The 49833-nt window shown below is 72.2% G+C and carries 40 protein-coding genes and 1 pseudogene (1 of these 41 cut by a window edge); 11 read left to right on the forward strand and 30 right to left on the reverse strand.

The window, feature by feature from the left end:
- The 3 genes in view from ACWD0J_RS13150 to ACWD0J_RS13160 are tightly spaced (at most 59 nt apart) and all read left to right on the forward strand, a layout consistent with a single transcriptional unit that may run on beyond the window.
- On the forward strand, window positions 1–483 hold the 3' portion of the coding sequence (locus tag ACWD0J_RS13150) for a metal ABC transporter solute-binding protein, Zn/Mn family (RefSeq protein ID WP_451495864.1). The gene continues 453 nt to the left of window position 1, outside the view; only the last 483 of its 936 coding nucleotides appear in the window; the start codon falls outside the window, past its left edge; its stop codon occupies window positions 481–483.
- Window positions 484–542: 59 nt separating this feature from the next.
- Window positions 543–1349: a metal ABC transporter ATP-binding protein gene (locus ACWD0J_RS13155; protein WP_451495902.1), complete on the forward strand. Its 807-nt coding sequence runs from the start codon at window positions 543–545 to the stop codon at window positions 1347–1349.
- Window positions 1346–2227, forward strand: coding sequence for a metal ABC transporter permease (locus ACWD0J_RS13160; protein ID WP_451495865.1), 882 nt, complete (start codon window positions 1346–1348; stop codon window positions 2225–2227). Before ACWD0J_RS13155 ends, ACWD0J_RS13160 begins: the two co-directional genes overlap by 4 nt.
- Window positions 2228–2348: 121 nt before the next feature.
- Here the strand turns inward: ACWD0J_RS13160 and ACWD0J_RS13165 are convergent, their stop codons facing one another.
- From ACWD0J_RS13165 to ACWD0J_RS13195, 7 genes are all read right to left on the reverse strand, one after another.
- The gene (locus ACWD0J_RS13165) at window positions 2349–3659 is read right to left on the reverse strand and encodes a phytase (RefSeq protein ID WP_451495866.1); all 1311 of its coding nucleotides are present in this window, start codon (window positions 3657–3659) and stop codon (window positions 2349–2351) included.
- 244 nt (window positions 3660–3903) lie between these two features.
- Window positions 3904–4413 carry an O-acetyl-ADP-ribose deacetylase gene (locus ACWD0J_RS13170; protein ID WP_451495867.1) on the reverse strand — a complete coding sequence of 170 codons (510 nt, stop codon included), beginning with the start codon at window positions 4411–4413 and terminating at the stop codon, window positions 3904–3906.
- Window positions 4410–5819 carry a phytoene desaturase family protein gene (locus ACWD0J_RS13175; RefSeq protein WP_451495868.1) on the reverse strand — a complete coding sequence of 470 codons (1410 nt, stop codon included), beginning with the start codon at window positions 5817–5819 and terminating at the stop codon, window positions 4410–4412. Before ACWD0J_RS13175 ends, ACWD0J_RS13170 begins: the two co-directional genes overlap by 4 nt.
- A gap of 98 nt (window positions 5820–5917) precedes the next feature.
- A complete protein-coding gene (locus ACWD0J_RS13180; protein WP_451495869.1) occupies window positions 5918–6760 on the reverse strand; it encodes an inositol monophosphatase family protein in 843 nt (280 codons plus the stop codon).
- A gap of 201 nt (window positions 6761–6961) precedes the next feature.
- On the reverse strand, window positions 6962–8842 hold the full coding sequence (locus ACWD0J_RS13185; protein WP_451495870.1) for a gamma-glutamyltransferase family protein: 1881 nt from the start codon (window positions 8840–8842) through the stop codon (window positions 6962–6964).
- 297 nt (window positions 8843–9139) lie between these two features.
- Window positions 9140–9802, reverse strand: a complete 663-nt coding sequence (locus ACWD0J_RS13190; protein WP_451495871.1) for a response regulator — start codon at window positions 9800–9802, stop codon at window positions 9140–9142.
- The gene (locus ACWD0J_RS13195; protein ID WP_451495872.1) at window positions 9799–10911 is read right to left on the reverse strand and encodes a sensor histidine kinase; all 1113 of its coding nucleotides are present in this window, start codon (window positions 10909–10911) and stop codon (window positions 9799–9801) included. Before ACWD0J_RS13195 ends, ACWD0J_RS13190 begins: the two co-directional genes overlap by 4 nt.
- A 166-nt stretch (window positions 10912–11077) precedes the next feature.
- Between ACWD0J_RS13195 and ACWD0J_RS13200 the strand changes: the two genes are divergently transcribed.
- The gene (locus tag ACWD0J_RS13200; protein WP_451495873.1) at window positions 11078–12079 is read left to right on the forward strand and encodes a carboxymuconolactone decarboxylase family protein; all 1002 of its coding nucleotides are present in this window, start codon (window positions 11078–11080) and stop codon (window positions 12077–12079) included.
- A gap of 137 nt (window positions 12080–12216) precedes the next feature.
- Window positions 12217–12897 (forward strand): hypothetical protein, encoded by a 681-nt coding sequence (locus tag ACWD0J_RS13205; protein ID WP_451495874.1) that lies wholly within the window; start codon window positions 12217–12219, stop codon window positions 12895–12897.
- 54 nt (window positions 12898–12951) lie between these two features.
- Here the strand turns inward: ACWD0J_RS13205 and ACWD0J_RS13210 are convergent, their stop codons facing one another.
- The 8 genes from ACWD0J_RS13210 to ACWD0J_RS13245 all read right to left on the reverse strand — a co-directional run bounded on the left by ACWD0J_RS13210 (window position 12952) and on the right by ACWD0J_RS13245 (window position 24206).
- Window positions 12952–14478 carry an NCS1 family nucleobase:cation symporter-1 gene (locus tag ACWD0J_RS13210; RefSeq protein ID WP_451495875.1) on the reverse strand — a complete coding sequence of 509 codons (1527 nt, stop codon included), beginning with the start codon at window positions 14476–14478 and terminating at the stop codon, window positions 12952–12954.
- A 136-nt stretch (window positions 14479–14614) separates the two neighbouring features.
- Window positions 14615–15634, reverse strand: a complete 1020-nt coding sequence (locus ACWD0J_RS13215; RefSeq protein ID WP_451495876.1) for a TIGR03842 family LLM class F420-dependent oxidoreductase — start codon at window positions 15632–15634, stop codon at window positions 14615–14617.
- Between the two features lie 11 nt (window positions 15635–15645).
- A complete protein-coding gene (hydA, locus tag ACWD0J_RS13220) occupies window positions 15646–17049 on the reverse strand; it encodes a dihydropyrimidinase (protein WP_451495877.1) in 1404 nt (467 codons plus the stop codon).
- 106 nt (window positions 17050–17155) lie between these two features.
- Window positions 17156–17998 (reverse strand): nitrilase-related carbon-nitrogen hydrolase, encoded by an 843-nt coding sequence (locus ACWD0J_RS13225; RefSeq protein ID WP_451495878.1) that lies wholly within the window; start codon window positions 17996–17998, stop codon window positions 17156–17158.
- Between the two features lie 180 nt (window positions 17999–18178).
- Window positions 18179–19747 carry a PucR family transcriptional regulator gene (locus ACWD0J_RS13230; RefSeq protein WP_451495879.1) on the reverse strand — a complete coding sequence of 523 codons (1569 nt, stop codon included), beginning with the start codon at window positions 19745–19747 and terminating at the stop codon, window positions 18179–18181.
- A gap of 27 nt (window positions 19748–19774) precedes the next feature.
- A complete protein-coding gene (locus tag ACWD0J_RS13235) occupies window positions 19775–21061 on the reverse strand; it encodes an aspartate aminotransferase family protein (protein WP_451495880.1) in 1287 nt (428 codons plus the stop codon).
- Window positions 21058–21900, reverse strand: coding sequence for a nitrilase-related carbon-nitrogen hydrolase (locus ACWD0J_RS13240; protein WP_451495881.1), 843 nt, complete (start codon window positions 21898–21900; stop codon window positions 21058–21060). The genes ACWD0J_RS13235 and ACWD0J_RS13240 overlap by 4 nt, the downstream gene beginning before the upstream one ends.
- Before the next feature lie 200 nt (window positions 21901–22100).
- The gene (locus ACWD0J_RS13245) at window positions 22101–24206 is read right to left on the reverse strand and encodes a hypothetical protein (RefSeq protein ID WP_451495882.1); all 2106 of its coding nucleotides are present in this window, start codon (window positions 24204–24206) and stop codon (window positions 22101–22103) included.
- A gap of 468 nt (window positions 24207–24674) precedes the next feature.
- On the opposite strand from ACWD0J_RS13245, the gene ACWD0J_RS13250 reads away from it, so the two are divergent.
- Window positions 24675–27212 (forward strand): ATP-dependent Clp protease ATP-binding subunit, encoded by a 2538-nt coding sequence (locus tag ACWD0J_RS13250; protein ID WP_451495883.1) that lies wholly within the window; start codon window positions 24675–24677, stop codon window positions 27210–27212.
- A 44-nt stretch (window positions 27213–27256) separates the two neighbouring features.
- Here ACWD0J_RS13250 and ggt read toward each other — a convergent pair whose 3' ends face one another.
- Window positions 27257–29059 (reverse strand): gamma-glutamyltransferase, encoded by a 1803-nt coding sequence (gene ggt / locus ACWD0J_RS13255; protein WP_451495884.1) that lies wholly within the window; start codon window positions 29057–29059, stop codon window positions 27257–27259.
- 117 nt (window positions 29060–29176) lie between these two features.
- Between ggt and ACWD0J_RS13260 the strand changes: the two genes are divergently transcribed.
- Window positions 29177–29935 (forward strand): hypothetical protein, encoded by a 759-nt coding sequence (locus ACWD0J_RS13260; RefSeq protein WP_451495885.1) that lies wholly within the window; start codon window positions 29177–29179, stop codon window positions 29933–29935.
- A 124-nt stretch (window positions 29936–30059) separates the two neighbouring features.
- Window positions 30060–31625, forward strand: coding sequence for an alpha/beta fold hydrolase (locus ACWD0J_RS13265; protein ID WP_451495886.1), 1566 nt, complete (start codon window positions 30060–30062; stop codon window positions 31623–31625).
- Between the two features lie 190 nt (window positions 31626–31815).
- On the opposite strand, the gene ACWD0J_RS13270 is transcribed toward ACWD0J_RS13265, so the two are convergent.
- Window positions 31816–32352, reverse strand: a complete 537-nt coding sequence (locus tag ACWD0J_RS13270; RefSeq protein WP_451495887.1) for an ATP-binding cassette domain-containing protein — start codon at window positions 32350–32352, stop codon at window positions 31816–31818.
- A gap of 126 nt (window positions 32353–32478) precedes the next feature.
- Entirely contained in the window at window positions 32479–32886 is a 408-nt protein-coding gene (locus tag ACWD0J_RS13275; protein ID WP_451495888.1) for a DUF6278 family protein, read from the reverse strand.
- 141 nt (window positions 32887–33027) lie between these two features.
- Between ACWD0J_RS13275 and ACWD0J_RS13280 the strand changes: the two genes are divergently transcribed.
- A complete protein-coding gene (locus ACWD0J_RS13280; protein WP_451495889.1) occupies window positions 33028–34917 on the forward strand; it encodes an SGNH/GDSL hydrolase family protein in 1890 nt (629 codons plus the stop codon).
- Here the strand turns inward: ACWD0J_RS13280 and ACWD0J_RS13285 are convergent.
- From ACWD0J_RS13285 to pcaDC, 3 genes are read right to left on the reverse strand one after another with little or no spacing between them, the layout of a single operon-like run.
- Complete coding sequence (locus ACWD0J_RS13285) at window positions 34842–35621, reverse strand: exodeoxyribonuclease III (RefSeq protein WP_451495890.1); 780 nt, start codon at window positions 35619–35621, stop codon at window positions 34842–34844. The two genes, ACWD0J_RS13280 and ACWD0J_RS13285, sit on opposite strands and share 76 nt — an antisense overlap.
- A 56-nt stretch (window positions 35622–35677) precedes the next feature.
- Entirely contained in the window at window positions 35678–36313 is a 636-nt protein-coding gene (locus tag ACWD0J_RS13290; RefSeq protein ID WP_451495891.1) for an MBL fold metallo-hydrolase, read from the reverse strand.
- Window positions 36314–36347: 34 nt separating this feature from the next.
- The gene (gene pcaDC / locus ACWD0J_RS13295) at window positions 36348–37646 is read right to left on the reverse strand and encodes a bifunctional 3-oxoadipate enol-lactonase/4-carboxymuconolactone decarboxylase PcaDC (RefSeq protein ID WP_451495892.1); all 1299 of its coding nucleotides are present in this window, start codon (window positions 37644–37646) and stop codon (window positions 36348–36350) included.
- 548 nt (window positions 37647–38194) lie between these two features.
- Here pcaDC and ACWD0J_RS13300 point away from each other — a divergent pair.
- A pseudogene (locus ACWD0J_RS13300) lies at window positions 38195–38375 on the forward strand (transposase); the annotation flags it as partial.
- Window positions 38376–38542: 167 nt separating this feature from the next.
- On the opposite strand, the gene ACWD0J_RS13305 reads toward ACWD0J_RS13300, so the two are convergent.
- The 3 genes from ACWD0J_RS13305 to ACWD0J_RS13315 all read right to left on the reverse strand — a co-directional run bounded on the left by ACWD0J_RS13305 (window position 38543) and on the right by ACWD0J_RS13315 (window position 40596).
- Window positions 38543–38698, reverse strand: coding sequence for a hypothetical protein (locus ACWD0J_RS13305; RefSeq protein WP_010059700.1), 156 nt, complete (start codon window positions 38696–38698; stop codon window positions 38543–38545).
- Window positions 38699–39130: 432 nt separating this feature from the next.
- Window positions 39131–39976, reverse strand: a complete 846-nt coding sequence (locus ACWD0J_RS13310; RefSeq protein ID WP_451495893.1) for a hypothetical protein — start codon at window positions 39974–39976, stop codon at window positions 39131–39133.
- On the reverse strand, window positions 39973–40596 hold the full coding sequence (locus tag ACWD0J_RS13315; RefSeq protein ID WP_451495903.1) for an ABC transporter ATP-binding protein: 624 nt from the start codon (window positions 40594–40596) through the stop codon (window positions 39973–39975). The genes ACWD0J_RS13310 and ACWD0J_RS13315 overlap by 4 nt, the downstream gene beginning before the upstream one ends.
- A 322-nt stretch (window positions 40597–40918) precedes the next feature.
- Between ACWD0J_RS13315 and ACWD0J_RS13320 the strand changes: the two genes are divergently transcribed.
- Complete coding sequence (locus ACWD0J_RS13320; protein WP_451495894.1) at window positions 40919–42148, forward strand: flavin-containing monooxygenase; 1230 nt, start codon at window positions 40919–40921, stop codon at window positions 42146–42148.
- A 563-nt stretch (window positions 42149–42711) separates the two neighbouring features.
- On the opposite strand, the gene ACWD0J_RS13325 is transcribed toward ACWD0J_RS13320, so the two are convergent.
- From ACWD0J_RS13325 to ACWD0J_RS13350, 6 genes are all read right to left on the reverse strand, one after another.
- Complete coding sequence (locus tag ACWD0J_RS13325; RefSeq protein ID WP_023586116.1) at window positions 42712–42915, reverse strand: cold-shock protein; 204 nt, start codon at window positions 42913–42915, stop codon at window positions 42712–42714.
- A gap of 484 nt (window positions 42916–43399) precedes the next feature.
- Window positions 43400–45496 carry an ATP-binding SpoIIE family protein phosphatase gene (locus ACWD0J_RS13330; RefSeq protein WP_451495895.1) on the reverse strand — a complete coding sequence of 699 codons (2097 nt, stop codon included), beginning with the start codon at window positions 45494–45496 and terminating at the stop codon, window positions 43400–43402.
- Between the two features lie 484 nt (window positions 45497–45980).
- Window positions 45981–46259, reverse strand: a complete 279-nt coding sequence (locus ACWD0J_RS13335) for a GlsB/YeaQ/YmgE family stress response membrane protein (protein ID WP_451495904.1) — start codon at window positions 46257–46259, stop codon at window positions 45981–45983.
- Between the two features lie 493 nt (window positions 46260–46752).
- Window positions 46753–48186 (reverse strand): GntT/GntP/DsdX family permease, encoded by a 1434-nt coding sequence (locus ACWD0J_RS13340; protein ID WP_451495896.1) that lies wholly within the window; start codon window positions 48184–48186, stop codon window positions 46753–46755.
- Window positions 48183–49124 (reverse strand): NAD(P)-dependent oxidoreductase, encoded by a 942-nt coding sequence (locus ACWD0J_RS13345; RefSeq protein WP_451495897.1) that lies wholly within the window; start codon window positions 49122–49124, stop codon window positions 48183–48185. Before ACWD0J_RS13345 ends, ACWD0J_RS13340 begins: the two co-directional genes overlap by 4 nt.
- Window positions 49125–49368: 244 nt before the next feature.
- On the reverse strand, window positions 49369–49833 hold a 465-nt coding region (locus ACWD0J_RS13350), incomplete at its 5' end, for a class II fructose-bisphosphate aldolase (protein WP_451495898.1).

A 49833-nucleotide genomic window follows, 5' to 3' on the forward strand; every position in this document is an offset into this window, starting at 1 on the left:
AAGGTCGCCGACCGCATCGCCGCCGCCCTGGGCGAGGCCGACCCCGCCGACGCGGCCGCCTTCACCGAGAACGCCGCGTCCTTCAAGGCGAGGCTGAGGCCGCTGGAGGCGAAGGAGGCCGCGATCAGGAAGGACCACGGCGGTGACGGGGTGGCCATCACCGAGCCCGTGCCGCTGTACATGCTCGACGCGGCCGGCCTGGTGAACAGGACGCCCGCGCGGTTCAGCGAGGCCATCGAGGAGGGCGACGACGTCTCCCCGCAGGTTCTGCGGGCCACGCTGGCCGTGTTCGCCGGCAAGGAGGTCGAGGCGCTGGTCTTCAACGAGCAGACCTCCGGCCCGCAGACGGAGAAGTCCGAGGCCGCGGCCAAGGCGGCCGGAATCCCCGTCGTACCCGTGACCGAGACCCTGCCGCGGGGCAAGGACTACCTCGGCTGGATGACCGACAACGTCGACGCGCTCGCCCGCGCGCTGGACACGTGAGGCGGCTGGGCAGGGCACCCCTGCCTCCCGCCCGCGGCGGCGACGCCGAGGCCGACGCGGTGATCAGGCTGCGCGGGGCCGCCGTGTCCTACGGCGAGCGCGTGGTGTGGCGCGGCCTCGATCTCGGGGTACGGCCCGGTGAGTTCCTGGCCGTGCTCGGGCCGAACGGGTCGGGCAAGACCAGTTTCGTCCGGGCCCTGCTGGGCCGGCAGCCGCTGTCCGCCGGGACACTGACCGTCCTCGGGCGACCGCCCCGCGAGGCCGCCCGGCACCTCGGGTACGTCCCCCAGCAGGCGGAAGTGCCCGCGCAGGCGATGCTGCGGGCCCGCGATCTCGTGCGCTTCGGGATCGACGGGCACCGCTTCGGCCCGCGGCCGCGCACGGGTGCCGTGCGTCGCCGGGTGGACGACATCCTGGAGTCGGTCGGGGCGTCCGGGTACGCCGACGTCCCCCTCGGCCTGCTGTCCGGGGGCGAGCGGCAGCGCGTGCGCATCGGGCAGGCCCTGGCGACCGACCCGCGCGTCCTGCTGTGCGACGAGCCGCTGCTCTCGCTCGACCTGAACCACCAGCGGGCCGTCACCGGACTGGTGGACGCCCGGCGCCGTTCCCACGGCACGGCCGTGGTCTTCGTGACCCACGAGATCAACCCGGTGCTCGGCCTGGTGGACCGGGTCCTCTACCTGGCCCCGGGCGGTCACCGCGTCGGGACGCCGCAGGAGGTCCTGACCTCCGCGTCGCTGTCCCGCCTGTACGGCACGCGGGTCGAGGTCGTCCGCGTGCACGGCCGTGTCGTGGTCGTCGGCACCCCGGACGGACCGCTCGCCCCACCGACCCACACCCATCACACCGAGGAAGTCGGACCATGACGCTCGCCGACGGGATCTGGCGGCAGATCTTCAGTTTCGACCACTACGGCGAACTCCTGGCGCTGGTCCGCAACTCCCTCGTCGCCGGTGCCGCGCTCGGGCTCGTCGGCGGGCTGGCCGGGGTCTTCGTCCTCATGCGCGACCTGCCGTTCGCGGTACACGGCATCAGCGAACTGTCCTTCGCGGGCGCGTCGGCGGCACTGCTGCTGGACGTGAACATCGTGGCGGGCTCGATCGTCGGCTCGCTCCTCGCGGCCGGCACGATCGGCGTCCTGGGCGCCCGGGCCCGCGACCGCAACTCGGTGATCGGCATCATCATGCCGTTCGGCCTCGGACTGGGCGTGCTCTTCCTCGCCCTCTACAAGGGGCGGGCGGCCAACAAGTTCGGCCTGCTCACGGGCCAGATCGTCGCCGTCGACACCCCGCAGACGACCTGGCTGCTCAGTACGTCCGCGCTGGTCGTGGTCGCCCTGGCGGTGATGTGGCGGCCCCTGTCGTTCGCCAGCGCCGACCCGGACGTGGCCGAGGCCCGCGGGGTGCCGGTGCGGGCGCTGTCCTTCGCGTTCATGCTCGTGCTCGGGCTCGCGGTCGCCCTGTCGGTGCAGATCGTCGGCGCGCTGCTGGTCCTCACCCTCGTGGTGACCCCCGCCGCGGCCGCCTCCCGCGTCACCGCGTCGCCGGTGCTGCTGCCCGTGCTCAGCGTGGCCTTCGCCGTGGTCTCCATCGAGGGCGGCATCCTGCTCGCCCTGGGCGGCTCCATCCCGATCAGCCCCTATGTCACGACGATCTCGTTCACCGTCTACGCCGTCTGCCGGCTGGCCGGCGGCCACCGCGCCCGGCGTCGGGGAGCCCGGCGGACGGCACCGCGGCCCGCCTGACCGTGCGCCGTCCGCGACACCGGGGAGGGCGCCGGCGCACCTTCGGGTGCGCGCTTGCCCGCGCCTTCGCCGGGCCGTCCGTGCGGCCGCCGGGCCGGTGCCCGGCGGCCGTGCGGGGAGGTCACATCCCGGTGGCGTCCACCACGGTTCCGAGGTCCACGAAGGTGAAGCCGGTCGCCGTCCGCGTGCCGCCCTCCCCGTCCGGTACCGCGGGCGTCTCCTGGCCGTCCTGGACGACGAGCAGGCCGCGCGGGTAGCGGGTGCCCAGCGGGGCGTTCAGGACGGCGGCGCCGTCGCACTCCTCCACGCTGTCGAGGGTGTCCGTCGCGGCGCCGATCCGGAAGCCGCCCTCGTACTCGTTGTCCTCGCTCACCTCGCGGTCGTACAGGGCGAAGGTGTCGTCGCCCTGGCTGGAGGCGAGCAGGTAGCCGTCGCCGTCCCGCTCCTGGAAGAGGGTCAGGCCCTCGACGTCGGCCGACAGGTGTTCGCCGCCGTAGCCGGGGTCGGCGCCGGGTGCGCACTCCTCGCTCTCCTCGTCGTAGGTGCCGGGGACGCCGTATTCCCTGACCTTGTCCACCAGCACCGGCTTGCCGGTGAGGTCGGCGCGCAGCCGCCAGATGCCGATGTCCTCCTGGCCGGCGTAGAGCGTGCCGGTGGCCGGGTCGACGACCATGCCCTCGACCTGGGGGAGTTCACCGGGCTCCAGGCAGGGACTCCACGACGTGCCGTCGGGCAGACGGAAGGAGGACGGCAGGCTGAGGGTGCGGACCTCGCGGTAGCCGACCGTGCCGTTGGCGGCCGGGACGAGTTCGAGCAGCGCGAGCCGGGTGCGTTCGCGTTGGCTGACCAGGGCGTAGGTGCGTCCGGTGGCCTTGTCCTTCCAGGTGGCCAGGCCGTACGCGGTGCGCTGGTCGTTGATCTCGCTCTGGTCGGCGGAGAAGACCGGGGCGGCGGCCGGGTCGGTGATGTCCCGCAGCGGGCCGCCCCGCTGCGACGGGTCGACGCGGTAGATCCGCAGACGGTCGTTGCCGCGGTCGCTCACCACCGCCACGTCGGCCCGGCCGTCCGACGTGCGCACGCCGGAGAGGAGGTCGACGTTGTTGTAGCGGCCCGGGGCGTCGTCCTCGGCCGGCGGCTTCGGGGCGGACAGCGACTGCACGAGGCGGGCGTCCAGGTCGTAGACCCGCAGCCCGCCCTCCTTGGCGGTGGCGACGACCAGGCTGCGTGCGGGGTCGGCGGGGTTGCGCCAGATCGCCGGGTCGTCGGCGTCGGAGTTGCCGCCGGCCTCGTCGTCGTGGAGGGCGGCGGTCTCCCCGGTGGCGGTGACCACCGGCAGGTCGGCCGCCCCCGCCGGAATCGCCGCGAGGAGAGTGGTCAGCACGGTGCCCGAGGCGAGAAGTACGGCGCTTCGCGCGGTGCGGGGCGTTCTCACAGGTGCTTCCTTACCGTCGAGGATGTCGAGGACATGCCGATGGTGCGGGGGAAAGCTTGCCGAGAGAAGACCGGGATCTGTCATTCCGTCATGGGGAGCGGGGCCGTACGTCAGGTGGAGTTGGCCCGGACGTGGCCCGGACGTGCACCTCGGCGGGCGTGCCGGGCGAGCGTACGGGAAGGCGGGCGTCCCCGTCCCGGCCACCGACTCGCGGTCCCTGTCACGTGACTCGTCCCGCGCCGGGTCACGTGACGTGTCGGGCGAACGCCTCGTACGCCCGCTCGTCGAAGAGGACGAATCTGACCTCCCGGACCGCCGTCGGCGTCGCCCGCACCGTCTCCACCGCGATCCGGGCGGCGTCGTCCAGCGGCCAGCCGTAGATCCCGGCGGAGACGGCCGGGAAGGCGACCGTGCGGGCGCCCAGCTCGTCGGCGACCCGCAGCGATGCGCGGTAGCAGGACGCCAGCAGCTCCGACCGGTCCTCCTGCAGGCTGTGGCGCGGGCCCACGGTGTGGATCACCCAGCGGGCGTCCAGGTCACCCGCGGTCGTCGCGACGGCCTGTCCGGTCGGCAGGCCCTTGCCGAGGTGCGCGGCCCGGAGTCTGCGGCAGTCCGCCAGGATCGCGGGACCGCCGCGGCGGTGGATGGCGCCGTCGACGCCGCCTCCGCCGAGCAGCGAGGAGTTGGCCGCGTTGACGATCGCGTCGGCGCTCTGCCGGGTGATGTCGCCCTGGACGAGGCTGAGGGTGGTCACGTCTGCCGCAGCCTCCTCCACACGGCCTTCGCCGCGTTGTGTCCCGACATGCCGTGCACTCCGGGACCGGGCGGGGTGGCCGACGAGCAGATGAACACCGCCGGGTGCGGGGTGCCGTACGGGGACAGGGACAGTTTGGGACGCAGCAGCATCTGGAGTCCGGAGACCGCCCCGGAGGCGATGTCCCCGCCGACGTAGTTGGCGTTGCGGGCGGCGAGTTCGGGCGGTCCCGCGGTCGCGCGGGCCAGGACGCGGTCGCGGAAGCCCGGGGCGAAGCGCTCCAGCTGGCGTTCGAGGGCGTCGGTGAGGTCTCCGGTCCAGCCGCTGGGGACATGGCCGTACGCCCAGAAGACGTGCCGGCCGGCCGGTGCCCGGGTGGGGTCGACCACGCTGGGCTGCACGGTGATCATGAACGGTCGGTCGGGGGCGCGGCCCTCCCGGGACGCCGCGCGCAGGGCGGCGCCGATCTCGGCACTGTCGGCACCGATCTGCACGGTGGTGGCCCGGTGTGCCTCCGGCGCGGTCCACGGCACGGGGCCGTCCAGCGCGTAGTCGACCTTGAAGACGCCGGGGCCGTACCGGTAGCCCGCGTAGTAGGTGCCGAAGCCGGCGATGCGGGCCAGGGCGGTGGGCGAGGTGTCGAAGACGTACGCGCGGGCCGGCGGGAGGTCGTCGAGCCGCTTGACCTCGTAATCGGTGTGGACGGTGCCGCCGAGATCCTTGAGGTAGGCGGTGAGCGCGTCGGAGAGGGACTGGGAGCCGCCGCGGGCCACGGGCCAGCCGCGGGCGTGCGCGGCGAGGGCGAAGACCAGGCCGACGGCACCGGTGGCGAAGCCGCCGAGGGGGGCCATGACGTGCGCGACGAGACCGGCGAACAGGGTCCTGGCCCGCTCCTCGCGGAAGCGGCGCATCAGCCAGCCGGCCGGGGGCAGGCCGACGAGGCCGAAGCGGGCGAGGGTGACCGGGTCGCGGGGCAGCGCGGTGAGCGGCAGGGACATGAAGTCCCGGGCCAGGGTGTCCCACTTGGGCAGGAACGGCTCGACCAGCCTGCGGTAGGTGCCCGCGTCGCGCGGCCCGAAGGAGGCGGCCGTCTCGCCGACCGACCGTGCCAGGACGGCGGCGGTGCCGTCGGTGAAGGGGTGCGCCATGGGCAGGTCGGCGTGCAGCCACTGAAGGCCGTACCGGTCCAGGGGCATCGCGCGGAACGCGGGCGAGTTGATGCCGAGCGGGTGGGCCGCCGAGCACGGGTCGTGCCGGAAGCCGGGGAGGGTGAGCTCCTCGGTGCGGGCTCCCCCGCCGACGGTGTCCCGGGCCTCGAAGACGGCCACGGAGAAGCCGCGGCGGGCCAGCTCCACGGCAGCGGTCAGTCCGTTCGGTCCCGCACCCACCACGACCGCATCGAGCATCGACGGCACCTTCGGACTCCTTCGTCAGCCGATGGCCTGTGAGGATCAGGATAGGACGCGGTGCCGGCAGCGCCGGGCCGCGGGGCGTCTGCCGGGAGCTACTGCGTCCTCAGCAGCCCCACCACCCGGCGGGCCGTGGCCGCGTCGCGGGCCGCGGTGAAGGGGAGGGTGTTGTGGCCGGTGATGCGGAACGGCTCGCCCGCGCGGGTCAGGTGGGCGCCGCCCGCCTCCTCCACCAGGAGCAGACCGGCCGCGTGGTCCCAGGCCGCTTCCCAGGAGAACGCCGTGGCGTCCGACTCGCCCCGGGCGACGGCCAGGTACTCCAGGCCGGCCGAGCCGCAGGCGCGGGGGGCCACTCCCTCGGTCCACAGGCCCAGCAGCGCCTGCTTCTGGTCGTCGGTGGTGTAGTCCGGGTGCGAGGTGGCGACGCGCAGGTCACGGCCCGGCTCCGGGGGGCCGGGGCGCAGTCGTTCGCCGTCGAGGAACGCGCCCTGTCCGCGGACGGCCGTGGCCATCCGGTCCAGGGCCGGGGCGTACGTCCACGAGGCGAGGAGGACGCCGCTCTGCGCGAGCGCGACCAGGGTGCAGAATCCGGGGTCTCCGTGCACGAACTGCCGTGTCCCGTCGACGGGATCGACGATCCAGACCGGGGTGTCGCCCTGGAGTGCCTCGTACGACGCCGGGTTGGCGTGCACCGCTTCCTCGCCGACGACGACCGAGCCGGGCAGCAGGGCGCCGAGCGCCTCGGTGAGGTACAGCTCGGCATTGCGGTCGGCGTCCGTGACCAGGTCGTGCGGGCCGGCCTTCTGGTCGACCTCGTGCGCGGCGAGCCGGCGGAAGCGCGGCATGATCTCGGCCGCGGCCGCCTCGCGGATGGTCTCCTGCACGTCGGCGCAGTGGCGGGCGAGAAACTCGTCGATGGTTTCCGTGTGTTCGATCATGACTCCATGAGAGCACGCGCCTCTGACAATCCCCACCCGCCCGGTGCACCGGGGATGGAAACCCCGTGAACAACGGGGGCACGGAGGCGCCGGCCGACGCGTCCGGGGCCGGGCGCCCGACGCGGGCCGGGTCGGCGCCCGACCGGGTTTCGAGGTCAGCGCTCGACCGCGTGCGCAGTCAGCGCCCGACCGCGTGCGCAGTCAGCGCCCGGCCGCGTACCCCTGCATGCCCCGCGGGTTCGCGGCCGCCGAGAGGATTCCCGTCCGCGGGTCCCGGGCGACCGCGCACAGCCGGCCCTCCGACCAGGCCTCGCCCACGGTCACGTCGTGTCCGCGCCGTCGCAGCTCGGCGACGACGGCCGGGTCCGTCCGTGCCTCCACGGTGACGCTGCCGGGCCGCATGCCGCGCGGGTAGAAGGAGCCGGGGAAGCTGTCGTTGTGCCAGTTCGGGGCGTCGATCGCGCCCTGGAGGTCGAGCCCGCCGCGGACCCGGGCGCGCAGCGCGACCGCGAGGAAGAAGTGCAGCTGCCACTGGTCCTGCTGGTCCCCGCCGGGGGTCCCGAACGCCATCACCGGCACGCCGTCCCGCAGCGCGACCGAGGGGGTGAGGGTGGTGCGGGGGCGGCGGCCCGGGGTGAGGGAGTTCGGCAGGCCGTCCTCCAGCCAGGTCATCTGCAGCCGGGTCCCGAGCGGGAAGCCGAGTTCGGGCACGACGGGGTTGGACTGCAGCCAGCCGCCGCTGGGAGTGGCGGCGACCATGTTGCCCCAGCGGTCGACGACATCGAGGTGACAGGTGTCCCCCCGGGTGCGGCCGTCGGCGCCGACCTGGGGCCCGGCGCCACGGGTGCGCCCGTCGGCGCCGCCCTCGGGTTCGCCCGGCACCGGGGACGTGGGGTGCTTGGCGACGGTGGGCTCACCGACGCCCGGGGCGGCTGGGCCCCGTTCGTCCGGGCCCCGCCCGCCGGAAGCCGCCACGCGCGCGTGGGCGGACAGACGCGGGACGCGCCCGCCGGGACTGCCGGGCCGCAGGTCGCGGGAGGCCCGGTCACCGACGAGCTGCCGTCGCCCCGCGTTGTACGCGTCGGACAGCAGCGCGTCGAGCGGCACCTCGGCCGCGTCCCCGTACCAGGCCTCCCGGTCGGCCATGGCGAGCTTGCAGCCCTCGATCAGCAGATGGACGTAGTCGGCGGAGCCGTACTCGGGCAGCTCGGGCGGGAGCAGGGCGAGCTGCTGGAGGAGAACCGGGCCCTGGCTCCAGGGTCCGGCCTTGCACACGGTCCAGCCGTTCCAGTCGTAGGTCGCCGGTGCCTCGTACGTCGCGGACCAGCCGGCGAGATCCTCTGCGGTGAGGGTGCCGGTGTGGCGGGCGCCGCTGGTGTCCAGGGTGGGCCGCCGGGCCTGCCGGATGAGTGCCTCGGCCACGAACCCGGTGCGCCACACCTGGCGCGCGGCCTCGATCTGCGCCTCCCGGTCCCCCGCTGCGGCGACCTCGTCGAGGAGCCGCCGCCAGGTGGCGGCGAGGGCGGGGTTGCGGAACAGTTCCCCGGGCCGGGGCGCCTGTCCGCCGGGCAGGTACACGTCCGCGGACGTCGTCCACTCGGTCGCGAACAGGTCCCGCACCGTCTCGACGGTCGCGCCGACGCTCTCCACGGGCGCGTGCCCGTGCTCGGCGTACCCGATGGCGTACGTGAGGACGTCGGCGAGGGACTTGGTGCCGTGGTCCCGCAGCAGGAGCATCCAGGCGTCGAAGGCGCCGGGTACGGCGGCGGCGAGCGGCCCGGTCCCGGGGACGAGGTCCAGACCGAGCCCCCGGTAGTGCGCCACCGTCGCCCCGGCCGGCGCGACGCCCTGCCCGCACAGCACACGGACCGGCCCGCCCGCCGGCGCGAGCAGGATCGGCACCTCACCGGCGGGCCCGTTGAGGTGCGGCTCGACGACGTGCAGCACGAAGGCGCCCGCGACGGCCGCGTCGTACGCGTTGCCGCCGTTCTCCAGCACGGCCATCGCCGACTGGGAGGCCAGCCAGTGCGTGGACGACACCATGCCGAAGGTGCCCTGGAGGGTGGGGCGGGTGGTGAACATTCGGGCTCTCACCTCGCTGTTGACGCGTGCCGGCCGTCGGATCCGCGCTCAGGACCGGGCCTGGGCGGAATCCGCGGAGTTCGGGCCGGCCGGAGTTCCCCTGCGACCGCTCCCCCGGCAGGCTATCGATCGCCCCACGCCTGTTCCGCCCCGCCTCCGGGATGTCCGCGAACCGGTTGAGCGGGTCCGTGCCGGGCAGGGCCCCGCCGTGCGTACGCGGGACGGGCGAAGCCGCACCGCGCCCGTGAGCAGGCGGGCCGCGGGGCGGGGCGGTGGTGCACAGGGGCGGGAGCCGGGTCAGCCGCCGCGTGCCGTCACCAGCCCGGACTCATAGGCGAACACCACCAGTTGGGCCCGGTCCCGCGCCCCGAGCTTGGTCATCGCACGGCTCACATGGGTCTTCGCCGTGAACGGGCTGATGACCATGTGGGCGGCGATCTCCTCGTTGGTGAGGCCGCGGGCGGCCAGGGCGGTGACCTCGCGTTCGCGTCGGGTGAGGTGTTCCAGACCGGGGGCGGTGGCCCGGTCCGGGGGCCGGGAGACGAACTCGCCGATCAGGGCGCGGGTGACCGACGGGGACAGCAGGGCCTCGCCGCGGGCGACCACCTCGATGGCCTGGAGCAGGTCGGCGGGTTCGGTGTCCTTCAGCAGGAAGCCGCTCGCGCCCGCCCGCAGCGCCTCGAAGACGTACTCGTCGAGACCGTAGTTGGTGACGATCACCACGCGGACGGCGGACAGGGCCGGGTCGGCGGCGATCCGGCGGGTCGCCTCGATGCCCGTCATCACCGGCATCTGGACGTCGATCAGCGCGATGTCGGGCCGGTGGGCGCGCACCAGGGCCACGCCCTGGGCGCCGTCCACCGCCTCGCCGACCACCTCGATGCCGTCCTCGGACTCCAGCAGGGCCCGGAAGCCCGCACGCATCAGCGCCTGGTCGTCGACGAGGGCCACCCTGATCATCGGGCGGCCGCCAGGGGCAGTTCGGCCCGCACGCGGAAGCCGCCCTCCGGCCGCGGGGCGGTGTGCAGCGTGCCGCCGAGGGCCGTGACGCGTTCCCGCATGCCGGTGAGGCCGGTGCCCGGTGCCGGCGGGCGGGCCGGGTCGGCCGTCCCGTCGTCGTCCACCCGTATCGTCAACCCGTGCTCCCCGTACTCCAGTCGGACGTGCACCTTCGCCGGTCCCGCGTGCCGTGCGGCGTTGGTGAGGGCTTCCTGGACGATGCGGTAGACGGCCCGGTCGAGGGCGGCCGGCAGCGGGCGTTCGTCCCCGCTCACCGTCAGCTCGACCGCGAGTCCCGCCGCCCGGGCGCGCTCCACGAGCAGCGCGGGCGTGCCGACGGGGTCGTCGGTGCGCAGCACTCCCAGGGTGGCGCGCAGTTCGCGCATCGCCTCGCCGCCCGCCTCCTGGATGGCGAGCAGCGCGGGCGGCACCTCCTCGCCCCGTTTGCGGGCCAGGTGCACGGCGACGCCCGCCTGGAGCTTGACGATCGAGATGCTGTGCGTGAGCGAGTCGTGCAACTCCCGGGCGATGCGCAGGCGTTCCTCGCCGGCGCGGCGCAGGGCCACCTCCTCCCGGGTGCGTTCGGCCTCCAGGGCGCGCTGCTCCGTCTGGCGCAGATACGCCTGCCAGTTGCGGTCGGCGAGGCCCGTCACCACCGCGCACAGGAACCAGCCCGCGAGCAGCGCGGCCCTCTCAACCACCTCCTGGGCCGTCGGGCCGGTCACGGCGTACGCCACCAGACAGACGGCGCTCGCCAGGGCCGCCCACCGCCGGTGTCCCACGCGGGCGGCCGTGTGCACGGCGCTGAGGACGGGCAGGGCGGCGAGCGGTCCCGGGTGCGCGTGCAGGACGTAGGCGCTGCCGGCCACCGTGGCCACGGCCAGGACCGGCAGCGGCGCCGTGCGGTAGCACGCCAGGGCGGCCGAACTCAGCCCGATCAGCGCGTAGTCGACGGCCGTGGTGTCGCCGTCGAAGGCGGCCGTGGTCACGACGAGGGCGCCGACGACGGCCGCGAGGGCCGCGTCGGCGAGCCGCCTTCGCGTGACGGAGTCGACCACGTGTCCGCTCATGTCCGCACAGTAGCTCTCCGCGCCGGCACCGGCGTCAGACCTGTGGACAACTCCCCGACTACTCCCGGCGCAGTAGTGCGCACCCCAGGACCGGCCCGTCGGCGCAGCGCCCACTGTCTTCGGCCGTACGACGACCGCGGGCCACCGGGAGGCGCACGCTGCTGCCATGCCCACACCTTTCCGCTACACCGAACCCCTGCCGCCCAAAGCGGCCACCGGTCGCGTCGCCGCGGTGTACGAGCAGATCGCCCGCGACTTCGGCATCGCCGAACCGGTCACCTTCGTGGTCCTGTCCTCGGCGCCCGGACTTCTGGCTCCCGCCTGGGCGTTGATGCGCGAGTCGCTCATCGCCGGCCCCGGCAGCCGCACCGGGAAGGAGCTGGCCGCGTACGGGGTGTCACGCGCCAACCAGTGCCCGTTCTGCGTGGACGCGCACACCGTCCTGCTGCACGCCACCGGCGACCACGCCCTGGCCGAGCGCCTGGCCCGCGGGCAGCGACCGGAGAACGCGGACCACGCGCGTGTGCTCGACTGGGGAGAGCACACGCGCGTGCCCGGCGGCGCCCTGGAGCCGTATCCGTTCCCGCGCGAGCACGCCCCCGGCTACCTGGGCACCGCGCTCGCCTTCCACTTCATCAACCGGATCGTGTCCGCGCTGCTCACCGAGCAGATGCTGCCGTTCAACGCCCAGCGGCTCAGGCCGGTCCGCAGCCTCGCGGGCCGCTCGCTCGCCCGGACCGTACGCCGCCCCGCCCTGCCCGGCGAGGGCCTCGCGCTGCTCGACCACCCCGATCCCGGCGAAGCACCCGCGTGGGCGGGCGACACGCCCGTCGGACCCGCGTACGCGGCGCTGCTCAGGGCGGCCATGGAGGGCTCCGGTCTCCTCGACGCCGACGACCAGGCCCTGGTGGAGGAGACCCTGTGGGACTGGGACGGAACGCATCCGCCGCTCGCCCTGGGCGGCTTCCCGGACCGGCGGGAACGTCCCGGCGCCCGGCTCGCGCTGCTGGCCGCCCTCGCGCCGTACCGGATCACCGACGAGGACGTGGCGGCCTGGCGGCGGCCGGAGCACACCGACCACTGTCTGGTGCGCCTGGTGGCCTACGGGGCGTTCACGGCCGTGGACCGCATCGAGTCGGCGCTGCACCGCCCCATCACCCGGACATAAGGGCACACATGGCGCGCCGGCCGTGAGGCACAGTCACCGCACAGCCACGGAGCGAGTTGACGCTTCCACCGCACAGGGAGTCGTGTGACACTGGCGTCCCGTCCGCAGTGCGGACCCGCTCCGCACCTCCCCACGAAATGTGCGCCGTGCGTTCTTCTCTTCCCCTGCCGCTCGCTCTCACCGCACGCCTGTCCCCCGTCGTCGTGCTCGCCGTGGCGGGCTGGGCACTGGCCTCCGGGCCGTTCGCCGCGGAACCGGCCGCCGCGCCCAAGGCGGAGCAGAAGACCGGGAACCAGTCCCCCTCCGCCCCGGCGACGTCGGCGGCGTCGAAGGAGTACGCCGCCGCGCCCGCGCCGTGCGCCGCCGTGTCCAAGAAGACGGTCACGTCATTGGTGCCGGGCGCCGAGCCGGCCGGCAAGGAGATCCCGTCGACGGACGCGAAGCTGCGCCGCACCTGCTCCTGGAACGCGCTGAAGGGGTACGACTACCGCTGGCTGGACGTCTCCTACGAGATCATGGAGTCCGACGAAGCGGCGGAGAGGTCCTACCAGGGGACGGTCGAGCAGAGGAGCGGCGGCGGGGACGTACCCGGTGTCGGCGACGCGGGGTACTCCGTCGTGAACCTCACCACCGAGGAGAAGCAGCAGACCCGCGAGGGCGTGGTGCTGATCCGCGCGTCGAACGCGCTGGTGACCGTCACGTACAACGGCAGCGACTTCGAGTCCAGGAAGGCGCCCGGTACGGACGAGATCAATCAGGGCGCCATCAAGGCCGCCAAGGAGGCGGTCGCCGCGCTGGAGGACGGCCGGCAGAGCTGACCGTCCTCTCCGCGACAGCCGACGGCAGGCAGCCGAGGGCAGACAGCCGGCGGCTCAGGCCTCCAGGCGGTCCCGTCCCCGTACCAGCATCAGCACCACGTACAGCACCATCGAGGTGCCCAGGCCCACCGCCCAGCCGTAGTCGGCGAGCGGTTCCAGCGCCGGAACGGGCCGCCCGTCGATCAGCGGCTTGAAGCTCGCGCCGCCGACGGCGAGGACACCGCCGGCCACGAAGGCGGCCACGGCCCGCCAGTTCCAGCCGCCCTCGTACCAGTAACGGCCGCCCGTGCGGTACAGGTCGGTCAGGTCGAGCTTGCCGCGGCGCAGGATCCAGTAGTCGGCGATGAGGATGCCGGCGACCGTGCCGAGCAGACCGCCGACCAGGCCGAGCCAGGTGAAGATGTAGCCCTGCGGGTCGGAGTACAGCTTCCAGGGGAAGATCAGCACGCCCAGTACGCAGGTGACGAGGGCGCCGGTGCGGAAACTGATCTTCCGGGGCGCGATGTTGGAGAAGTCGAAGGCCGGCGAGACCAGGTTGGCCGCGACGTTCACGGACAGGGTCGCCACCAGCACGGTGACCAGCGCGAACAGCAGGCCCACGACGTTGTCCGTCTTCGCGGCGAGCTGTACCGGGTCCCAGATCGTCTCGCCGTAGACGGCCTGCGAGCCGGAGGTCACCATCACCGACAGCAGCGCGAAGAGCGTCATGGTGGTGGGAAGTCCGAGCGCCTGGCCCCACGTCTGCGCCTTCTGGCTCTTGCCGTACCGGGTGAAGTCCGGGATGTTCAGCGACAGGGTGGACCAGAAACCGATCATGCCCATGAGGGACGGCCAGAACAGCTTCCAGAAGTCGGCGCCCCAGCCCAGCTTGGAGGGCTGGTCGAGCAACGGGCCGAAACCGCCGGCCTTGTCGCTCATCCAGATCAGCATCACCACCGCGCCGACGAGGACGAAGGGCGCCGCCCAGTTCTCGAAGCGGCGGATCGTCTCCATGCCCCGGTAGATGATGGCGACCTGGATCGCCCAGAAGATCGCGAACGACAGCCACATGGTCCAGGGGTGGCCGCCGATCGTCCCGACGTCGCTCCAGCCGTTGCCGATCAGCTTCCCGGCGAGGAAGAAGATCGCCTCGCCGCCGATCCAGGTCTGGATGCCGAACCAGCCGCAGGCCACCAACGCCCGTACCACGGCGGGCAGGTTGGCCCCGCGGATGCCGAAGGAGGCGCGGGCGAACACCGGGAAGGGGATGCCGTACTTCGGTCCCGCGTGCCCGGTGAGCAGCATCGGGACCAGCACGATCACGTTGGCCAGGGCGATGGTGAACACCGCCTGCTTCCAGTCCATGCCGACGGCGATCAGACCGGAGGCCAGCGTCCAGGAGGCCGTGTTGTGGGCCATGCCGATCCACAGCGCGGAGAAGTTGTACGTGGTCCAGGTGCGCTTCTCCACCGGAACCGGGAGCAGGTCCTCGTTGGCGTAGGCGCCGCTCGGGGCGGGAGCGCCCGGGGCGAGCTCCACCCGGCCGTCGGGGAGGGTGACTTGGGCTGACGGCGGTATGGCCGTGGGAGCGGTGTCGGTCATGGGCAGGCCAATCAAGTGAGGTGGGTCCGGAAAGGCCGTGCGGGCTCCGGTCCCCTCCCCCGGGCGAGGGGGAGGGGAGAACAGGAGTGGGGGGAGGGGGAGGTGAGCGGGTTCTGCGAGGGTGCCGGCGCGGTCGTCAGCCGTTGACGGCCGGGATCACCTTCGCGCCGTAGGCGTCGATGGTGGCTTCCCGCGCGTCGTGCATGTCGTAGACGGCGAACTGGTCCACGCCCAGCTCACGCAGCGCGTTCAGCTTCTCGATGTGTTTCTCGACCGGCCCGATCAGGCAGAACCGGTCGACGATCTCGTCGGGCACGAAGGCGGTGTCGGGGTTGTCGGCGCGCCCGTGATGGGAGTAGTCGTAGCCCTCGCGGGCCTTGATGTAGTCGGTGAGGTCGTCGGGGACGGCGGCGGAGTGCTCGCCGTACTTGGAGACCAGGTCGGCGACGTGGTTGCCGACCATGCCGCCGAACCAGCGGCACTGCTCGCGCGCGTGGGCGAGCGCCTCGGGCGAGTCGTCCTCGGTGACGTAGGCGGGGGCGGCGACGCAGATCGTCACCTCGGACGGGTCGCGTCCGGCGGCGACGGCCGCGTCCTTCACGGCCTTGACCATGTACTCGGTCAGGTAGAGGTCGGCGAGCTGGAGGATGAACCCGTCGGCCTCCTCGCCGGTCATCTTCAGCGCCTTGGGCCCGTAGGCGGCCATCCAGACGGGGAGTTCGGCGTCCGGCTTGATCCACGGGAACCTGATCGCCGTACCGCCGAGGTCGGCCTCGTCGCCGCGGCCCAGCGCCCGGATGACCTTCATGGCCTCGCTGATGCGGGCCAGGGTGTTGGGCTTGCGGCCGGCGACGCGCATCGCGGAGTCGCCGCGGCCGATGCCGCAGACGGTGCGGTTGCCGAACATGTCGTTGAGGGTGGCGAAGGTGGAGGCGGTGACCTCCCAGGTGCGGGTGCCCGGGTTGGTGACCATCGGGCCGACCGTCAGCCTGGTCGTGTTCGACAGGATCTGGCTGTAGATCACGAACGGCTCCTGCCACAGCACGGCGGAGTCGAACGTCCAGCCGTACGTGAAGCCGTTGCGCTCGGCCCGCTGCATCAGGCTGATGACCTTCGAGGCCGGCGGGTCGGTCTGCAGGACGAGTCCGAAGTCCATGGGCGCCACTCCTAGGTGAGGTACTGACAGGTGGAGCGGGGGATGTACGCACCGTGTCCGGCGTGCCCGGTGTACTCCCGCTCGGTGATGACGAGTTCGCCGCGCGAGAGGACCGTCTCGACGCGGCCGGTGACGCGCTTGCCCTCGTACGCCGAGTAGTCGACGTTCATGTGGTGCGTGTCGACGGACATGACCTGCTCGGCGTGCGGGTCGTAGATCACCACGTCGGCGTCGGCGCCCGGCGCGATGGTGCCCTTCTTCGGGTACATGCCGAACATGCGGGCCGGGGTCGCGCAGGCGATCTCGATCCAGCGGCGGCGCGAGATGTGCCCGTCGACGACGGCCTGGTGCAGCAGGTCCATGCGGTTCTCGACGCCCGGCAGCCCGTTGGGGATCTTGGAGAAGTCGCCCCGGCCGAGCTCCTTCTGGCCCACGAAGCAGAAGGGGCAGTGGTCGGTGGAGACGACCTGGAGGTCGTTGGTGCGCAGGCCCCGCCACAGGGCCGCCTGGTGTTCGCGCGGCCTGAGCGGAGTACTGCACACGTACTTCGCGCCCTCGAAGTCCGGCTCCGCGAGATTGTCCGTCGACAGGAACAGGTACTGCGGGCAGGTCTCGCCGAAGACGTTCAGCCCCTCGTCGCGCGCCCTGGCCAGCTCGGCGACCGCCTGGGTCGCCGACACGTGCACGACGTAGAGCGGGGCGCCCGCGACCTGCGCGAGCTTGATCGCGCGGTGGGTGGCCTCGGCTTCGAGCAGCGCCTTGCGCACCTCCCCGTGGTAGCGGGGGTCGGTCTCACCGCGGGCCAGCGCCTGTTCCACCAGGACGTCGATCGCGATGCCGTTCTCCGCGTGCATCATGATCAGGCCGCCGTTCTCGGCGGAGCGCTGCATGGCGCGCAGGATCTGGCCGTCGTCGCTGTAGAAGACACCCGGGTAGGCCATGAACTGCTTGAAGGACGTCACGCCCTCCTCGACCAGCAGGTCCATCTCCTTGAGGGTGTCCTGGTTGACGTCGGAGACGATCATGTGGAAGCCGTAGTCGACGGCGCAGTTGCCCGCGGCCTTGGCGTGCCAGGCGTCCAGGCCCTCACGCAGGGTGTGGCCGACGCTCTGCACGGCGAAGTCGACGATGGTCGTCGTGCCGCCCCAGGCGGCGGCCCGGGTGCCGGTCTCGAAGGTGTCGGAGGCGAAGGTGCCGCCGAACGGCAGCTCCATGTGGGTGTGGACGTCGACACCGCCCGGGATGACGTACTTCCCGGTGGCGTCGATGGTCCGCCCGGCCGTCCATGCCTCGGCGGCCGGGGTGCCGGAGGCGGCGAGGGCGGCGATGCGGCCGTCCTCGATCAGGACGTCGGCGTGGATCTCGTCGGACGCGGTGATGACGAGGCCACCGCGGATGACGGTACGGCTGCTCATACGTGCACGCTCCGCTGTGTCGTGGTCGGGAAGTGCGGGTCGTCGGTGGCTGGTCCGGCAGCTCCCCGCGCCCCGTCCAGGAGCGCGGGGAGGGGGCCCCGGGCCGTCAGGGAGCGGTCAGCGGGGTGTACGCCTCGGGGCGGCGGTCCCGGTAGAACTGCCAGCGGTCGCGGACCTCGCGCAGCTTGGCCAGGTCCAGGTCGCGCACGACCAGTTCGGTCTCCTTGTCGCCGGCCACCTCGCCGACGAACTGGGCCTCCGGGTCGACGAAGTACGACGTCCCGTAGAAGTCGTTGTCGCCCAGTTCCTCGACGCCCACCCGGTTGATCGCGCCGACGAAGTACTCGTTGGCGACGGCCGCCGCCGGCTGCTCCAGCTGCCAGAGGTAGCCGGACAGGCCGCGCGAGGTCGCCGACGGGTTGAAGACGATCTCGGCACCCGCCAGGCCCAGCGCCCGCCAGCCCTCGGGGAAGTGGCGGTCGTAGCAGATGTAGACGCCGATCCTGCCGACGGCCGTCTCGAAGACCGGCCAGCCCAGGTTGCCCGGACGGAAGTAGAACTTCTCCCAGAAGCCGGGCACCTGCGGGATGTGGTGCTTGCGGTACTTGCCGAGGTACGAGCCGTCCGCGTCGATCACGGCGGCCGTGTTGTAGAGGACGCCGGGCTGCTCCTCCTCGTACATCGGCAGGACCAGGACGAGGCCCAGTTCCGCGGCGAGCGCCTGGAAGCGCTGCACGATCGGGCCGCCCGGGACCTGCTCGGCGTACTCGTAGAACGCCTTGTCCTGGACCTGGCAGAAGTAGGGCCCGTAGAACAGCTCCTGGAAGCACAGGACCTGGGCGCCCTGCGCGGCCGCGTCGCGGGCCGCCTGTTCGTGCACCTGGATCATCGACTCCTTGTCGCCGGTCCAGGCGGTCTGGAAGAGGGCGGCGCGAATCACTCGGCTCATCGGGACCTCCGGTCGCTCGGTGTGCGAGGAGCCTAAGAAGTCCGCAGAGCCGGTTTGAGGTGCACGGTGTCACGCCTGGGGGCCTGTGGCGTGCCACCGTGTCACCCTGCCGTGAGCCCATGTTTCACCGCCGTTCTCCCAGGTCGTCGTCTGTTTCCCCGCTGTTTCGCGGCGGCCGGTTCAACCTTGTTGCGCGTCGTGCGCGAGGAGCGCGATGTGCACCGAGGCGGCCTGCTCGAAGTCGTCGAGATCCACGCCGAGCCGGGCCTGTATGGCCTCCAGCCGGCGGTACAGCGCCGGCCGGGAGACGTGGTGGAGCTGCGCGGTGCGGGACTTGTTGCGGCCGGTGGCGAGATAGGTGCGCAGGACGGCGAGCAGGTCCTCCCCCGCCGCGCACAGCAGCCCGTCCAGCTCGCGCTCCGCGAAGGACTGCACGTACGGGTCGTCCCGCAGCAGCCGGACCAGGCCGCGCAGATGGACGTCCTTGAGGCGGACGACCGCCGGGAGCTCCAGGACCGCCGAGGAGTCCGCGACGGCGTCGGCGACGTGCTGGGCCTCGCGCAGACCGGCGGGGACGTCGTCCCAGGCGGTGCGCGCGTCGGCGGCGGCGATCACGGTCCGGCCGGATGCGGAGCGCACCCGGGCCGCGAAGTTCGCCGTGAGCGCCGGGGCGTCCTGGTCCCGGGCCAGGCTCAGCAGCACGGCGGTGGCGCCGTCTGCGAGTTCGGCGACGATCCCGGACAGCCCCACCGTCCGCAGCACCCGGTCGAGCCCGGCCGGATCGCCGTCGCGTACCACCAGCGGGACGAAGGTGCGCCGGTTGACCGGCAGTCCGGCGGCGCGGGCCCGGGGCAGCAGCTGCCGGGCCGGGACGATCCCGCTGACCAGGTCGGTCAGCAGGCTCTGCGCGGACTGCTCCTCCCAGGTGTGCGCCGAGGTGCCGCCGAGCATGCGGTGCAGCACCAGCGACTCGGCGGCGCGGTCGGCGAGCAGCCGCCCGGTGGCGGTGTCGCCCCGGTACCCGCACAGCACGATCTGCCCCCACCGCTCCCCGCGCCCGGCGAGCTCGGCCCGGATCCAGCCGTCGCCCTCGCTGCCGCCGGCCTGCCGGGCGATGCGTTCCCAGTCGCGCAGCACGTCGTCCACGGCGGGCCGTTCCCCCGCCGTGGCGAGGACGCGGTGGGCGAGGTTGGTGACGACGACGGGGCAGCCGCTGTGCTGGGCGACCTCGTCGAGCAGGTGTTGCAGCGGGGCGCCCGCGGTGATGAGCCCGGTGAGCGCGGTCCGTACGGCCTCGGACAGGCTGACGGCCGCGAACTTCCGCCGGACCAGGCGCGCCTGGACCTCCTCCGTCAGCTCCGCGAAGGGGAAGGGCCGGTGCAGGACGACCATCGGCAGGCCGCACCGCTCGGCGGCCCGGCGCATCACGTCCGGCGGGGCGGGGAACGCCCGTCCCAGACCGAGCACGACGGCGGCGGCCTCCGCGCGGTGCAGGGACCGGATGTACTCGGCCTGCGCGCTCTCGTCACCGGCGAGCAGCACCCCCGTGGTGAGCACCATCTCGCCGCCGCTGAGCATCACTCCGACATCGGCGGCCTCGGCGACGTGCACCCAGCGCACGAGCCGGTCGAGCTGGCCCGCGCCGGCCACCACCTCGGGCTCCCCGGCGAGGACCCGTTCCAGGGTGAGGACCTGCCGGACCGACAGGGTCGGCTCCGCGGGCTGCCAGGTCTCCGAGGTGGTGGTCATGACGGTGCTTCCCTTGCTCGGACGGTGCTACTGGATGCTCCGCAGAGCGTGTTCGAGGATCGCGGCGCCCTCCTCGGCCTCCGCGACGGTCAGGGACAGCGGCGGTGCCACGCGCAGGGCGCTGGTGTCGTGCCCGCCGCCCTTGCCGATGAGCAGGCCGCCGGCGCGGGCGGCTTCGAGCACGGCGGCGGCCGCCTCCGGGTCGGCCTGGTCGGTGCCGGGCCGGACCAGCTCGATGCCGAGCATCAGCCCGCGGCCCCGGACCTCCCGTACGCCCGGGATCCGCGCGCCGACCGCCCGCAGCCGTTCCAGCAGCAGTCCGCCGACCCGCCGGGCGTTGCCCTGGAGATCGTGCTCCAGCAGGTAGGTGAGGTTGGCGTTGCCCGCCGCCATGGTGATCTGGGTGCCGCCGAAGGTCGAGATGCTGTTGGCGTCCAGGCAGTTCATGATCTCGGCGCGGGCGACGACCCCGCCGATGGACATGCCGTTGCCGATGCCCTTGGCGAAGGTGACGATGTCCGGCGGGCCGTTTCGCCCGTGTGCCTGCCAGCCCCAGAAGTGGTCGCCGGTGCGGCCCCAGCCGGTCTGCACCTCGTCGGCGATCCACAGGATGCCGCGTTCGTCGAGCACCTCGCGGAAGGCCGCGTAGAGACCGTCCGGCGGCGAGGTGAACCCGCCGACGCCCTGGACGGGTTCGGCGATCAGCGCGGCGGGCGGGCGGGTGTGCCCGAGGAGGTCGCGCAGATCGTCGACGCAGGCGGCGATGAAGTCCTCGTCGCCCAGCGCGGCGTACGGGCCGCGGGTGCGCACGCCGCCGTGCACGTACAGCGTCTGCAGCGGCGACAGCGAGGTCGGGGACCAGCCGCGGTTGCCGGTGATGCCGACCGTGCTGAAGGAACGGCCGTGGTAGCTGTTGCGCATCGCCAGGACCGTGTTGCTGCGGCGGTACGTCGTCGCCAGCATCAGGGCCGTGTCGTTGGCCTCGGTGCCGGAGGTGGTGAAGAAGACCCGGGCGTCCGGGATGCCGCTCAGGTGGGCGATGCGTTCGGCGAGTTCGACCATCGGACGGTTGAGGTAGAGGGTGGACGAGTGGATGATCCGCCCGGCCTGCTCGGTCACCGCCTTCGCCACCTCGGGCAGCGCGTGCGCGGTCATCGTCGTCAGGATGCCGCCGAAGAAGTCGAGGTACTTGTTGCCCCCGGCGTCCCACACGTACCGGCCCTCGCCGTGCGTGATCTCCAGCGGGTCCTCGTAGTAGAGGGCGAGCCAGTCGGGCAGGACGCCGCGGTGGCGGCCCAGCAGGTCGCCGGTCACGGCCGCACCAGCCCGTCGTAGGCGTCGGGCCGGCGGTCGCGGTAGAAGGCCCACTGCTGCCGTACCTGTTCGATGAGGTCGAAGTCCAGGTCGCGGACGACCAGTTCCTCCTCCTTGTCGCTGGCGGTCTCCCCCACGAACTGCCCGCGCGGGTCGACGAAGTACGACGTTCCGTAGAAGTCGTTGTCGCCGTACTCCTCGACGCCGACGCGGTTGATGGCCGCGACGAAGTACTCGTTGGCGACGGCCGCCGCCGGCTGCTCCAGCCGCCACAGGTGGGAGGAGAGGCCGCGGTGGGTGGCCGACGGGTTGTACACCAACTGGGCTCCGTTCAAGCCCAGTTGCCGCCAGCCTTCCGGGAAGTGCCGGTCGTAGCAGATGTAGACGCCGACCTTGCCGACGGCGGTGTCGAAGACCGGCCAGCCGGCGTTGCCCGGCTTGAAGTAGAACTTCTCCCAGAAGCCCTTGACCTGGGGGATGTGGTGCTTGCGGTACTTGCCGAGGAACGTGCCGTCGGCGTCGATCACGGCCGCGGTGTTGAAGTAGAAGCCGGACTGCTCGACCTCGAAGACCGGGACGACGATCACCATGCCCGTCTCGCGCGCAAGTTCCTGCATACGACGCGTGGTCGGCCCGTCGGGCACCGGCTCGGCCCAGCGGTAGTGCTCCGGATCCTGGACCTGGCAGAAATAGGGGGCGTTGAACACTTCCTGGAAGCCGATGACCCTGGCCCCCTGGCGGGCCGCCTCGCGGGCGTGCTCCTCGTGTTTCGCCACCATGGACTCGGTGTCGCCGGTCCAGGTGGCCTGGACCAGGGCGGCGCGTACGACGTTGGCCATGAGCTGCTCCTTCGACGGGACGTCAGAGCTTCTACGCCCGTAGACACAGGCCGTAGAGGGACGAACGTAAGCCTCCCGGAGGGCCTTGCCAAGACCATCGTCGTTAACCCGCGGAGTCGATCACGTTTCACACTCCTGTGGGTGAGCCGCTGGGCCGGTGAGAGGAACCCCGCAGCGTCCCGGACCGGCGCGGGGCCGGATCAGGCGGTGAATCCGGCGACCCGAAGGGCGTGCACGAGGTCCCAGTGGCGCTCGTCCGAGACGCCCCGGGCGGCTTCCACGAGGAGCGGTACGAGCGTCTGCGGGCCGGGCTCGGCGCTGCGGGCGGCCTCCTCCGGGGTGCGGACGCGGACATAGGCGTCGAGGAGCGCGCGGACCTCGCGGCGACGGCCCTCGGCGGCCAGGGCGAGCACGGCCTGCCCGATCTCGGCGGCGGGCCGGGCCACGCCCTGCCGCAGGATCTGCTCCCCGTCGGAGTCACAACCCGCCGCGACCAGCGCGTCGGCGGCGGCCACGAGGCGGTCGGCGGGCAGCGAGGCGGCCTCCCACAGCAGGGTCGCCCAGTCGGCGCCTAGGCCGGCCCGCCGCATCTCCACGGCGAGCAGCGGGTAGCGGGCGGCGGACCAGTACGCGATCTCGGCCAGCAGGGCGTGCGCCTCACCGCTGCGTCCCTCGCCGCGCAGCCGTACGAGCCGCTCCACCGTCTCGGCGGTCTCCCGCCGGTCCACCGCGTCCAGCGGCTCGGCCTGCGGCTGTGACCGCGCGCTCCCCCTGGCCGCCCCGGCGAACCGGGCCCCGCGCGGGGTACGGCCGGTCGCGGCGGGCGCGGTCGGCAGGTCCGGCGCGGAGGCCGGCGGTACGACGGTCGCGGCCTCCTCCTCGGCCATCCCGGCGAACCTGGCACTGCCACGGCGGCGCTTGCGCTGCTTGGGGGCCGGCTCCTGGACGGCGGGGGTGCCGGCGGGGCTGGACCACTGCGGGGGCGGGGCCGGCTGCTGCGGGCCGGAGGTCTCGGCGGGCGCCGGCCACCGCGGGTCCGGCGTCCCGGTCGGTGACGACCACTGCCCGGCGGGGGCATCGGGATCCTCCCGGCGGGCGTCACCGCCGTCCGGTGCCCCGGCAGCGCCCCGCTCCGCCGCACGCCAGCCGGTCACCTCGGCCGCGGCCTGCTCCTCACGCTGCCGAGGCATGCTCGGGAACCCACCGCCGTACGAGCCGCCTCGGCCGTCGAATTCCGGCCCGTCGAACCTTGACTCATCGAACCCCGACCCGTCGAACCCTGGCTCGCCGTACGAGCCGTACCCGCCCGACTGCGCGGTGTCCGACCCGTACGCGTCCCCCCGCGCCCCGCCGGGTCCGTGCCCGTCCGGCCGGGCGCTCGCGCGCCCATGTCCGTCGGACGGCCGAGCACCGTCGGCGTCGAGTCCCTGCGGCCCCGTGCCGCCACCTGCACCGCCACGCCCGTCCGGCCAAGCGTCGTTCGAGCCGTGCCCGTCCGTCCGGACGCCGCCAGAGCCGGTGCCAGAGCCGGTGCCGATGCCGGTGCCGCCCGAACCCATGTCACCCGACCGAGCGTCGCCCGACGCACGTCCGTCTGGTCCGTGGCCTCCCGGGCCACGCCCGTCCAGCCCTGTGTCCCCGGGACCGCCTGGACCGCCGGACCCGCCGGACCGGCCGGGAGCACCGGATGCGTCCCCGCCCGAGCGCACGTCGTCCGCCGGGAATCCGTCCGCCGCGCGGAACACGGCACCTTCCCCGCCGCTCTTCCGCCGTAGCGCCTGCGCCTGTCCGCCCGTGGCGCGTCGGTCCAGATCGGCCATCCGGGAACGGAGTTCCGCGCAGCGGCGGGTCGCGCGTTCGTGGTCGTCGCGGGCCCAGGCGAGGTCGAGGCGGAGGGCGTCGGCCTCCTCCTGGGTGGTGGCGGAGGCGAGAGCCCGGCCCAGTCCGGCCTGCCGTTCGGCGGCGTAGCGCTGCTCGCGGAGCATGACGTCGAACCGGTCGCCGAGGGCGTCCCGGGCGCCGGGACAGGCGTCGTACGCGAGGAGCGCGGCGGCGTACAGGGCACGGGCGTGTTCCGCCTCCGCGCCGGCGACCTGGTGGCCGTACTGCGCCGCGAAGTCCTGCAGCAGCGCCTCCACGACGTCCCACGGCGGCATCTCCCGGCCGTCCAGACAGGCCTGCATGCCGTCGGGGTCTCGCTGCCAGAACACTCCGCACCAGCCGCCGCCCTGGTCGAGGCGCGCCAGCAGTCCGTCCAGGTAATTCGCGAACTCCCGCACCTGTCCGGGGAGTTGATCCACAGTCATCGCCCAACTCCCGCCAGACCGGAGCACTCCGATCCGTAGGCAACACCAGTCGTGTTACAGGAGGGCTACAGACAGTTTTCCGGTGCGGTGCGAGGGGCTCATCACAGGATCTTGACCCCCGCGCACCGGGCGCTCGAAGACCTGCCCGGGACAGCATCCGGACGAGGCGACCAGGCGGAGGCGCACACCACCGGACCGGTGGGGAGGGCAGGGCGGGGCGGGGCGGAGCGGAAGTCTCCTCAGGAGCGTCGTGGTCCGCGCCGTGAGCGCGGCGGCTCCTGCGGGTGCTCCCGGGTGCTCCCGGGTGCCGCCGAATGCCCCCGGGTGCCCCCTCCCACCGATCGTGCGAAGGTGTTCTACGAACGCGTGCCGAGGCGTGTCACCGGCTTCCGCCCGGGTTGCCCGGCTCCGGCACGTCGATCAGCGAGGGCGTCCCGGGTCCGCGCGGGGACGCCGGATGGGAACGCCATGACCAGCGGCTTCACCGGCCCAGAGGGCTACGACCCCTTCGGGGAGTTCCTCGCCCGCTTCTTCGGCGGACCACGCCCCGGTCCCCGCCAGATCGACATCGGGCGGCTGCTCAGTCAGCCCGCCCGGGAGCTGGTGCGGGGCGCGGCCCAGTACGCGGCCGAGCACGGCAGCCGGGACCTGGACACCCAGCACCTGCTGCGGGCCGCGCTGTCCGCCGAGCCGACCAGGACCCTGCTCAGCCGGGCGGGCGCGGACCCCGACTCGCTCGCGACCGAGATCGACCAGCGGTCCGGCCCGGTCCAGCACCCGCCGGGCGAGGTCCCGCCGCCGACCTCGCTGTCGCTGACCCCGGCAGCCAAGCGCGCCCTGCTGGACGCGCACGACCTGGCCCGGGCGCGCGGCGCCGGCCACATCCGCCCCGAGCACGTGCTCAGTGCCCTCGCCGCGAACCCCGATTCGGCGGCGGGGCACATTCTCAGCTCGGCCCGGTTCGGGCCGTCCGGCCTGCCGCCGGAGGCGGCCCCGGACGGCGGGCAGGCACGCGACGAACGGCCGCGTGCCAGCGGCACCCCCACGCTGGACAAGTACGGCCGTGATCTCACCGAGCTCGCCCGGAAGGGCGGGATCGACCCGGTGATCGGGCGGGACGAGGAGATCGAGCAGACCATCGAGGTGCTCTCCCGGCGCGGCAAGAACAACCCGGTGCTCATCGGTGACGCGGGCGTCGGCAAGACCGCGATCGTGGAGGGGCTCGCCCAGCGGATCGTCGAGTCGGACGTGCCCGACGTGCTCACCGGGCGGCGGGTCTTCGCCCTGGACCTGACCGGGGTGGTCGCCGGCACCCGTTATCGCGGGGACTTCGAGGAGCGGCTGAACACCATCGTGGGCGAGATCAGCGCCCACTCCGACGAGTTGATCGTCTTCATCGACGAGCTGCACACCGTCGTCGGTGCCGGCGGCGGGGGCGAGGGCGGCTCCATGGACGCCGGCAACATCCTCAAGCCGGCCCTGGCCCGCGGCGAACTGCACATCGTGGGCGCGACCACGCTGGAGGAGTTCCGCCGGATCGAGAAGGACGCGGCCCTGGCCCGCCGCTTCCAGCCGATCCTGGTCCCGGAGCCCAGCGTCGCCGACGCCGTCGAGATCCTGCGCGGTCTGTACGACCGTTACGAGGCCCACCACCAGGTCCGCTACACCGACGAGGCGCTGGTGGCCGCCGTCGAGCTGTCCGACCGCTACCTCACCGACCGTCGCCTGCCGGACAAGGCGATCGACCTGATCGACCAGGCCGGCGCCCGGGTACGGCTGCGGGCCCGCACCAAGGGCACGGACGTCCGGGCCATGGAGCGCGAGGTCGAGCAGCTCACCCGGGACAAGGACCAGGCGGTCGTGGACGAGCAGTACGAGCAGGCCACGCAACTACGGGACCGTATCGTCGAGTTGAGGAAGCAGATCGCCGAAGTCGGCGGTGACGCCGAGGCCGACGAGGGGCAGCACCTGGAGGTCACCGCCGAGGCTGTCGCGGAGGTCGTGTCGCGGCAGACGGGCATCCCGGTGAGCAGCCTCACCGAGGAGGAGAAGGACCGGCTGCTCGGTCTGGAGGCGCATCTGCACGAGCGGGTCGTCGGCCAGCACGAGGCCGTCCGGGTGGTCGCCGACGCCGTGCTGCGCTCGCGCGCCGGACTCGCGAGTCCCGACCGGCCGATCGGCAACTTCCTGTTCCTCGGCCCGACCGGGGTCGGCAAGACCGAACTGGCGCGGACGCTCGCCGAGGCACTGTTCGGCAGCGAGGAGCGGATGGTCCGCCTGGACATGAGCGAGTACCAGGAGCGGCACACCGTCAGCCGTCTGATCGGCGCCCCGCCCGGCTATGTCGGCCACGAGGAGGCCGGTCAGCTCACCGAGGTCGTCCGCCGTCACCCGTACTCGCTGCTCCTGCTGGACGAGGTGGAGAAGGCGCACCCGGACGTCTTCAACATCCTCCTCCAGGTCCTCGACGACGGGCGGCTGACCGACGCCCAGGGACGCACGGTCGACTTCACCAACACGGTCATCGTGATGACCAGCAACCTCGGCTCGGAGGCGATCACCCGGCGCGGCGCCGGCATCGGCTTCGGTTCGGGCGGCGCGGACGCCGACGAGGAGGCGCGGCGCGAGCAGATCCTGCGGCCGCTGCGGGAGCACTTCCGGCCCGAGTTCCTCAACCGCATCGACGAGATCGTCGTCTTCCGCCAGCTCACCGCCGGCCAACTGCGGGAGATCACCAGCCTGCTGCTGGAGAAGACCCGCCGTCTGCTGCACGCGCAGGGCATCGCGGTGGAGTTCACCGACGCGGCCGTCGACTGGCTGGCCGAGCGCGGTTACCAGCCCGAGTACGGCGCCCGGCCGTTGCGCCGCACCATCCAGCGCGAGGTCGACAACCAGCTGTCCCGGCTGCTGCTGGACGGCACCGTCGCGGAGGGCGGCCGGGTGACGGTGGACGCGCGGGACGGCAGCCTGGCGTTCCGGCCGGCGGGGGCCGAGGCGCCCCGTTAGGGGCGCGGGGACCTGCGCGGCCGGCCCCCGCGCGCCGCGGACGGTTACCGCGCGGGACGGACCACCTGCGCCGACCCACCGCCCCGCCGGACGGTCTCGGCCGCCGCGAGCCACTTCCCGCCCGGCAGCCGCTGCACACCGGTGGCCGCGCCGATCTCCGGATTGAGCCGGAAGGAGTGCCCGATGGCCTCCAGCCGGGTCCTGAGGGCGGTGTCGTTGTACAGGCCGGGTTCCAGCTCGGTCTGGGCGGCGTTGCGCTGGCTGGCGCGCGGCGCGGCGATGGCGTCGACCAGCGGCAGCCCCCGGTCGAGGAACCCGGTCAGGGTCTGCAGCACGGTGGTGATGATGGTCGCTCCCCCGGGCGAACCGAGCGCCACCACCGGCTTGTCGTGCCGGTCCAGCACGATCGTCGGCGAGATCGACGACCGCGGCCGCTTGCCCGGGCCGGGCAGGTTCGGGTCGTGCACGGCCGGGTTGGCGGGGGCGAAGGAGAAGTCCGTCAGCTCGTTGTTGAGGATGAACCCGCGTCCGGGCACCGTGATGCCGCTGCCGCCGGTCTGCTCGATGGTGAGCGTGTAGGCGACGACGTTGCCCCACTTGTCGGCGACCGTCAGATGGGTCGTGCTGTCGCCCTCGTACGTCGTCGGGGCGGCGGTGCCGCCGGTGGCGCAGGCCGCCGGGTGGCGTGGATCACCGGGCGCGACCGGGCTGGTGAGGACGGCGTCGTCCTTGATGAGGCAGGCCCGCGAGTCGGCGTACCGCTGGGACAGCAGTTCCTTGGCGGGAACGTTCTCGAAGGCGGGGTCGCCGACCCAGCGGCCCCGGTCCGCGAACGCGATCCGGCTCGCCTCGATGAAGCGGTGCAGGTACTGGACCTCGCTCGCCTTCGACAGGTCGGTGTTCTCCAGGATGTTGAGCGCCTCGCCGACCGTGGTGCCGCCGGAGGAGGAGGGCGCGATGGAGTACACGCCGAGACCGCGGTACGAGGTCCTGGTGGGCGCCTGGAGCTTGGCGCGGTAGGCCGCGAGGTCCTTCTCCGACAGGTCGCCGGGGCGGGCGTTCCAGCCCGAAGCGGGGTCCACCGGGGGGTGGTTCACCGTGTCGACGATGTCGTCGCCGAGTTCGCCGTGGTACAGCGCGTCGACGCCCTTGCTGCCCAACTCCCGGTAGGTGCGGGCGAGATCGGGGTTCTTGAAGGTGGAGCCGACGACCGGGAGCTGTCCGCCGGGCAGGAACAGCCGCGCGGTGTCCGGGAAGTAGCGGAACCGGGTCTCGTTGGACGCGGTCTGCGAGCGGAAGGTGTCGTCGACGACGAATCCGTTCCGGGCGATGCGCTCGGCGGGCTTGAGCACCGCGGCGAGCTTCCTGCTGCCCCACTTGTCCAGCGCCGTCTGCCAGGTGGCGGGCGTGCCCGGGGTGCCGACGGCCAGACCACTGCTGACGGCGTCCGCGAAGGCGAGCGGCTTGCCGTTCTCCAGGAACAGGTCGGAGCCGGCGGTCAGCGGGGCCGTCTCGCGGCCGTCGATCGTGCGCACCGTACGGGACTGGGCGTCGTAGTAGACGAAGTAGCCGCCCCCGCCGATGCCTGCGGAGTAGGGCTCGGTCACGCCGAGCGCGGCGGCGGTGGCGACGGCCGCGTCGACGGCGTTGCCGCCCTTCCTCAGCACCTCGATACCGGCGGCGGAGGCGTCCGGGTCGACGCTGGCGACCGCGCCGCCGTAGCCGACGGCCAGCGGGGCCTTCTCGGCAGGTGTGCCCGGCGCGGCGGGTGGCGCGGCCGCCCCCACCGACACCACGGCGGCCGAGACCGCCAGGACCGACAGTTTCCTTGCGACGGGGCGACGCATCCGAACCTCCAGCCAGAGACCGTGCGCGCAGCCTAATCGATCGCCATGGCCCCGTCAGGAAGGCACGAACACCGGTCTCGAACACGGGTTTGCGTCCGCCCGCTAGCATGCGCGCCCATGAATGACGACGTGCGCAACATCGTCCTGGGCGTGGTGGCCGCCGGCATCAGTGCCGCGCTGGGCTGGCTGGCCCGGACCTACCTGTGGAAGCGGAAGCTCCGCCGCAAGCAGGCCTTCTTCGGGCTGCCGGACAACTCCGAGTCGCTGCTGGTGGTCAACCGCGGCGCGGCCGGACCCGACCTCGCGGTGATGCGCTACGACGTGTTCGCGCTCCTCGAACTCGCCGCACTCATCAAGGACTGCAAGGCACACGCCCAGGTCGTCCCGCACGACGCCGCCCGCCAGGGGTTCGGCGAACGCACCGAGTTCTGCGTGGGCGGCCCGGCGTCGAACCGCCGCATGGCGGCGCACCTGTCCTCACTGCTCCCCGGTGTGCGGGTGAACGTGGACGCCGAACCGGGTCCGGACCGCGGCGCTTTCCAGGTCGGCTCCGAGCGCTACCGGGTGGAGGCCGGCAGGACCGAGTACGCGCTGCTCGCCCGGCTCACCGTCGACCAGAGCCACGGCACCCGGCCCGTCTTCCTCTTTTGCGGCCAGACCGCCATCACCAACCAGGCCACCACGCGCTACCTCGCCCGCAACCACGAGCGGCTGACGCGCAAGTACGGCGACTCCGCCTTCGTCCTGCTCCTCAAGGTGGTCAACTCGCAGGCGTACGGCCCCGATGTCGTCGAACTCGTCGCGGACGTCACCCGGGAGGCGCAGACGCCGCTGCCCGCCCCGGCATCTCCGCGCAACTCCCACCGCGCCTCCTAGATTTCAGCACATTCCCGCAATCGTTACTCCCACGTAACTTACCGACGGGTTACCTACGGTAAAGCGCCGAGGTTACCGTCGGGTCACTTTGCGCTTACACGAGTGACCGAGTGAGGAGTGACCTGTGGGACATCACCGCAAGGCCCTGCGCACGACCGCCGTGGGTGCCGTCTCGGCGACGCTGATCGCCGGCAGCGCCCTCGGACTCGCCCCCACCGCCCAGGCCGCGACCGGCATCCGCTTCGTCGACATCGCCGGGGACGGCGGGACGGTCCTCAAGGCGAACGTCGTCACGCCGGCCGGCGCGGACGGCACGCGCCGCTACCCGCTGCTCGTCCTGCCCACGAGCTGGGGCCTGCCCCAGGCCGAGTACCTCGCCCAGGCCCAGAAGCTCGCGGACTCCGGTTATGTCGTGCTCAGTTACAACGTGCGCGGCTTCTGGCAGTCGGGCGGCGAGATAGAAGTCGCGGGCCCGCCGGACCTGGCCGACGCGTCCAGGGTCATCGACTGGGCGCTCGCCCACACCCCCGCCGATGCGCGCAAGGTCGGCATGGCGGGCGTCTCGTACGGCGCCGGCATCAGCCTGCTCACGGCCGCGCACGACAAGCGTGTGAAGGCGGTCGCGGCGCTCAGCGGCTGGGCCGACCTGGTCGGCTCGATCTACTCGGGCCGCACCCAGCACGTCCAGGCGGCCGGGATCCTGGACGGCGCGAGTCTGGTCACCGGCCGTCAGGGCGCCGAAGTCCGGCAGATCTTCGACGACTTCTACACCGCCGACCTGACCAAGGAGCCGGCACTCGTCGCCTGGGGGAAGAAACGTTCCGCTGTGACCTACGCCGACCAGCTGAACACCAACGGCACCGCGGTCATGCTGGCCAACGCCTGGGGCGACACGGTCTTCCCGCCCAACCAGTACGCGGACTTCTACGAGAAGCTGACCGGACCCAAGAGACTGGAGCTGCGCCCCGGCGACCACGCGACCCCCGAGATCACCGGCCTGTTCGGCCTGCCCAACGACGTGTGGACGGACACCGGGCGCTGGTTCGACCACCACCTCAAGGGCGCGGACAACGGCGTCGACCGCGAGCAGCCCGTACGGCTCAAGTCCCGCACCACGGGCGGCTACGAGGGCTACCCGGACTGGAAGTCGGTGGGCGCGACCCGGCAGAAGATCGCCCTCGCGGGCACCACCACCCTGCACACCAACGTCGACTCGGGCGCCAACGGCGGGGTGGTCTTCCTGTCCAGCATCCTCGACCAGGTGGCCCGGCTGCCCCCGGTCGCCTCGATTCCCCTCCTCCCCCGCCGCTGGGCCGCCGTATGGCAGTCGGAGAGGTACGCCACCACCCAACAGGTCCGCGGTACCGCCAGGTTGCACAGCACGGTGACGCCGACCAAGGAGAGCGGCACCCTCGTCGCGTACCTCTACGACGTGGGGCCGCTCGGCCTCGGCAAGCTGGTCAGCAACGCGCCGTACACCTTCCACGGGCAAACCCCGGGGCAGCCGTTCGACGTCGACCTGGAGCTGTTCTCCACGGCCTACGACGTCCCGGCAGGGCACCGGCTGGCCCTGGTGATCGACACGGTCGACCCGCTCTATCTCGAGCACAACCCGACCGGCGCGCAGCTGACCTTCTCCTCACCGGCGAACGACCCGTCGTACGTGTCGATCCCGCTGCGCGAGCAGTGATCTCCGGCTGCCGCCGGGCGGGTATGGGCTCTGTCAGCTGCCGCCCCCCTACGGTTGCGGGGCGGTGGGGGGAACCCCACCCGGCGACAGCGTCCCTGGTCCGGCCGGGGCGACCGCTGGGGCCTCGGTCATCACCACGGGGATGAACGGCACATCGTAGTCGAGGCTCCTCACCGGTCGCACTCCCCGGTCAGTGCTGGAGGATCTTGGAGAGGAAGTCCCTGGCGCGCTCGCCGCGCGGGCCGGTGCAGAACTCCCCGGGGGCCCGGTCCTCGACGGTGCGGCCGTCGGACATGAACACGACGCGGTGGGCGGCGGAGCGGGCGAGGCCCGCGACGCCGACGCGGTCGAGGAGTTCGCGGGAGCGCCGGCCGGCCTGCTCCTTCCTGCGTCCGCGGACCTCGGTCTGGGCCGGCGGGACGTTCTGCGGAACCGCCGTGCGGGCGAACAGGTCGAAGGACTCGAAGACCGTGCCGGCCTCGGCGCGCGGCCCCGCGAACGCCTTGACCTCCTCCGGCACCGGCTGTCCGTCGAGCTCGATGACGCCGGACCCGACGGGCTCCAGCCGGCCGACCGCCCTGCACAGGGTGGACTTTCCCGGCCCCGAGGGGCCGGTGACCACGACCACCTCCCCCTTGCCGACGGTGAGGCCGATGCCCTGGAGGACACGCAGCTCCCCGGAGTACTTGTTGACGTCACGCAGCTCGATCAACGGATCGACAGCCATGCCCAGCCCTACTCACTCTCAGCCGTGTCGTAGGTGCCGCAACCTATCCGGGGAGGATCGGGGCGGGACAACGACACGCACTTTCCGGGCATTAGCCGTATTTACGGCGAACAGGGGGCCGGGGGTTCACGATTCCGCCACTTCGGCGTACAACTGTGACAGCTCGGGCGCCCCGCTCGACGCCCACTCGTGGCCGGAGGCGACGACGTCGAACTCACGCCCGGAGACGAGCCGGATCACGGGCTGGCCGTCCGGCCTGAGGTCCCAGGCGGCGCCCGGCACGGTACGCACGATGACCGTGCCGAGGTACAGACCGGCGTCGTTGCCGAGCCAGGGCAGGACCTCCTCGTCGTCCCGCCAGCGCGGCACCAACTGGTCCAGCTCCTCCAACGAGGCCGGTGTGTCGTCGAGTTGTACGCCCACCTGCGACGCCTGGGAGCGCAGCAGTTCACACTCGGAGAGGAGTTCGGCGATGCCCTCGGGGTCGGGGGCGCCGGGCTTCTCGTGCCGGTGGCCCAGAAAAGGGATCTTCATACGCCCAGCGTGTCATTCCCCCTGCCGTGCGCACCACAGGCGCGCGGGCCGTCGATTCCGGTCGACTTCACCGCGGCTTCGCGCATGGTGCGTTGACGTGCCTCCGGCGTCTCTTTAGCGTCGCGATGCGTCTTTCGTCCCATGTGTCGAGGGAAGGAGCAGGCTGTGCGCCGATGTGTCCGGGGTGGTGCGGTGGCCCTCGCCCTGTGCCTGGCCCTCGTACCGGGGAACTCGGCCGCGCCCCCGGCTGTCGCCGCCCCCTCCGTCCCCGTGCTGCGGGCAGAGCCGCTGCCGCTGGAGCGGCTCTTCGACAACACGGCGGTCAGTGACGACGCCCGGCCCGGTGCGGCCGACTTCGACGGCTCCGGCGCGTCCCTGTCGGCGCGGGACCTCGCCGCGGCGGGCTGGACACCGGGCCGCGTCCTCACCGTGCAGGGGTCCCGGCTGACCTGGCCGCGCCCGCAGCCCCGGCCGGGGCGACCGGACAACGTGCGGGCCGCCGGCCAGGACGTCCGCGTGCGCGGGCACGGTGACGCGCTCGCCTTTCTGGTGGCGGGCACGGGCGGCGCCGAGGCCGGCGGCCCGGGCACGGTCGCGTACGCCGACGGCACCTTCTCCCCGTACCGGCTGACCGCCCCCGACTGGCGCCGGGGCCCGCTCGGCACCAAGGCGGTGGCGCTGCCGCACATCAACACGCCGACCGGCCAACTCACCGCGAAGGCGCGGCTGTACGGGGTGACCGTGCCGTTGGCCGCGGGCCGCGAGGTCGTCTCGGTACGGCTGCCGTACGCATCCGATCTGCATGTGTTCGCGGTGTCGGTACGGGCCACCACCGAGGAGTGGACCGGGAGTTGGGCGGCCGGGACGTCCGGCTACCCGGCGGTCGGGCCGTGGTCGGACCGGACGCTGCGGCTCGTGGTGCGCACGTCGGTGGGCGGGCCGCGGGTGCGGCTGCGGTTCGACAACACCTTCGCGGCCGAGCCGGTACGGATCGGTGGCGCGACCGTGGCGCTGCGCGGATCGGGGGCCACCGCCCGGAAGGCGCCGGTGCGGCTGGCCTTCGGCGGGGCGGCGGGCGTCGGGATCCCGGCGGGAGCGCAGGCGTTCAGCGATCCGCTGTCCTTCGCCGTGCCGGCGGACGCCGACCTGCTGGTGAGCTTCCATCTGCCCGGGACGGTGACGGCGGCACCCGTGCACCGGCTCGCGGTGCAGCGGTCGTACCTGAGCGGACCGGGCGACCACACGGCGGACACTTCCGGCGCCGCGTACACCACGACGCTGACGAGCTGGCCGCTGCTGACGGGGGTGGACGTGGGCGGCGGGCCGGGGACGGTGGTGCTGCTCGGGGACTCGATCACCGACGGGGACAAGTCCACGGCGGACGCGAACCGGCGGTGGCCGAACGTGCTGGCCGCACGGCTGCTGCGGCAGCGCGCGGTCCCCCGCTACGGCGTGCTCAACCAGGGCATCTCCGGGAACCGCGTGGTCACCGACCGCTACCCGGGCGACGGAGTCTCCCCGGTCTCGGGCGGGGTGAGCGCCCTGAACCGGTTCGACCGCGATGTCCTCGCCCAGACGTCGGTGCGTACGGCGGTGGTGTTCGAGGGCGTGAACGACGTGCTGGGCGGTGCCTCGGCCCCGCGGGTGATCGCGGGACTGCGGGAGCTCGCCCACCGGGCTCGCGCCCGCGGCCTGCGGACGCTGGTGGCCACGATCCTGCCGTGCGGGGGCCACGCGCGCTGCACGGCCGCCGTGGACGCCGAGCGGGTCGCGGTCAACGCCTGGATCCGGGACGCCGGGGTGTTCGACGGCGTGCTGGACTTCGACGGCGTGGTCCGCGACCCGGCCTTCCCCGCGCGGATACTGCCCGTGTACGACAGCGGGGACCATCTGCACCCGGGGGACACGGGGCTGGCGGCGCTGGCGGAGTCGGTGGACCTGCGGCTGCTGCGGGCCTACACGTCGAGGTCGACCACGACCGGCGCGTGGTCCGAGGCGCCCTTGCCCTTGCGCTCCTCGCGGTCGACGTAGGCGTCCTTCACCGCCTCGGCGAACGGCTCGTTGCCGTAGACCAGGTCGATGCGCATGCCGCGGTTCTTGGGGAAGCAGAGCTGGCGGTAGTCCCAGTACGTGAAGGGGTGCTCGTACTTCAGGGGCCTCGGGACGACGTCGGACAGGCCCGCCTCGCGCAGGGACGCCAGGGCGGCGCGCTCGGCGGGGGTGACGTGGGTGGAGCCCTCGAAGGCGGACCGGTCGAACACGTCGTCGTCCGTCGGCGCCACGTTGTAGTCGCCCAGCACCGCGAAGGGGCGGCTGCCCGCCGCGTCGCCCGCCACGGCCGCCTTCAGCGCCTCGAACCACTGGAGCTTGTAGGCGTAGTGCGGGTGGTCCACCTCGCGGCCGTTCGGCACGTACACCGACCAGACGCGGACCGGGCCGCAGGTCGCGGCGAGGGCGCGGGGCTCCCGCACACCCTCGAAGCCGGGGTCGCCGGGCAGGCCCCTGACGACGTCCTCGACGCCGACGCGGGAGAGCACCGCCACGCCGTTCCACCGGCCGGTCGCGTGCACCGCCGCCTCGTAGCCCAGCTCGCGCAGCTGGTCGAACGGGAAGGCTTCCTCGGCGACCTTGGCCTCCTGGAGGCACAGCACGTCGGTGCCGCTGCTCTCCAGCCAGGCCAGGAGCCTCGGCAGGCGGGCGGTGATCGAGTTCACGTTCCAGGTCGCGATGCGCATGCCTGACAACCTACCGGGCGGGTCCGACAACGCGGCCCGCCCGGGGTGCGCAGCGGTCACACCTGCGCCGACTCCCCCGGCGTCAGCCGCAGGTGGTCCGTGCCGCCGAGGGCGCCGATCTGACGGTCGTAGATCGGGCGGGCGAGGTCGGTGAGGAGGGCGTCGTGGATGTCGTAGGCGCGCTGCGGCCCGACCTCACGGACGTAGTCGATGACCTCGGAGATCTTGCTCCAGGGGGCCATGACCGGAAGCATCAGCGTCTCGACGGGGTGGTCGGGGACGGTGAACGCGTCACCGGGGTGGAAGACCTTGCCGCCGTCGACGAGGAAGCCGACGTTGGTGATCCGGGGGATGTCCGGGTGGATCACGGCGTGCAGCTCGCCGTGCACCTGGACGTCGAAGCCGGCGGCGGTGAAGGTGTCGCCGTGGCCGACGGTGTGGACGCGGCCGGGGAAGGCGGCGGAGAGCTTCTCGGCGACCGACCTGAGCGTCCACACCTCGGTGGCCAGGTCGCTCTCCAGAGCCGCCCGCAGCCGCTCCTCGCTGAAGTGGTCGGGGTGCTCGTGGGTGACGAGAATCGCGTCCGCGCCCAGGGCGGCGTCCTCCTCGCTGAATCCGCCGGGGTCCAGGACGAGCGTCCGGCCGTCCTTCTCCAGACGCACGCAGGCGTGCGACTTCTTCGTGAGCTTCATGGATCACATCCTGCCCGAGGCCCGTGGGCGGAACTCACTCGGTGGGGGTCGTCTCCTCCCGGATGACCTGCTGAGCCACCTTGAACGCGCTGTTCGCCGCCGGGACGCCGCAGTAGACCGCCGCCTGCATCAGCACCTCCTTGATCTCGGCGGGGGTGAGGCCGTTGCGCAGGGCCGCGCGGGTGTGGAAGGCGAGTTCGTCGAGATGACCGCCCGCGACCAGGGCGGTGAGGGTGACACAGCTGCGCGAGCGCCGGTCCAGGCCCGGCCGGTCCCAGATCTCGCCCCAGGCGTAGCGGGTGATGAACTCCTGGAAATCGCCGGAGAACTCGTCGGCCTGCGCCAGCGCCCGGTCGACGTGCGCGTCGCCGAGCACCTCACGCCGCACCTTGATACCGGCGTCGTACGGATCGGGACGGCCGGTGACCTGCGTCTCCACGGCGGCCGGGGCGATCTCGGCGATCGGCGCGGGCTGCGGGGGTGCGGCGGCCAGGACCGGTTTGAGGGGGGTCGCCTGGATCGCCGTCATGCCGGTGGTGGAGTCGAAGCCGGGCTGCCAGGCGGTGGAGAAGTGCCGCACCAGCAGGTCGGTGACGGCGACGGGCTGCTCGACCGGCACCAGGTGAGAGGCGCCGGGCACGACGGCGAGCCGGGCGTCCGGGATGCCGGCGACCAGGGTGCGGGCCTCGGCGGGACCGGTGACCTGGTCGTCCGAGCCGACGAGGACCAGGGTGGGCACGCCGACGCGCGCGAGTTCGTGCCGTACGTCGAACGAGGCCAGCGCCTCGCACGCGGCGATGTAGCAGCCGGGGTCGGTGGTGCGCACCATCTGCACGGCCCACTCGGTGATCGCGGGCTGCGCGGCGGCGAACCCGCTGGTGAACCAGCGGTCGGGGGAGGAACGGGCGATCGGATCGAGGCCGTTCGTCCGTACGATCACCCCGCGCTGGCGGAACTCGTCGGCCGTGCCGAAGCGGGGCGAGGCGGCGATCAGGGCGAGCGAGGCGAGACGCTCGGGGTGGCGCAGGGCCAGCTCGATGCCGACCGCCCCGCCGAACGCGCAGCCCGCGTAGCCGAAGCGCTGCACGCCGAGGCCGTCCAGGGTGGCGAGCAGCCGCGCGGTGAGGTCGCCGACCGCGCCCGCCGGGTACGCGGGGGCACCGCCGTGCCCCGGCAGGTCGAAACGGAAGACCCGCCACTGCTTCGCCAGCTCGGGAACCTGTCGGTCCCACATGTGCCAGGTGGTACCCAGGGACGGACCCAGGATCAGGACCGGAGCCTCTTCTGGCCCGTCAAAGCGGTATTGCAGGGTGTTCGACGGTGTCTCACTCACGCCCCAGACCCTCTCACGTCTCACAAAATCTCACGCAGCCGGGGGAAGCCGACGGCTCGATGCATCCGTGGCTCGACTCGTCGGGCACTGCCTGACGGCCTCGTCGATGTTTGCAGCGCAGCATGTGGTGCCGTCCCGAAGGTCTTCCGGCCGGGCGCCCGCGTCCTCTGCACTGTCTTGATCGACGGCTTCGTACAGCCGTGTGGAACATCAAGCGCGAGCGTTCAAAGGCCCGGCTCACGGTCGAGCTGTTCGGCAAAGCCCTCAAACGGGAGCGGGACGCGATCGCCCGCGAGGGTGAGCGGCTGGTGGCCTTCGCCGCCGAGGGCGACGAGGCCACGGTCGACGTCGTGGTGGCGGGTGACCGACCCCGGCGGTGCGCGGCGCGGCTGACGACGAGTCCTGCGACGGCGACCGGTACCCCCGAGGCGTGCACCAGCTCGCCCGGCGAGAACGCGGCGTGCCATGGCGCGCGGGCGGAGGTGCCGCCCGGTTCGGCGGTCCGGAGGCCGGGAGCAACGGCGGGGTCCGGGCGGCTACCGAGGTACGTGGCTGGCAGACCCCGCCTCTGGGAGCCCCCGCCGCTTGCGGCTGCGACTGGTCTCCGCCGCCGCCCAGATTGTCACCACCGCCCGCCGCCGGCACCTTCGGTTCGGCCGTCACTGGCCTCGGACCGACGTGATCACCAACGCGGTCCAACGACTCGCGGCTCTCCCGAACCCCGGCTGACCAGCAGCGTCACCCGTCACCCGCCACAACAAACCTGATCACCCCGCCGGAACGTGGAACCCGGCGCCCACCCGACGCGACAGCCGGGCCCTCACCGCACCCGAAACCAGCCACGCCACCGAAACGGCCCGCCAGATGATCCGACGGGCCGTCACGAAAGATCGAGGTTAGAAGAAATGCTTGCGTCCACCGACCGCGCGACCAGTCGCACCCAGGATCCACAGGATGGCGCCCACCAGAATGAGGATGCCGCCGATCGTCGTCAGCAGCCCCATGCCGACAAGCAGCCCGATAATCAGCAGAATAAGCCCAAGGATGATCATTTCAAGATCCCATCATCAATTTCGACTCAAACGCGTGTGCGTATGAGTTGTACAACGGCGTATGTTTGCTTCTTGGTCGGTAGGTCCGCCGGCATCAAACCCGAGGCCCTCGCTGTCATAGCCCTTGTGCCCGGCGACACGGTATTCACGCACCCCTCCAAACTTCGTTCACGAGGCGGCTGCTGCACTGGGCCGAGGCCATCCGGATCCCCGGCGGGCCCGCCACTGGCAACCTTTGCCGGTGGGGTCGCGGGACATGACACGTCCACCGGCTTGTCGTTCACGCGCGGGGCCGTGACCTCGACGGGACCCGCCGCAGCGGTGACCGCGCGGGGCCGGTGGCGGCCATTGCGGAGCACCAAGCGGCGCCCGGCCGCGTCCGTGCCTGCCCGACCCGCGCTGCGAACGCGGGCCTACTCGGTGACTGGTCGATCAAACATCCGGGAAGGTGCGCCCTTCGTGCGCTCCCGGGGAGCCGATCCGCAAGTCCTCAGCCTTGCTCCGCGTCCTGTGAGACCACGGGGAGCGGAAAGGGCGATGGGTGTGGAGGACGAGCAGCGCCAGGGCACCGGTCGTCGCGGACCAGGTGAAGGAGAGCAGGCCATGGGACCAGGGGATGTGCGGGGTGAGGGCTGAGCTCAGCGCCAGCTGGTTCACGCCGTACAGAGGAAGCGCGGACACGCCTGCCACGTCCATGAGTGTGTTGAAGACGGGGTTCTGCAGGCCGGTGTCCACCAGGCTGAGCATGATGATGAGGAAGAAGCCCTCCAGCTCGCCGCGGACCAGAGAGCCGAGCAGAAGACCGATCCCGCCGTAGGCGAGGCCCGCGCCCGCAAGGGCCAGTCCCAGGGGGCCTGCGTGGCGCACGGGCAGGGAGATCCACAGCAGCATCGTGGTGTAGAAGGCCAGCAGGGCGGCGGTGAGGGCGACGGCAGCGAGTTTGGCCAGCAGCATCGGAAGCCGGGGGTAACCCGCCAGCAGCAGACGGCGGTCCATCTGCCGGGACTGAAAGGTCTCCGTGAACGTGATGAAGCCGACGACCATGGTGACGGCGCCCAGCGCGCTGGCCACCTGGCCCACCTGGCTGGCCGGGGCGGAGGCGGAGGCGCTGATGGCGGCCAGCCAGACGCGCACCGTCGCGTCGGAGGTGCACAGGCGTGCCACGGCGATCCAGAGCGGGATGAACGCCACCGCCAGAGCCAAGGCCAGCCGGTTGCGCAGGTGGCCCAGCAGAGTGCAGCGCAGCAGTTCGGTGAATGCCGTCCAGGAGAGCCTCAACGGTCGGTCCCCTCGAAGTGCAGACGCCCTTGGCGCAGATGAGCGATCGCGTCGAAGTGGTGCAGTTCGTGCAGCAGGTGCGACACCACGATGATCGAACGACCCTGATCACGCAGATCGGCGGCCAGGGTCCAGAACCGCTGATGGGTGTCCCAGTCAAAGCCCTGGTAGGGCTCGTCCAGGACCAGCAACTGCGGATCGTGCATGAGAGCGATCAGCAGGTTCAGCTTCTGTCTCGTTCCGCCGCTGAGCTCACCGACCTGCTGTCGTCGGCAGCCGGTCAGTGCCAGCAGTTCCATCAGCTCGTCGACGCGTTCCAGCGTCGGCAGCCGGTAGGCCATCTGGAACAACCGCAGATGCTGGCCGACGGTGAACGCATCGTTCAGTACCGCTCGTTGCGGGCAATACCCCACTGACCCTGCCCGTGTCACCGTTCCTCGGTCGGGAGCGAGGTGTCCTACGGCGATCTGCAGCAGAGTGCTCTTGCCCGCCCCGTTCTCACCGACGACTCCTACCAGCGTCCCGGCGGGCACATCGAGGTCGACGTCGCGCAGGACCTGCCTGCCGCCGTACTCCTTGCAGACTCGGCTGATCCGCAGCCGTGGCCGGTGGCGCGTCATTGCCATCTGCACATCAGCCCCTCGTGAGATCGGAAAGGCGTAACGCGTCGGCCCGCAGAGAGCCGCCACCGCCCGACCAACACCTACCTGCCTCATCCGGGTCCTGGACGGTCGGCTGCGCTCGGCCCGGACGGTCCGGCCCCGGCGGACCGATCGCCTGCGCGCGGTGCGCGCTGGTGCGCGGTCCAACGACTCCGTACCGCTGGTGTAACGGCAGCCACCGCATCAGCATCGCCACTCCACTCCATCCCACTCCGCTCCACCGGCTTCATGCCTCTCAGTCGGGCGTGACGTGAGGCGTTATCCGCCGTTATAGAAGGCGATGCCCCCGACACCACAGCCAGACTTTTACGCGCCCACGATCGTGATCGGAGCCGGTCCCCACGGACTCGCGGCTGCCGCGCTACTGCGCCGCGCCGGCGTGGCGACCGTGATCCTGGAACAGGCGGACCGAGTGGGAGCGAACTGGACGCAGCGGTATGACCATCTGAGTCTGCACACCACCCCCGGCACCTCGAAACTCCCCGGCCTGCCGGTGCCCCGCCAGGCGGGCCCATGGGTGAGCCGGGACGACTATGTGCGCTACCTGAAGGACTACGTCGCCCATCATCGACTCGACGTCCGGGTGAGCACCCCGGTGCAACGCATCGAACGGGCCGAGCCCGGTTCGGGGGCACAGTGGCTGGTCCACACCCCCGACGGTCCCGTGCGCACTGGCGCGGTCGTGGTGGCCACCGGCCGCTGTCATACCCCGAACCTCCCCCATTGGCCCGGGCGTTCGACCTTCACCGGCACGCTGCTGCACTCGGCCCACTACCGCTCTCCGGTGCCCTACCGCGGGCAGCACGTGCTGGTGGTCGGCGCCGGCAACAGCGGTACCGAGATCGCGAGCGTCCTGGCCGGGGCCGGTACCGATCGGGTGCAGATCGCGGTCCGTACCCCACCCAACATCCTGCCCCGCTCCAGCGCCCGATGGCATGCGGTCGGCCGGCTGACGGAGGTCCTCCCGCTCGCGTGGCGCGACCGCACGTCCCTGCTCACGCAACGTCTCGCGGTGCCCGACCTGACCTCGCGGGGACTGCCGCGGCCCCGCACGGGCCTGTACACCCGCAATGCCCGCGAGGGTGTCAACCCGGTGCTCGACCACGGCTTCGTGGACGCCGTCCGGTCCGGGCGGGTCGAGCCGGTCGCGGCCGTCCAGGCGTTCGACGGACCCGACGTGTTACTGGCCGACGGCACCCGACTGCGTCCCGACACGGTCATCGCAGCCACCGGCTACCGGCCCGACCTGCACGCCCTGGTCGGCTCCCTGGGCGTACTCGACGAAGCCGGGCAACCCCTCGCCGTAGGGGCACAGACTCATCCTGAAGCCCAGCGCTTGTACTTCGCCGGGTACACCAATCCCCTCACGGGTGTCCTTCGCCAGGCGGGCATCGAGGCGCGCGCCATCACTCACGCACTTCGACGTGAGACGGCGCGGGCACCCGTTCTCAGCGCCCAGGTCGGCGACCGTACGGCCGACACTCCCCGGGAAGGGCACGCGCCGAGCTGACGGAGCACGTTCAATCGTCGCCCGAGCGGACCTGGGTGGTCTGCGGCGGGGGTGATCTCCTGGCGGCACCAACTCGCCCTGCGGCGCGGCGGGCCGAGTCGAGTCACGTCGAGTTCGGCGAAGTCCTCGACCCGGGCGGTAGCGGTAGCGGTAGCGGTAGCGGTAGCGGATGCTGTTCTCCGCCACCCTGGACCGCAACGTCGACCTGCTCGTGCGCCGCTGTCTGACGGACCCTGTCGTACGGACCCTGTCGTGCACTCGGCCGACCCGTCGGCCGGTGCGGTCCGACGCGGTGCCTGCGAGCCGTAGCCGCCTCGCCTTCCGGCGTCGGCACGGCCGTCATGGGAGCGTGCGGAGCGGTCGTTCGTGTACCTGCGTGCGGTTCATGCGGAACCTTCCTCGATGTGGCGCATATCAAGGAATTCCAGGCCGCAATGAATGGCATGGAGAATCACCAGTTCCTCCGCGTCGCCCTGCCGGGAGAAAGCCACTGCGGGATACGCGTGCAGCTGGGGCCCGCACCCCGAAGGATGCGGGCCCCAGCTGCGGCTTGGGCGGGAGCGTCAGGCCGGAACGATGTTCTCGGCCGTCGGGCCCTTCTGGCCCTGCGCGATGTCGAAGGTCACCTTCTGGCCCTCCAGCAGCTCACGGAAGCCCTGCGCGGCAATGTTCGAGTAGTGGGCGAACACGTCGGCGCCGCCACCGTCCTGCTCGATGAAGCCGAAGCCCTTTTCCGCGTTGAACCACTTCACGGTACCAGCAGCCATGTCATATCTCCTTTGGGGCAGTACATCGGAATCCGCACCGCGCGGACGCCGTGTCGCCGCGATGATTACCCCGCCCGGAAATGACCGGAAATACAAAAGTGCTCCCGACCGATAAAGTCCTGGCGGGGGCACTTGAAGTTTGGGAACCACAACTGCAACTGAGATCAACAGTAGCACGCCGAAACGGCCCGTGAGCGTTGCCTAATTCCGCTCTGCTCTCCGCGGCAAAAACTCCCGCCGCACGCCCCCCCCAATCTGATCTCTCGGGAAAAGATATTGACCCTCACGTGGTGGAAATCGTGCTGCGTAACCGCACCCCGGGCGCGGGCAAGAAGCCGCTACAGAAGCCCGGACGTCCTGCCGCAGACCCTGTGCGGGTGAGGCGCCTGGTCATGGCCAGGCAGGCCGAGGGTACGACGTGTCCTGGTGACCGTCGGCTGAAGCGCCCGCACGCGTCACAGCAGGCAACCGGGCCGATCAGGGGTCAGGGCACTTCTTCCAACGGTTGTTCGGTCCAGATGGTCTTGCCCGCAACGGTGTACCGGCTGCCCCAACGATGGGTCAGCTGCGCCACCAGGAACAGACCGCGGCCGCCTTCGTCCGTCCACCGGGCCCGTCGCAGATGCGGCTGCGTCTGGCTGGGATCGGAGACCTCGCAGATCAGACGTTGATCCCGAATCAGCCGCAGGCCCACTGGGGTGCCGCCGTAGCGGATGGCGTTGGTGACCAGCTCGCTGACGATCAGCTCTGTGGTGAACACCAGATGGTCCAGCCCCCAGGAGGTCAGCTGGTCGGCGACCTGGCGGCGTATCCCTGCGACGATGCTGGGGTCGGCGGCCAGCTCCCAGGTGGCCGTGGCATCTTCAGGAAGTCGGCGCACCTGGGTCACCAGAAGTGCCAGGTCGTCGTCCAAGGGCTCCTGGAGGAGTTTTTCCAGAATGCGGCCACCGATTTCCGTGACCGGGCGGCCGCTTTCAGCGCCTCCAGCCGTGCCTTCCCGCACCACGGTCAGCCCGCGGGTGTGGAACGGATCTCGCGCCAGTGCGCCCGTGTAGAAGGACAGCACGTCATCAGGGCTGAGTTGCAGCTCGGTGGCTTCAAAGGGCTCCGCGCCTTCGCCCAGGGGCAGCCCCGGACGTACGGGCACCATGTCGGCTTCGGCGCCGCCCCGCGAGACCAGCACCGGCCCGGGGTGTCCCGCACTGGCCAGTACGCAGTGGCCTGTGATCGGGTCGTACACGGCGTACAGGCACGTCGCGCCGTGCACACTGCCGGCAGGCACGACGTCTCGATGCTCCTCGTCCTCAGCGAACCGGACCACCAGGTCGTTCAAGTGGGACAGCACCTCGTCGGGACTGAGATCCAGGTCCGTCAAGGTCTGCACCGCTGCCCGCAGCCGCCCCATCGCCGCTGTGGCGTTCATCCCCTGCCCGCCCGCATTGCCCACGACGAAGCCCACCCGGCTCGAGGACAGCGCGATGACGTCGTACCAGCTGCCACCGATCCCCGTCACCGCACGCGCGGGCAGGTGAGCACCGAATGTCTTCGCGGCCTCGACCTCCACCACCGGGCGGGGCAGCAGACCTTGCTGCAGCGCTTCCGCGGTGCGGCGTTCGAGGTTGTATCGCCGAGCGTTGTCGAGGCTCAGCGAGGCCCGGGTGCCGATCTCATCCGCCAGAGTCACATCCGCCGGATCGAAAGGGGCCCGTGTCCCGGTACGCCAGAGTCCCACCGCCCCCAGTACCCCTCCTCTGACCAGCAGCGGCAGCACCATCAGGGAGGTCGCGTCCGGCGGCAGCATGAGCGCGGCTCTTTCCGCGTCGTCCTTCAGCGCCGCCCGGGCCAGGTGCAGATCCGGCAGGACACCGGGCGTGCCCTTGCGCAGGTGCTCGGCTTCTTCGTGGCCGATCCGGAAGGTTTCGCCGACCGGGTGGCTCTCTCGGGGCCAGCACCCACTGGCCGCCGCTACAGCGATCCGTTGCATGGGCGTGCCGGGAGGGAAAGACATCGGCTCTTCGCCGAGCAATACGCCCTCGGTCAGGTCCACCGCCCCCAAGTCGGCGAAGGCCGGTATGAGGACGTCCAGCAACTGCTCGGCATTGCGGGTGATGTCCAGGGAGCCGCCGATGCGGGTCGCCGCGTCATGAAGCAGCTCCAGCCGCTCGAGTGCTCGTGGATCTTTCGCCAGTACCTGTTCCGCGGTGGGCACCGGACGTCGTACGGTCTGCGGTCCGGAGTCCGGGGACTCCGCCCGGATCAGCCGCAAGATGAAACGGCCCTCCGCTCCCTCTGCGAGCACCGAGGCTGCCGCCACCGCCGAGAAAGGCGCGCCGCGGACGGTGTGCAAGTCGGCCCGCGCGCTGAGCATGATCCCGCCCAGAGCGCCGGCGACAAGCTCGGCCCACACGGACGGATCGTCGAAGAAGGCCGAGATCTCCACGCCGCGGATCTTGTCTATGGAGCCCTCGAACAGGCGCAAAGCAGTAGGTGTGCAGGTAAGGACGGCTCCCCTGGCATCCAGCACCAAGACGGACGGCTCCTGGGCCAGGACTTCAGCCACGGAGGGGAACTCGTCAGGCACGGTGCATCACTCCAGCAGGGTGGACGGCGTCCCCACGCCCCTGAATCGCTGAGCTGGTCGGCTGAGTCACCGCCAGGCGGAGCGGCGGCCCCGAGTATGCCCCGCTCGGCAGACCTACTCCGGTTGAGGATCTCGCTTTGCCGGCCTGCGCGCTCCCGGCGGGAACGATGCTCCTCTTCAGCCTTCTTCAACCCATGGTCACCCACTACCGCACTGAACGCACGATGGCCCGACGCGCGGCCAGCGCCCCTGTCGGAGGGAGGCCGGCCAAGGACAACGCTGCACGGATCTGGCCCCGCCACCTTCACGGAAGCCGGGGAGAACGCGGTGGCCGGGCGCGGCGCGGGTCAGGAGGTCAGGGCCTGGTCGACGGTGGGACGGCAGCCGATGACCTTGTCGGCCGTAGACAACTGGACGGCTCCCGCCCGGCGAACAGGGAGGGGAGCCGTCCAGGTGTGTACGGAGGCCTTGTGCCTTCAGCGGGTCAGGCGTGACTGCGCGAATGCCGGTTGCCGGTGACGAGGCGGTAGAGGGCGAGCAGGATGACGGAGCCGACGATCGCGGCGATCCAGGTGGAGAGGTCGAAGAACCCGTCGATGGAGTCGACGCCGAAGATCACCTTGCCGAGCCAGCCGCCGAGCAGACCACCGACGATGCCGATGAGCATGGTGATGATGATGCCGCCGGGGTCCTTGCCCGGCATCAGGGCCTTGGCGATGACGCCGGCCAGCAGGCCGATGATGATCCACGCGATGATGCCCATGGTGCCTCTCCACTTCGTCATATAAAGGCTGTGTCAGCTCATCGTCTGCACCGATCTCGCCCGAACAAACGTCTTCTGCGCAACCGACCGTGCCAGCTCCTGACACCATCTCCATCAAACGACGCCGCTTGCAGCCGAAGCTCAGGTCGGGCGGCGGCGGCAGGCCGTAGGGAGTGCCCGTAGCGGAGGCAGGTCCGGTCGTAGCGCGCCCCGCATCCGCTTGACCTGGGAAGGTAAGAGGTCGTCCCACTGGCCGGCCACGAGGAAGGCGGCGGCGAACAGGCCGGGATGGGCGAGGATCGGCGGTACTGCCGGGAGTGCGGCGATCCGTTGCCGCAGACGATGGCGGCGAGCGCGGCTACCAGCGCGAGAAGCAGCAGCCGCGGTGCGCAGCCGCCCGCCCGAACCGGTCAGGACTCGGGCGGGCCGCTCCGTGTGTTCGGCGAACCGGTCAGGACTCGGGCGGGCGGCTCCGTATGTCCGGCAGGCCGGGTCAGACCAGCGGCCACAGCGCCGCGGTGAGGGCGAAGCCGGCGCAGCCCATGACGGTCGTCAGGACCGTCCAGGTGCGCAGGCCCGCCGCCACGTCGAGACCGGCGAGCTTGGTGAACATCCAGTACCCGGCGTCGTTGATGTGGGACAGGGCGAGAGCGCCCGCGCCCATCGTCAGGGCGACCAGCGACAGCTGACCGGTGGACAGGTCGGCCCGCTGCAGCAGTGGGGTGAGGATGCCGGCGGTGGTGATGAGGGCGACGGTCGCCGATCCCTGGGCCGCGCGCAGGGCGAGGGAAGTCAGGAAGGCCAGCAGCAGCGCGGGCAGGCCGGTGCGCTCCAGGACGTCGGCGATCGCGTCGCCGATGCCGCTGGCGACCAGCACCTTGCCGAAGACACCGCCCGCACCGGCCACCAGGATGACCATCGCGACGGGCGGCAGCGCTGAGCCCATGACCTCGGCGATGCGCCCGCGGTCCCAGCCGCGCCGGGCGCCCAGGAACCAGCCGCACAGGGCGACGTCGATGAGCAGGGCCACCATCGGGGCGCCGAGGACGGTGAGTACGGCACGGAGGGTGGAGCCCTCGGCGAGCGTGTTCTGGCCGATGGTGCCGAGCAGGATCAGCAGGATCGGGGTGACGATCAGCGCCAGGACCATGCCGAAGGACGGCGGGCGGACGTCGGTCTCCGAGTGTGCGGGCTTGGTGAGTACGGCGGTGGCGTGACCGTCCGCCACGGGAGCCGGGGCGCTACCGGCCCCGCCCTCGCGCCCGGCCTCCGGCTCGCCGTACACCTCCGCGTACACCACCGGGTCCATCGGGTACTCGCGGCGGGTGAGGCGACGGGAGACGAGGTAGCCGAGGAGGGAGACGACGGCCGTGACGGGGATGCCCAGCAGCAGCATCAGGCCCTGGCTGGCGCCGATCGTCGCGGCGACCGCGACCGCACCGGGGTGCGGCGGCAGGAAGGCGTGCACGGTGAGCATCGCGGCGCCCATCGGGAGCGCGTAGACCAGCAGCGGCTTGCGGGAGGCGCGGGCGACTCCGTACGCGATCGGCATCAGGATGATCAGGCCGACCTCGAAGAAGACCGGGATGCCCAGGACGAAGCCGGCGACGGTCAGGGCGAGCGGGGTGCGCCGGGACCCGAACCTCTCGATGAGGGAGTGCGCGAACGCGTGGGCGCCGCCGGAGAGTTCGACGATCCGGCCGATCATCGCGCCCAGGGCGATGATGGTGGCGATGTGGCCGAGAGTGGCCCCCATGCCGTCCTCGACGGTCTTCACCAGGTCGGCGGCGGGCACCCCCGCGGCGAGCGCGACGCCGATGGCGACGACGACGAGCGCGACGAAGGGCTGGACCTTGGCTCTGAGGATGAGCAGGAGCAGGGTCGCGACGCCGGCGACCGCGATGGTGAGCAGGGCGGTGTGGCTCATCGTCCCTCTCCTTCCGGGGTTGTTTCCGCGGATATTTCCGACGACTTGGGAGACAGGACGGTGACGAGGGAGGAGTCGTCGCGGGCGGCGAGACCGGCGCGTTCGCCGAGCAGGTAGAGCTGTTCGGCCGCGGCGGCCAGGGGCACCGGGACGTGGGCGTCCTTGGCGATGCCGGTGACGATGCCCATGTCCTTGACGAAGATGTCGAGCCGCGACCTGACCTCGGGCTCGGGACCGTCGTCGTACGTCTGGACCATGCGCGGCCCGCGGTCGGCGAACATGAAGGAGCCGGCGGCGCCGTGCTTGAGGCTCTCCACGACCGTGCCCGGGTCGAGCCCGAGGCCGCGGGCGAGCGCGATCGCCTCCGCCGCGGCGGCGATGTGCACGCCGGCCAGCAGCTGGTTGACGGCCTTCATCGCCTGGCCGTCGCCGGGGCGCGGGCCGACGACCGTGAGCGTCGAGGCGAGCAGGTCGAGGACCGGCCGGGCCGCCTTCAGCGCGATCTCCTCGGCGCCGACGACGATCAGCAGGTCGCCGTCGCCGGCCCGCACCGGGCCGCCGCTGACCGGCGCGTCCACGGTCAGCACACCGCGCTCGGCCAGCCGCAGAGCTGTGCGGCGGGCCGCCTCGGGGCCGACCGTGCTGGTGAGGATCACGACCGCGCCCGGGCGGAGGGCCTCGGCGGCGCCGTTCTCGCCGAACAGCGCGCCCTCGACCTGCACTTGGTCGCGTACGGCGAGGACGACGGCGTCGGCGTCACGGGCCGCCTCGGCCGGGGACGCGGCGTCTCGGGCGCCCTCGGCGGCCAGGGCGGATCGCCGGCCGGCGGCGATGTCGTAGACGGAGACGGGCAGTTCGCCGGCCAGGCGGCGCGCCATGGGAAGTCCCATGGCGCCCAGGCCGATGACGGCCGTACGGGGACGGGGGCAGGGAGACATCTTTGTCCTTCGGGGAGTGGAGAGAAAGGCGCGAGGGCGGGGGCCCTGGCGGGGGAGAGATGCGCGCGGGCGCGGTGTGCGAGAGGGCATGGCGCGGTAGGCCGTCGTAGGCTCGCGGGGGCGGTGCGATGCGGCGGGTGGTCGTACGGACGGTCTCGTGCTCTACGGCGGCGTGGGGCGTGCGGTTCTCGTCAGCGGGACCGGGTGAGGTCACGCGGTTCCCCTCGGCTTTCGGCGCGGGGGCTCAGGGGGCCGGTGACCTCCACAGCCGCGTCGCGGTTCCCCCTCGGCCCTCGGCGCGAGGGCTCAGGCGGCCGATGGCCTCCAGAGCCGCGTCGCGGATCGCGGCACGGCCCGCCGCCCCCACGGAGACGACGCCGGCACCGGGCAGCGCCGCCGGGAGGGTCGCGCGGACGGCCTCCAGGCAAGCGCGGCGCAGTTCGGCGTCGACGTTGACCTGGGCGACGCCTCGCGCGAGGGCGCCGTGCAGCTCACCGACGGGCAGACCGCCGGCGCCGGCGCCGTGCAGGACGCGCGGGACCGGTACGGCCGCCTGGATCGCGGCCAGCCGCTCCAGGCCGACGCGGACCGGGTTCTCGGTGAAGCCGTGGACGTTGCCGACGGCCGCGGCGGGCGGGTCGACGCCCGTCGCGCGCTCACCGACGGGCAGACCGCCGGCGCCGGCGCCGTGCAGGACGCGCGGGACCGG

This window comes from Streptomyces sp. NPDC003011, assembly GCF_053591515.1.

What these genes read in the sequence shown, in the direction of transcription:
- ACWD0J_RS13160 (WP_451495865.1), top strand. Translation starts at nt 1,346, where the DNA reads ATGACGCTCGCCGACGGGATCTGGCGGCAGATCTTCAGTTTCGACCAC.
- ACWD0J_RS13175 (WP_451495868.1), bottom strand. Translation starts at nt 5,819, where the DNA reads ATGCTCGATGCGGTCGTGGTGGGTGCGGGACCGAACGGACTGACCGCT.
- ACWD0J_RS13180 (WP_451495869.1), bottom strand. Translation starts at nt 6,760, where the DNA reads ATGATCGAACACACGGAAACCATCGACGAGTTTCTCGCCCGCCACTGC.
- ACWD0J_RS13185 (WP_451495870.1), bottom strand. Translation starts at nt 8,842, where the DNA reads ATGTTCACCACCCGCCCCACCCTCCAGGGCACCTTCGGCATGGTGTCG.
- ACWD0J_RS13190 (WP_451495871.1), bottom strand. Translation starts at nt 9,802, where the DNA reads ATGATCAGGGTGGCCCTCGTCGACGACCAGGCGCTGATGCGTGCGGGC.
- ACWD0J_RS13195 (WP_451495872.1), bottom strand. Translation starts at nt 10,911, where the DNA reads ATGAGCGGACACGTGGTCGACTCCGTCACGCGAAGGCGGCTCGCCGAC.
- ACWD0J_RS13200 (WP_451495873.1), top strand. Translation starts at nt 11,078, where the DNA reads ATGCCCACACCTTTCCGCTACACCGAACCCCTGCCGCCCAAAGCGGCC.
- ACWD0J_RS13205 (WP_451495874.1), top strand. Translation starts at nt 12,217, where the DNA reads ATGTGCGCCGTGCGTTCTTCTCTTCCCCTGCCGCTCGCTCTCACCGCA.
- ACWD0J_RS13210 (WP_451495875.1), bottom strand. Translation starts at nt 14,478, where the DNA reads ATGACCGACACCGCTCCCACGGCCATACCGCCGTCAGCCCAAGTCACC.
- ACWD0J_RS13215 (WP_451495876.1), bottom strand. Translation starts at nt 15,634, where the DNA reads ATGGACTTCGGACTCGTCCTGCAGACCGACCCGCCGGCCTCGAAGGTC.
- hydA (WP_451495877.1), bottom strand. Translation starts at nt 17,049, where the DNA reads ATGAGCAGCCGTACCGTCATCCGCGGTGGCCTCGTCATCACCGCGTCC.
- ACWD0J_RS13225 (WP_451495878.1), bottom strand. Translation starts at nt 17,998, where the DNA reads ATGAGCCGAGTGATTCGCGCCGCCCTCTTCCAGACCGCCTGGACCGGC.
- ACWD0J_RS13230 (WP_451495879.1), bottom strand. Translation starts at nt 19,747, where the DNA reads ATGACCACCACCTCGGAGACCTGGCAGCCCGCGGAGCCGACCCTGTCG.
- ACWD0J_RS13240 (WP_451495881.1), bottom strand. Translation starts at nt 21,900, where the DNA reads ATGGCCAACGTCGTACGCGCCGCCCTGGTCCAGGCCACCTGGACCGGC.
- ACWD0J_RS13245 (WP_451495882.1), bottom strand. Translation starts at nt 24,206, where the DNA reads ATGACTGTGGATCAACTCCCCGGACAGGTGCGGGAGTTCGCGAATTAC.
- ACWD0J_RS13250 (WP_451495883.1), top strand. Translation starts at nt 24,675, where the DNA reads ATGACCAGCGGCTTCACCGGCCCAGAGGGCTACGACCCCTTCGGGGAG.
- ggt (WP_451495884.1), bottom strand. Translation starts at nt 29,059, where the DNA reads ATGCGTCGCCCCGTCGCAAGGAAACTGTCGGTCCTGGCGGTCTCGGCC.
- ACWD0J_RS13260 (WP_451495885.1), top strand. Translation starts at nt 29,177, where the DNA reads ATGAATGACGACGTGCGCAACATCGTCCTGGGCGTGGTGGCCGCCGGC.
- ACWD0J_RS13270 (WP_451495887.1), bottom strand. Translation starts at nt 32,352, where the DNA reads ATGGCTGTCGATCCGTTGATCGAGCTGCGTGACGTCAACAAGTACTCC.
- ACWD0J_RS13275 (WP_451495888.1), bottom strand. Translation starts at nt 32,886, where the DNA reads ATGAAGATCCCTTTTCTGGGCCACCGGCACGAGAAGCCCGGCGCCCCC.
- ACWD0J_RS13280 (WP_451495889.1), top strand. Translation starts at nt 33,028, where the DNA reads ATGTGTCGAGGGAAGGAGCAGGCTGTGCGCCGATGTGTCCGGGGTGGT.
- ACWD0J_RS13285 (WP_451495890.1), bottom strand. Translation starts at nt 35,621, where the DNA reads ATGCGCATCGCGACCTGGAACGTGAACTCGATCACCGCCCGCCTGCCG.
- ACWD0J_RS13290 (WP_451495891.1), bottom strand. Translation starts at nt 36,313, where the DNA reads ATGAAGCTCACGAAGAAGTCGCACGCCTGCGTGCGTCTGGAGAAGGAC.
- ACWD0J_RS13305 (WP_010059700.1), bottom strand. Translation starts at nt 38,698, where the DNA reads ATGATCATCCTTGGGCTTATTCTGCTGATTATCGGGCTGCTTGTCGGC.
- ACWD0J_RS13315 (WP_451495903.1), bottom strand. Translation starts at nt 40,596, where the DNA reads ATGACGCGCCACCGGCCACGGCTGCGGATCAGCCGAGTCTGCAAGGAG.
- ACWD0J_RS13320 (WP_451495894.1), top strand. Translation starts at nt 40,919, where the DNA reads ATGCCCCCGACACCACAGCCAGACTTTTACGCGCCCACGATCGTGATC.
- ACWD0J_RS13325 (WP_023586116.1), bottom strand. Translation starts at nt 42,915, where the DNA reads ATGGCTGCTGGTACCGTGAAGTGGTTCAACGCGGAAAAGGGCTTCGGC.
- ACWD0J_RS13335 (WP_451495904.1), bottom strand. Translation starts at nt 46,259, where the DNA reads ATGGGCATCATCGCGTGGATCATCATCGGCCTGCTGGCCGGCGTCATC.
- ACWD0J_RS13340 (WP_451495896.1), bottom strand. Translation starts at nt 48,186, where the DNA reads ATGAGCCACACCGCCCTGCTCACCATCGCGGTCGCCGGCGTCGCGACC.
- ACWD0J_RS13345 (WP_451495897.1), bottom strand. Translation starts at nt 49,124, where the DNA reads ATGTCTCCCTGCCCCCGTCCCCGTACGGCCGTCATCGGCCTGGGCGCC.